The organism is Burkholderia sp. Ac-20344 (assembly GCF_017104975.1).
Taxonomy (GTDB): Bacteria; Pseudomonadota; Gammaproteobacteria; order Burkholderiales; family Burkholderiaceae; genus Burkholderia.
In genome coordinates, this window is the sequence record NZ_JAAGPP010000015.1 from 54335 (window position 1) to 96651 (window position 42317).

38 protein-coding genes (1 of these 38 cut by a window edge) are annotated in these 42317 nt (G+C 65.9%); 12 read left to right on the forward strand and 26 right to left on the reverse strand.

What is annotated here, in order from left to right; translation table 11 throughout:
* The 6 genes in view from ureA to ureG are tightly spaced (at most 27 nt apart) and all read left to right on the forward strand, a layout consistent with a single transcriptional unit that may run on beyond the window.
* Positions 1-153, forward strand: partial view of an urease subunit gamma gene (ureA, locus tag G3N64_RS07595; protein WP_006406310.1) — the 3' portion only. 150 nt of this gene lie to the left of the window's left edge; only the last 153 of its 303 coding nucleotides appear in the window; its start codon lies beyond the left edge, outside the window; its stop codon occupies positions 151-153.
* 8 nt (positions 154-161) lie between these two features.
* On the forward strand, positions 162-467 hold the full coding sequence (locus G3N64_RS07600; RefSeq protein ID WP_205783226.1) for an urease subunit beta: 306 nt from the start codon (positions 162-164) through the stop codon (positions 465-467).
* A gap of 27 nt (positions 468-494) precedes the next feature.
* Positions 495-2201, forward strand: coding sequence for an urease subunit alpha (ureC, locus tag G3N64_RS07605; RefSeq protein WP_205783228.1), 1707 nt, complete (start codon positions 495-497; stop codon positions 2199-2201).
* A 22-nt stretch (positions 2202-2223) separates the two neighbouring features.
* Positions 2224-2829, forward strand: a complete 606-nt coding sequence (gene ureE / locus G3N64_RS07610) for an urease accessory protein UreE (protein WP_205783230.1) — start codon at positions 2224-2226, stop codon at positions 2827-2829.
* Positions 2816-3496 (forward strand): urease accessory UreF family protein, encoded by a 681-nt coding sequence (locus tag G3N64_RS07615; RefSeq protein ID WP_205783232.1) that lies wholly within the window; start codon positions 2816-2818, stop codon positions 3494-3496. The genes ureE and G3N64_RS07615 overlap by 14 nt, the downstream gene beginning before the upstream one ends.
* 17 nt (positions 3497-3513) lie before the next feature.
* Positions 3514-4161 carry an urease accessory protein UreG gene (ureG, locus tag G3N64_RS07620; protein WP_085039640.1) on the forward strand — a complete coding sequence of 216 codons (648 nt, stop codon included), beginning with the start codon at positions 3514-3516 and terminating at the stop codon, positions 4159-4161.
* Positions 4162-4224: 63 nt separating this feature from the next.
* Here ureG and waaA read toward each other — a convergent pair whose 3' ends face one another.
* The 4 genes from waaA to G3N64_RS07640 all read right to left on the reverse strand — a co-directional run bounded on the left by waaA (position 4225) and on the right by G3N64_RS07640 (position 9100).
* Positions 4225-5580 (reverse strand): lipid IV(A) 3-deoxy-D-manno-octulosonic acid transferase, encoded by a 1356-nt coding sequence (waaA, locus tag G3N64_RS07625; RefSeq protein ID WP_205783234.1) that lies wholly within the window; start codon positions 5578-5580, stop codon positions 4225-4227.
* A gap of 37 nt (positions 5581-5617) precedes the next feature.
* Complete coding sequence (locus G3N64_RS07630) at positions 5618-6502, reverse strand: Kdo hydroxylase family protein (RefSeq protein ID WP_085039638.1); 885 nt, start codon at positions 6500-6502, stop codon at positions 5618-5620.
* 32 nt (positions 6503-6534) lie between these two features.
* Positions 6535-7578 carry a lipopolysaccharide heptosyltransferase I gene (gene waaC / locus G3N64_RS07635; protein WP_346778806.1) on the reverse strand — a complete coding sequence of 348 codons (1044 nt, stop codon included), beginning with the start codon at positions 7576-7578 and terminating at the stop codon, positions 6535-6537.
* Positions 7579-7705: 127 nt separating this feature from the next.
* On the reverse strand, positions 7706-9100 hold the full coding sequence (locus tag G3N64_RS07640) for a phosphomannomutase/phosphoglucomutase (protein ID WP_205783238.1): 1395 nt from the start codon (positions 9098-9100) through the stop codon (positions 7706-7708).
* Positions 9101-9363: 263 nt separating this feature from the next.
* Here G3N64_RS07640 and G3N64_RS07645 point away from each other — a divergent pair, with 263 nt between their 5' ends.
* From G3N64_RS07645 to G3N64_RS07665, 5 genes are read left to right on the forward strand one after another with little or no spacing between them, the layout of a single operon-like run.
* Complete coding sequence (locus G3N64_RS07645) at positions 9364-10620, forward strand: oligosaccharide flippase family protein (RefSeq protein WP_205783240.1); 1257 nt, start codon at positions 9364-9366, stop codon at positions 10618-10620.
* Positions 10617-11441 (forward strand): glycosyltransferase, encoded by an 825-nt coding sequence (locus tag G3N64_RS07650; RefSeq protein WP_205783242.1) that lies wholly within the window; start codon positions 10617-10619, stop codon positions 11439-11441. Before G3N64_RS07645 ends, G3N64_RS07650 begins: the two co-directional genes overlap by 4 nt.
* A 51-nt stretch (positions 11442-11492) precedes the next feature.
* The gene (locus tag G3N64_RS07655; RefSeq protein WP_205783243.1) at positions 11493-12629 is read left to right on the forward strand and encodes a glycosyltransferase family 4 protein; all 1137 of its coding nucleotides are present in this window, start codon (positions 11493-11495) and stop codon (positions 12627-12629) included.
* Between the two features lie 15 nt (positions 12630-12644).
* Positions 12645-13667, forward strand: coding sequence for a UDP-glucose 4-epimerase GalE (galE, locus tag G3N64_RS07660; RefSeq protein ID WP_205783245.1), 1023 nt, complete (start codon positions 12645-12647; stop codon positions 13665-13667).
* Between the two features lie 27 nt (positions 13668-13694).
* Entirely contained in the window at positions 13695-14801 is a 1107-nt protein-coding gene (locus tag G3N64_RS07665) for a glycosyltransferase (RefSeq protein ID WP_205783247.1), read from the forward strand.
* 88 nt (positions 14802-14889) lie between these two features.
* Here the strand turns inward: G3N64_RS07665 and G3N64_RS07670 are convergent, their stop codons facing one another.
* From G3N64_RS07670 to rfbB, 16 genes are all read right to left on the reverse strand, one after another.
* On the reverse strand, positions 14890-16773 hold the full coding sequence (locus G3N64_RS07670; protein WP_205783249.1) for a nucleoside-diphosphate sugar epimerase/dehydratase: 1884 nt from the start codon (positions 16771-16773) through the stop codon (positions 14890-14892).
* A 12-nt stretch (positions 16774-16785) separates the two neighbouring features.
* Positions 16786-17802: a glycosyltransferase family 4 protein gene (locus G3N64_RS07675; RefSeq protein WP_205783251.1), complete on the reverse strand. Its 1017-nt coding sequence runs from the start codon at positions 17800-17802 to the stop codon at positions 16786-16788.
* A gap of 5 nt (positions 17803-17807) precedes the next feature.
* Entirely contained in the window at positions 17808-18773 is a 966-nt protein-coding gene (locus G3N64_RS07680; protein ID WP_205783253.1) for an SDR family oxidoreductase, read from the reverse strand.
* Between the two features lie 492 nt (positions 18774-19265).
* Positions 19266-20456: a glycosyltransferase gene (locus G3N64_RS07685; RefSeq protein ID WP_205783255.1), complete on the reverse strand. Its 1191-nt coding sequence runs from the start codon at positions 20454-20456 to the stop codon at positions 19266-19268.
* Positions 20453-21529, reverse strand: a complete 1077-nt coding sequence (locus tag G3N64_RS07690; RefSeq protein ID WP_205783257.1) for a glycosyltransferase family 1 protein — start codon at positions 21527-21529, stop codon at positions 20453-20455. Before G3N64_RS07690 ends, G3N64_RS07685 begins: the two co-directional genes overlap by 4 nt.
* 130 nt (positions 21530-21659) lie before the next feature.
* Entirely contained in the window at positions 21660-22577 is a 918-nt protein-coding gene (locus G3N64_RS07695) for an NAD-dependent epimerase/dehydratase family protein (protein ID WP_205783259.1), read from the reverse strand.
* Positions 22555-23595 (reverse strand): GDP-mannose 4,6-dehydratase, encoded by a 1041-nt coding sequence (gene gmd / locus G3N64_RS07700; protein ID WP_165750989.1) that lies wholly within the window; start codon positions 23593-23595, stop codon positions 22555-22557. The genes G3N64_RS07695 and gmd overlap by 23 nt, the downstream gene beginning before the upstream one ends.
* Before the next feature lie 12 nt (positions 23596-23607).
* Entirely contained in the window at positions 23608-27333 is a 3726-nt protein-coding gene (locus G3N64_RS07705) for a glycosyltransferase (protein WP_205783261.1), read from the reverse strand.
* Positions 27333-28733, reverse strand: coding sequence for a class I SAM-dependent methyltransferase (locus G3N64_RS07710; protein WP_241020832.1), 1401 nt, complete (start codon positions 28731-28733; stop codon positions 27333-27335). Before G3N64_RS07710 ends, G3N64_RS07705 begins: the two co-directional genes overlap by 1 nt.
* Positions 28700-29920 carry an ABC transporter ATP-binding protein gene (locus G3N64_RS07715; RefSeq protein ID WP_205783263.1) on the reverse strand — a complete coding sequence of 407 codons (1221 nt, stop codon included), beginning with the start codon at positions 29918-29920 and terminating at the stop codon, positions 28700-28702. The genes G3N64_RS07710 and G3N64_RS07715 overlap by 34 nt, the downstream gene beginning before the upstream one ends.
* Complete coding sequence (locus G3N64_RS07720; protein ID WP_205783265.1) at positions 29920-30714, reverse strand: ABC transporter permease; 795 nt, start codon at positions 30712-30714, stop codon at positions 29920-29922. Before G3N64_RS07720 ends, G3N64_RS07715 begins: the two co-directional genes overlap by 1 nt.
* Positions 30714-32162, reverse strand: a complete 1449-nt coding sequence (locus G3N64_RS07725; RefSeq protein WP_205783293.1) for a mannose-1-phosphate guanylyltransferase/mannose-6-phosphate isomerase — start codon at positions 32160-32162, stop codon at positions 30714-30716. Before G3N64_RS07725 ends, G3N64_RS07720 begins: the two co-directional genes overlap by 1 nt.
* A 410-nt stretch (positions 32163-32572) precedes the next feature.
* Positions 32573-33472 carry a dTDP-4-dehydrorhamnose reductase gene (gene rfbD, locus G3N64_RS07730; protein WP_205783267.1) on the reverse strand — a complete coding sequence of 300 codons (900 nt, stop codon included), beginning with the start codon at positions 33470-33472 and terminating at the stop codon, positions 32573-32575.
* Complete coding sequence (rfbC, locus tag G3N64_RS07735; protein WP_205783268.1) at positions 33465-34016, reverse strand: dTDP-4-dehydrorhamnose 3,5-epimerase; 552 nt, start codon at positions 34014-34016, stop codon at positions 33465-33467. Before rfbC ends, rfbD begins: the two co-directional genes overlap by 8 nt.
* Entirely contained in the window at positions 34001-34894 is an 894-nt protein-coding gene (rfbA, locus tag G3N64_RS07740) for a glucose-1-phosphate thymidylyltransferase RfbA (protein ID WP_205783270.1), read from the reverse strand. Before rfbA ends, rfbC begins: the two co-directional genes overlap by 16 nt.
* An 11-nt stretch (positions 34895-34905) precedes the next feature.
* Positions 34906-35967 carry a dTDP-glucose 4,6-dehydratase gene (gene rfbB / locus G3N64_RS07745; protein ID WP_205783272.1) on the reverse strand — a complete coding sequence of 354 codons (1062 nt, stop codon included), beginning with the start codon at positions 35965-35967 and terminating at the stop codon, positions 34906-34908.
* Positions 35968-36310: 343 nt separating this feature from the next.
* Between rfbB and G3N64_RS07750 the strand changes: the two genes are divergently transcribed.
* Positions 36311-37150 (forward strand): symmetrical bis(5'-nucleosyl)-tetraphosphatase, encoded by an 840-nt coding sequence (locus tag G3N64_RS07750; protein WP_205783274.1) that lies wholly within the window; start codon positions 36311-36313, stop codon positions 37148-37150.
* A 32-nt stretch (positions 37151-37182) separates the two neighbouring features.
* Here G3N64_RS07750 and G3N64_RS07755 read toward each other — a convergent pair whose 3' ends face one another.
* The 6 genes from G3N64_RS07755 to G3N64_RS07780 form a co-directional block, all read right to left on the reverse strand.
* Entirely contained in the window at positions 37183-38040 is an 858-nt protein-coding gene (locus G3N64_RS07755; RefSeq protein ID WP_205783276.1) for a lysophospholipid acyltransferase family protein, read from the reverse strand.
* 19 nt (positions 38041-38059) lie between these two features.
* On the reverse strand, positions 38060-39337 hold the full coding sequence (locus G3N64_RS07760) for a dihydroorotase (protein WP_205783278.1): 1278 nt from the start codon (positions 39335-39337) through the stop codon (positions 38060-38062).
* Positions 39338-39398: 61 nt separating this feature from the next.
* The gene (locus G3N64_RS07765) at positions 39399-40430 is read right to left on the reverse strand and encodes an aspartate carbamoyltransferase catalytic subunit (protein ID WP_006476735.1); all 1032 of its coding nucleotides are present in this window, start codon (positions 40428-40430) and stop codon (positions 39399-39401) included.
* A gap of 73 nt (positions 40431-40503) precedes the next feature.
* Positions 40504-41016, reverse strand: a complete 513-nt coding sequence (gene pyrR, locus G3N64_RS07770; protein ID WP_205783280.1) for a bifunctional pyr operon transcriptional regulator/uracil phosphoribosyltransferase PyrR — start codon at positions 41014-41016, stop codon at positions 40504-40506.
* Positions 41003-41452: a Holliday junction resolvase RuvX gene (gene ruvX / locus G3N64_RS07775; RefSeq protein WP_205783282.1), complete on the reverse strand. Its 450-nt coding sequence runs from the start codon at positions 41450-41452 to the stop codon at positions 41003-41005. The genes pyrR and ruvX overlap by 14 nt, the downstream gene beginning before the upstream one ends.
* Positions 41449-42027 (reverse strand): YqgE/AlgH family protein, encoded by a 579-nt coding sequence (locus G3N64_RS07780; protein WP_011351143.1) that lies wholly within the window; start codon positions 42025-42027, stop codon positions 41449-41451. Before G3N64_RS07780 ends, ruvX begins: the two co-directional genes overlap by 4 nt.
* Positions 42028-42317 lie beyond the last annotated feature (290 nt).

Below are 42317 nucleotides of genomic sequence, written 5' to 3' on the forward strand. Positions count from 1 at the left end.
AAGACGGTCGCCGAGGTGATGCACTACGGCACGACGCTGCTCACGCGCGACGACGTGATGGACGGCGTGCCGGAGATGATTCCCGACATCCAGGTCGAGGCGACCTTCCCCGACGGCACGAAGCTCGTGACCGTCCATCACCCGATTCCGTGAGGCCCCGCATGATCCCCGGCGAAATCCTCACCGACGACGGCGAACACGAACTGAACGCGGGCCGCGCGACGCTGACGCTCGTCGTCGCGAACACCGGCGACCGCCCGGTGCAGGTCGGCTCGCACTACCACTTCTTCGAAGTCAACGACGCGCTGTCGTTCGATCGCGTGGCCGCGCGCGGCTTTCGCCTGAACATTGCGGCCGGCACCGCCGTGCGCTTCGAGCCGGGCCAGACGCGCACCGTCGAGCTGGTCGCACTCGCGGGCGATCGCACCGTCTACGGTTTTCAGGGCAAGGTGATGGGGCCGCTGTAAGCCGCCCCGCTCTTCAGGAACAGCAACATGACACTACGCTTGAGCCGCCGCGCGTACGCGGAAATGTTCGGGCCGACGACGGGCGACCGCGTCCGGCTCGCCGATACCGAACTGCTGATCGAGATCGAACGCGACTTCACGACCTACGGCGAGGAAGTGAAATTCGGCGGCGGGAAGGTGATCCGCGACGGGATGGGCCAGTCGCAGCGCGTGGCCGCCGACGTGCCCGACACGATCATCACGAACGCGGTGATCCTCGATCACTGGGGCATCGTGAAGGCCGACATCGCGATCAAGCACGGCCGCATCGCCGCGATCGGCAAGGCCGGCAACCCGGACATCCAGCCGGGCGTGACGATCGCGATCGGCGCCGCGACCGAAGTGATCGCCGGCGAAGGGCTGATCGTGACGGCCGGCGGCATCGACACGCACATCCACTTCATCAGCCCGCAGCAGATCGACGAAGCGCTCGCATCGGGCGTCACGACGATGCTCGGCGGCGGCACGGGGCCGGCCACCGGCACCAACGCGACGACCTGCACGCCGGGCCCGTGGCACATGGAGCGGATGCTGCAGGCCGCCGACGGCTGGCCGATCAACCTCGGCTTTCTCGGCAAGGGCAATGCAAGCCTGCCGCAGCCGCTCGTCGAGCAGATCGCGGCCGGCGCGATCGGCCTGAAGCTGCATGAAGACTGGGGCACGACGCCCGCCGCGATCGACAACTGCCTGTCGGTCGCCGACGATACCGACACGCAGGTCGCGATCCACACCGACACGCTGAACGAAGGCGGCTTCGTCGAATCGACGGTGGCCGCGTTCAAGGGCCGCACGATCCACACGTACCACACCGAAGGCGCGGGCGGCGGCCATGCGCCCGACATCCTGAAGGTGTGCGGCGAGGCGAACGTGCTGCCGTCGTCGACCAACCCGACGCGCCCGTACACGATCAACACGCTCGACGAGCATCTCGACATGCTGATGGTGTGCCATCACCTCGATCCGTCGATCGCCGAGGATCTCGCGTTCGCCGAATCGCGGATCCGCCGCGAGACGATCGCGGCCGAGGACATCCTGCACGATCTCGGCGCGCTGTCGATGCTGTCGTCCGATTCGCAGGCGATGGGCCGCGTCGGCGAGGTGATCATCCGCACCTGGCAGACCGCGCACAAGATGAAGGTGCAGCGCGGCGCGCTGCCCGAGGACGGCGCACGCAACGACAACTTCCGCGCGAAGCGCTACGTCGCGAAGTACACGATCAACCCGGCGCTCACGCACGGCATCGCACACGAAGTCGGCTCGATCGAGCCCGGCAAGTGGGCCGACCTCGTGCTGTGGGAGCCGGCGTTCTTCGGGATCAAGCCGTCGATGATCCTGAAGGGCGGGATGATCGCGATGGCGCAGATGGGCGACCCGAACGCGTCGATCCCCACGCCGCAGCCCGTTCACTATCGCGAGATGTTCGCGACGCGCGGCGGTGCGCTCGCGCGCACGTCGCTGACCTTCGTGTCGCAAATGGCCGCCGATGCGGGCATCGCGGAACGCTACGGCCTCGCGAAGCGGATCGTGCCCGTGCGCAACTGCCGCAACGTGACGAAGGCCGACATGATCCACAACGCGTGGCGCCCGTCGATCAGCGTCGATCCCGAAACCTACGACGTGATCGCCGACGGCCAGTTGCTCACCTGCGAGCCGGCCACGGTGCTGCCGATGGCGCAGCGCTATTTCCTGTTCTGACCTGCTTGCCGGTTTTCGATTCATGCGCACCCTCGACAAACGCATTGCCCCGAACGTGAAACTCGCCGCGTCGCTCGTCGCGCGCGCGCCGACGCTCACGCTCGCCTACGACGCCCGCTGCAAGAGCCGCCTTGCGGCGACGCTCGACACCGGCGAGGACGTCGCGGTCCTGCTGCCGCGCGGCACGATCCTGCGCGACGGCGATGTGCTCGTCGCCGACGACGGCGCACTCGTGCGCGTTGCCGCGGCGCCGGAGACCGTGCTGCGCGTGCGCGCAGCCGATCCGCTCACGCTGATGCGCGCCGCGTACCACCTCGGCAACCGTCACACGCCGGTCGAGATCGGCGACGGCTACCTGAAGCTCGAAGCCGACCCGGTGCTCGCGGACATGCTGCGCCGGCTCGGCACGCAGGTCGAGGAGACCCTTGCACCGTTCCAGCCGGAAGCCGGTGCGTACGGCGGCGGCCACAAGCACGGACACGACGCGACGTTCGCCGAGGATTACGCACTCGCGCAGCAGGTGTTCGGCGAGCATCACGGCCACTCGCATTCGCACGACCACGACCACGACCACGACCATCAGCATGGTCCCGGTTGCGCGCACGGCCACGGCCATGACCACCACTGAACTCGTCGCACTGCTGCACCTTGCGTCGCCGGCGCTGCCGATCGGCGCGTTCAGCTATTCGCAGGGGCTCGAAGCGGCGCTCGACGCAAACGTGATCCACGACGCGGATACCGCGCGCGACTGGATCGCGAGCGGCCTGACCGACGTGCTCGCGCACGGCGAGCTGCCGTTCCTCGCCCACCAGCTCGCGCGCTGGCACGCACATGACGCACCGGCGCTCGTCGCCGAAAACGCGTGGTTCGTCGCGAGCCGCGAATCGGCGGAACTGCGCCGCGAGACCGAACAGATGGGCTGGTCGCTTGCGCAGCTCTGCGCGTCGCTTGAATGGGGCGATGCCGCGCGCCGCGCGACGCTCGCGGAGATTGCGCCGGTCGCGCTGCCCACCGCATTCGCGTACGCGGCCGCCGCGCACGACGCGAGCGCCGACGCGGTGCTCGCTGCGTACGCATTCGGCTGGGTCGAGAACCAGACGTCCGCCGCGCTGAAGGCCGTGCCGCTCGGCCAGCTCGCCGGGCAACGCATCATCGTCGCGCTGCGCGGCGCGATCGACGCGGCCGTGCGCCGCGCGCTCGCGACGCCGCCCGACGCCGTCAACACGTTCGCGCCGCAGCTCGGCATCCTGTCCGCGCGGCACGAAACCCAGTATTCGCGGTTGTTCCGCTCCTGAACACGACGCTACCCGCCATGAACGCACCTGCTTCCTCCCCCGCCCGCCGCACGAAGAAACTGCCGCCGCTGCGCGTCGGCATCGGCGGCCCCGTCGGCTCCGGCAAGACCACCCTGCTCGAAATGCTGTGCAAGGCGATGCGCGACCAGTACGACCTCGTCGCGATCACCAACGACATCTATACGAAGGAAGACCAGCGGCTGCTGACGGTCGCGGGCGCGCTGCCCGAGGAACGCATCATGGGCGTCGAGACGGGCGGCTGCCCGCACACGGCGATCCGCGAGGATGCGTCGATCAACCTCGAAGCGGTCGACCGGATGCTGTCGCGCTTTCCCGACGCCGACATCGTGTTCATCGAATCGGGCGGCGACAATCTCGCGGCGACCTTCAGCCCCGAGCTGTCGGACCTGACGATCTACGTGATCGACGTCGCGGGCGGCGAGAAGATTCCGCGCAAGGGCGGCCCCGGCATCACGAAATCCGACCTGCTCGTGATCAACAAGACCGATCTCGCGCCGCTGGTCGGCGCGAACCTCGACGTGATGGCGTCCGACACGAAGAAGATGCGCGGCGAGCGGCCTTACGTGATGACGAACCTGAAGGCGCTCGAAGGCGTCGCGGACGTGATCGCGTTCATCGAGAAGAAGGGTTTGCTGACGGTCTGAGCGGCGCGGCGGCGCCATACGGTGCCGCCGCGCGTGCTCCCGGCGGCATTGCGCCGCCTTCGCCTAGTCGTCGGAAGTGTCCTGCGCGTCCTGCAGTGCGCGCACGCCGCGTTCGGCGGGCGGCAGCAGTGCCGCGAGCACGTCGACCGTGCGCGCGGTCGCGCCGCGGTGACGTGCCGCGAAGGCCGCGCCGGCCGCGCCCATCGCGATGCGCCGCGCGTTGTCGGCGAACAGTGCGTCGAGCACGTGCGCGAGATCGAGCGGATCCTCGACCTGCAGCGCCGCGCCGGCCGCGACCGCGTCGGCGGTCGCCTGCGTGAAGTTGAACACGTGCTTCCCGATCAGCACCGGCACGCCGACCGCGCACGCTTCGATCAGGTTCTGGCCGCCGAGCGGCAACAGGCTGCCGCCGATGAACGCGATGTCGGCGGCCGCGTAGTACGCGCCGAGCTCGCCCATCGAATCGCCGAGCAGCACCGTCACGTCGTCCGGCAGCGGCTCGGCAGCCGGACGGCCGGCCGCGAGCGCCGCCGTGTCGGCCGCCCAGACGGAGCGTCGCACGCACTTGAGCCCGCTGCGCGCGACGAGCGCCTCGACCTCGGCGAAACGCTGCGGATGACGCGGCACGAGCACCAGCAGTGCGCCGGGCGTGCGCATCGCCGCGAAGGCCTGCAGCACCAGCGCCTCCTCGTTCTCGCGCGTGCTGGCGGCAACCCACACGGGCCGCGTGCCGATCGCGTCGCGCCACGCATGGCCGCGCGCCGCGAGTTCCGGCGGCGTCGTCATGTCGAATTTCAGGTTGCCGAGCACGGTCACGTTGCGCGCGCCGAGCGACGTCAGCCGCTCCGCATCGGCCGGGCTCTGCGCGAGCACGCGCGAGAAGCCGCCGAACACGTCCCGCGTCGCCGCGCCGAACTTCCCCGCACGCCGGAACGAACGCGCGGACATGCGCGCATTGGTCAGCACCAGCGGCACGTCCGCACGGCGGCATTCGTCGATCAGCGTGGGCCACACCTCGGTTTCCATCACGAGGCCGAGCGTCGGCCGCCACGCGCGCAGGAAGCGCCGCACCGCGCCGGGCATGTCGTACGGCAGGTAGCAGCGCAGCACGCGATCGCCGAAGATCTGTTCGCCGGTCGCGCGGCCGCTCGGCGTCATGTGCGTGAGCAGGATGCGGGCATCGGGGCGGGCGTGCATCAGCGCGTCGATCAGCGGCTGCGCCGCGCGCGTCTCGCCCACCGACACCGCATGCACCCAGATCAGCGGCGCGCGGTCGTCGCGCGAGCGGCCCGCCACGTGGCCGAAGCGTTCGCCGACGTGCTCGCGATAGCCGCGCTCCTTGCGCGAGCGCACGTAAAGCCGGATCACGGCGATCGGTGCGACGAGCCACCACAGCGCGCGATAGATCGCCCTCAGCATGCAGCGGCCCTCGTCTTGCTTCGGAGAAGAGGCGCGCTCAAACCAGCGCCCTGCCCTTCAGGCGCTCGAGAATGCCGAGCGGCGCGCATTCGCGGCGGACCATCGCGTCGACCGGCAGGAAGAAGGTCTGTTCGAGCATGAACTGGCCGGACATCACAGCGTGCGAAGTCTGATCCGAGAAACATATCCACACGCAGCCCGGCGGAAACGGCATCGTCTCCTGCGGGCTCGTCTTCTGGTAGTCGAGATCGGCCTTCATGCTGTCGTGCAGGTTCAGCATCAGGTGGTCGTACGCGCTGCGCGGCGACTTCGTCACGTGCAGCAGGTTCAGCAGCCATGCCGCGCCCGGCAACTGCGGCTTGATGTGCGGCAGGAAGCGCTTCGCGACGTCCTCGAACGGCTCGCCGACGCGCCACACGCGCGGCACGCCGGCCGGGTTCACGTTCGTGAACACGCGCAGGATGCGCTCGCCGTAGTTGGGCCGCGACGGGAACGCGTCGACGTGCAGCCGGCTGTCGTCCTTGCGCCACGACGTCTGGCGCGTCTCGACCTGCATCAGCCGCAGGCTCGTCGGCGCGACGCGCAGCTTGCCGCGATACTCGGGAAAGAGGCCGTCGACGAGCGTGCCGGCCTGCTGCTGGAAACGCGCGACGAGTGCGCGCACCGCCGACTGCGTGACGCTGTCGCCTAGCACGCCGGCGAGCGCGCCGCCATTCGGCGCGAGGCTGATGTTCTTGCGTTTCGGATCGGCGAGCGCCGGATCGAGCAACGCTTCCTCGCCGCCTTCGATCGCGAAGCGCAGGTGCGGAAAGTACAGCACCTTGCCCTCCTCGACAGCGGCCAGCAGCTGCTCGCGCGGCGCCGACAGGTTGTGTCCGCTCCAGTCGGCGGACGGGACTTCGATGATCTGGGATTCGCTCATGATCGGTTCGCGTGGGTGCGCGTGTGACAGCGTTACAGGAGACCGAAGCCCGCGAGCGCCGACTTCACCTGCGCGATCGACGGGGGTTGCCCCGCCGTGCCGAGATTGACGACGTTCGGCGACCAGTAGCCGCCGGTCCGCCAGGCCGTCGCGAAATTGTACAGTTCGACCGTCGGACGCTTCAGCGCCGCCGCGATGTGAACCAGACCTGTATCAACCCCGACGATCGCATCCGCGCCGTCGATCAGGCCGACCACGGCCGGCAGCGACAGCTTCGGCGGCACGATCGCCGCCGCGCCGAACGCCTGAGCCAGCCGCTCGCTGGTCGCACGCTCCGCGTCGTTGCCCCACGGCAGCACGAGCGACGCGCCGCGCCGCACGAGTGCCTGGCCGAGCTCGATCCACGCGGCGTCCGGCCACTGCTTGTCGGCGCGCGACGTCGCATGGACGAACACCACGTACGGCACCGGCAGGTTCAGGCCGAGCGCGGCCACCGCGAGCGCCGCCGCGCGTGTATCGAGGCCGAACTCGACCGGGTCGGCCGGCGTCGGCGCCGGGTCGTCCAGCGCGGCCGCGACGAGTTGCCGCGAGCGCTCGACGACGTGCGTGCGCGGCGCGATCGGCACGCGTTTGCGGTAGAAGAAGCGCACGGGCCACTCGTAGCCGGCGCCGTCGGTGCGGTTGCCGAGCCCGACGAGCGGGCCGCGCGCCCAGCTCGCGACCCAGGCCGTCTTGATGAGGCCCTGACAGTCGATCACGAGGTCGTACTGCTCGGCCGCGAGGCGCCGGCGGAACGCGCGGATCTCGCGCCACGTGGCGCCCGAAAACGGCTTCTTGCGCCAGCGGCGCAGCGAGAACGGCAGCACGTTGCGCACACCGTCGACGAGCTTGACCAGGTCGACGAAGCTTTCCTCGACGAGCCAGTCGATCTGCGCATCGGGGTGGCGGCGCCGGATATCGGCGATCACCGGCATGTTGTGCACGACGTCGCCCAGCGACGACACGCGCACGATCAGGATCTTTTGCACGCTGAAAAAACGCCGGCTGGCAGCCGGCGACAAGCAGAAAGGAGCGATTTTATCGCGCCCGGGGCGTCACACAGACAAAAAGCGGCCGCACGCCTGTGGCGTGCGCCGCTTTTCGGGGGTGGCGCGACGATCGGACTCACCATCGCGCCGGTGGCGGCCCGCAGGCCGCCGAGGCTCAGAACGGCAGCTTGACGTCCGGCTTCGCGGCCGTCAGCACGCGGCGGAAGTCCTCCTGGATGCGCTTGAGCCCTTCCTGCGTCTCCGACTCGAAACGCATCACGACGACCGGCGTCGTGTTCGACGAACGCGCGAGGCCGAAGCCGTCCGGGTATTCGACACGCAGGCCGTCGATCGTCACGACTTCCTCGGCGCCGTCGAACTTCGCCTCTTTCTGCAGCTTGTCGATCAGGCGGAAGTTCTCGCCTTCGTCGAGCCACAGCTGCAGTTCGGGCGTGCTCATCGCGTCCGGCAGCCCGTTCAGCAGCGCGCTCGGATCGGCCGTCTTCGCGAGGATCTCGAGCAGGCGCGCGCCCGTGTAGAGACCGTCGTCGAAGCCGTACCAGCGATCCTTGAAGAACACGTGGCCGCTCATTTCACCGGCGAGCGGCGCCCCCGTCTCGCGCAGCTTCGCCTTCACGAGCGAGTGGCCCGTCTTCCACATCAGCGGCTCGCCGCCCTTCGACTTCACCCATTGCGCGAGGTGGCGCGTGCACTTCACGTCATAGATGATCTGCGCGCCCGGGTTGCGCGACAGCACTTCTTCCGCGAACAGCATCAGCTGGCGGTCCGGATAGATGATCTGGCCGTCCTTCGTGACGACGCCGAGGCGGTCGCCGTCGCCATCGAACGCGAAGCCGATCTCGGCGTCGGTGTCCTTCAGCGCCTGAATCACGTCCTGCAGGTTTTCCGGGTGCGCGGGATCGGGGTGGTGGTTCGGGAACGTGCCGTCGATGTCGGTGAAGCGCTCGACGAGCTCGCAGCCGAGGGCCTTGAACAGGCGCGTCGCGAGCGGGCCGGCCACGCCGTTGCCGGCGTCAACCACGAGCTTCATCGGACGGGCCGGCTTGATGTCGCCGACGATGCGCGCGATGTATTGATCGGCCACGTCGAACTGCTCGTACGAGCCGCTGCCCGTCTCGAAGCGCTCGTCGACGATGCGGCGGTACAGCGCCTGGATCTGCTCGCCGTAGATCGCCGCGCCGCGCAGCACCATCTTGAAACCGTTGTAGTCGGGCGGGTTGTGGCTGCCCGTGACGACGATGCACGAATCGACGCGGCGCTCGCCGCCCTTCAGCGCGAGCGGGACGTTCGCCGCGAAATAGCCGACCGGCGTGGGCACCATGCCGACGTCGACGACGTCGACGCCCGCCGCACGCAGGCCGTCGGCCAGCGCGCCGACGAGTTCCGGCCCGGACAGGCGGCCGTCGCGCGCGACGACGACCGCATCGCCGCCCTGCGCACGCACTTCACTGCCGAAGGCCCGGCCGATCCCGCGCGCGGTGTCGGTGTCGAGCGTCTTGCCGACCACGCCACGAATGTCATATGCCTTGAAGATGGATTGGGAGATCATCGATTCTCTTCTCTCAGTTGCGTGCATGGAAAAATGTCTGGCTTGCCTGGCCGCCGCTCGCCGGTGCCGCGCATGATACATGCTGGCCCGGCACGGAGCGAAACGGCGGGCGCGGAACGGCGGGAGCGACCCCGATCCCACTTATAATCGCGGGTTTTGACGACGCGCATGCCGCCCATTTTAATGCCTAGCCGTCCCGCCGCCGCCAACCTGCAGCCTCCGGGCGCCCTGCCGGCCGCCTTGCGCGCACGCCGCCACCGCGCATGCTGAAGCGCTTCGGCAACCCGGATGTCGCGAAGGCCGTCGCGAATCTCGTCTGGCTGGGGCTCGAACGGCTCACGCAGATCGGCGTCGCGATCGCGATCAGCGGCCTGCTGGCCCGTTATTTCGGGCCAGATGTGTTCGGCAAATGGCAGTATGCGAATACGCTCCTCCTGGTACTGGCGCCGCTCACCTGGGTGTGCGGCGCGGAAATCCTCGTCCCGACCATCGTCCAGCGTCCGCCCGCCCAGCTCGGCGCGGTGCTCGGCAGCGCGTTCGCGCTGCGCATCGTCGTCTCCGCCGCCGCGCTCGTCGCGACCTGGATCGCGATCGCCGCGGGCGCCTTCGATCCGCTGGTCGGCGCAATGCTCGCGGGCCTGGCGGTCACGATGGTGTTCCGCGAGCCGTTCGTCGGCGTCATCAACGCGTGGCTGCAGAGCATGACCTACAGCAAGCCGCAGCTCGTCACCAGCATGGTCACCGCGCTGGCGAAGGCGCTGCTCGTCTGGCTGCTGGTCCGCGCGGCTGCGGGCCCCGCCCGCTTCGCGTGGCTGTGGGCACTCGAGGCCGCCGCGATCGGCTTCGCGCTGATGCTGTACTACCGGCATCGTAACGGCGGCTCGCTCGGCTGGACGTTCGACAAACCGCTGTTCAGGCACTTTGCGACGGCCGGCACCGTGTTCTGGCTCGGCCTCATCTGCATGTACCTGTTCCTGAAGCTCGACCGCCTGATGCTCGAGCGTCACGTGTCGTTCGCCGATCTCGGCCGCTACTCGGCCGCGCAGCAACTCAACGAGAACTGGATCACGCTCGCGCTGATGCTCGCGCAGACGATCGCGCCCGCATTCGTCTACCGCGTGTCGGACGCCGCGCGGCTGCGCCGCAACATCGTCCGGCTGATCGCGATGACGGCCTGCCTGATGACGGCCGGCGCGCTCGTGCTCGACGCCGCCGCCCCGCTGATCGTCGGCAAGGTGTTCGGCCAGGGCTACGAGGCCTCGGTCGACATCTTCCGCTGGGCGGTCTGGCTGTCGGTGCCGGCCGGCATCGAGGCGATAGGCAATCTTATCGTTCTCAAATATCAAGCAAAATTCGTGTTGCTGTCGAAATGGCTGCTCGCGCTCGCGATCGCCGCGGTCGTCAACCTGTTCGCGATCCCGCGGCTCGGCCTGTACGGCGCGCTCGCCGGGCTGGCGGCCGGCTACCTGGCCGCCGCCGCCGTCAATTTTTATTACATCCGTTTCAAGCTGCGACCATGACGTCCCCTGATTGCCCGACCCCGCTCGACGATGTGGCCGTCCTGATGCCGGCCTACAACGGGCACGACGACGTCGTCCGTTCCCTCGCATCGTTTCGCGAGGACTCGCCCGTGCACGTGCTGATCGTCGATGACGGCAGCACGCCGCCGATCGTCGCGCCCGACCTGCCCGGCCTCACGATCGACGTGCTGCGCATGCCGCAGAACGGCGGCATCGAGCGCGCGCTCGCGGCCGGCATCGACGCGCTCGCCGCGCGCGGCTTCCGCTATGCGGCGCGCATCGACGCCGGCGATCTCGCCGCGCCGCAGCGCCTCGCGAAGGAGCGCGCGTATCTCGGCGCCCACCCGCGCGTGGCCTGTGTCGGCATGTGGACGCAGGTCGTGTCGCGCGCCGGCGAGCCGCGCTTCATGCTGACGCCGCCCGCCGATCCGCATACGCTGCGCCGCACGCGCTTCCTGCGCTCGCCGCTCGTGCATCCTTCGGTCATGTTGCGCATCGACGCCGTGCGTGAAGTGGGGAACTATCGTGCGAAGTACCGTGCAGCCGAGGATCTCGATCTTTTTTTACGGTTAATGCAACGCTACGATTGCGCGAACCTGCCGGAACTCGGCCTCTATTACGAACTGAACGAGGGCGGGATCAGTGCGACCAAGCGCCGGCGCCAGCTGGTGTCGACGCTCACGCTGCTGCTGAGCCACTTCAACGCGCTGAACCCGTACGACTGGGCCGGCCTCGCCAAGAACCTGCTGCATTTCGTGACGCCGTACCGCACGTTGCAGCGGATCAAGCAGACGCTGTTCGCCGCGCGGCCGTCCGCGTGACGCCCATTCGGCGTATCCGGCATTTACGACGCTTTATTTTTTCTTTTTTTCATGTCCGCCACCTCCCCGCTGCGCATTGCGCTCGTCTGCAACACGGCCTGGGCGATCTACACGTATCGCCACGGGCTGATCCGTGCGCTCGTCGCGCGCGGCGCCGAGGTCATCGTGATCGCGCCGCACGACCGCACGGTGCCGTTGCTCGAGCAGATGGGCTGCCGCTACGTGGCGCTCGCGGTCGCGTCGAAAGGCACGAGCCCGCGCGAGGATCTCGGCACGCTCGCCGCGCTGGTGCGTCACTACCGCGCGCTGAAGCCCGATCTCGTGTTCCATTACACGATCAAGCCGAACATCTACGGTTCGGTCGCCGCGTGGCTCGCGCGCGTGCCGTCGATCGCGGTGACGACCGGGCTCGGCTACGTCTTCATCCAGAAGAGCCGCGCGGCGAGCGTCGCGAAGCGCCTGTACCGGTTCGCGTTCCGCTTCCCGCGTGAAGTGTGGTTCCTGAACCGCGACGATCTCGCGACCTTCACCGACGAGCAGTTGCTCGCGCATCCCGATCGCGCGCGGCTGCTGCACGGCGAAGGCGTCGATCTCGAACAGTTCGCGCCGGTGCCGCTGCCCGCCGCCGACGCCCCCGTCTTCATCCTGATCGGCCGGCTGCTGTGGGACAAGGGCGTGCGCGAATACGTGGAGGCCGCGCGCATCGTGCGCGCACGCTTCCCGAACGCGCGCTTCCAGCTGCTCGGGCCGCTCGGCGTCGACAATCCGAGCGCGATTGGCCGTGCGGATGTCGATGCATGGACCGGCGAAGGCATCGTCGAGTATCTCGGCGAAGCGCACGACGTGCGCCCCCATATCGCGGCGGCCGACTGCGTCGTGCTGCCGTCGTACCGCGAAGGCGTGCCGCGCACGCTGATGGAAGCGTCGGCAATGGGCCGCCCGATCGTCGCGACCGACGTGCCGGGCTGCCGCGACGTCGTCGCCGACGGTGAAACGGGCTTCCTGTGCCGCGTGCGCGACAGCGCGAGCCTCGCGGAGCAGTTGCTCCGCATGATCGAACTCGGAACGGCCGGACGCGACGCGATGGGTGCGCGCGGCCGGCAGAAAGTCACGGTGGAATTCGACGAGCAGCAAGTCGTCGAGCGCTACCGGCAGACCATTCATTCGTTGACAGGCATCACCCTTTGAAGGAGCGCATCTGCAATGACCGCTAAAGGCACCATCCTCGTTACCGGCGGCGCGGGCTACATCGGCTCGCACACGGCCGTCGAGCTGCTCGACAACGGCTACGATGTCGTGATCGTCGACAACCTCGTCAACAGCAAGGCCGAATCCGTGCGCCGCATCGAGCGGATCACGGGCAAGACGCCCGCGTTCCATCAGGTCGACGTGTGCGACGAGGCCGCGCTCGCCAAGGTATTCGACGCGCACCCGATCACCGGCACGATCCATTTCGCGGCGCTCAAGGCCGTCGGCGAATCGGTCGCGAAGCCGCTCGAGTACTACCAGAACAACATTGGCGGCCTGCTCGCCGTGCTCAAGGTGATGCGCGAGCGCAACGTCAGGCAGTTCGTGTTCAGCTCGTCCGCGACCGTATACGGCGTGCCCGAGCGCTCGCCGATCGACGAATCGTTCCCGCTGTCCGCGACGAACCCGTACGGCCAGTCGAAACTGATCGCCGAGCAGATCCTGCGCGATGTCGAGGTATCGGACCCGACGTGGCGGATCGCGACGCTGCGCTACTTCAACCCGGTCGGCGCGCATGCGAGCGGACTGATCGGCGAGGATCCGGCCGGCATCCCGAACAACCTGATGCCGTATGTCGCCCAGGTCGCGGTCGGCAAGCTGGAAAGGCTGCGCGTGTTCGGTTCGGATTATCCGACGCCGGACGGCACCGGCGTGCGCGACTACATCCACGTCGTCGATCTCGCGAAGGGCCACATCGCCGCGCTCGACGCGCTCGCGACGCGCGACGCGAGCTTCGTCGTGAACCTCGGCACGGGCCAGGGCTACAGCGTGCTGGAAGTCGTGCGCGCGTTCGAGAAGGCGTCGGGCCGCCCGGTGCCGTACGAGCTCGTCGCGCGCCGCCCGGGCGACATCGCCGAGTGCTACGCGAATCCGCAGGCCGCAGCCGACATCATCGGCTGGCGCGCAACGCTCGGCATCGAAGAAATGTGTGCCGATCACTGGCGATGGCAGGAGGGGAACCCACGCGGTTTTGTATAATCCGCTGTCCATTTTTCGAGCGATCCCATGCTCAGCTTCGCGTCCGGCTTCATCGTTTCCCTGCTCGTTACGCTGTTCATCGTGCGCTACGCGCACCTTCACGAGAAATTCTCGATCGACAGCGATCTGGCCGGCGTGCAGAAATTCCACGTGCGGCCCGTGCCGCGGGTCGGGGGTATCGGGATCCTTGCCGGAGTCGTCATTGGGGCCCTGATCCTGTCGCGGCACTATCCGACGATCGCCGGCAGCATTCTCGGGATCGTTGCCTGCGGAATGCCGGCGTTCCTGTCCGGCCTCGTCGAGGACCTGACCAAGCGCGTGTCGCCGCGCGCGCGGCTGCTCTGCACGATGGGGGCGGCCGCGCTCGCGTTCTGGCTGCTGGGCATCGCGGTCAAGCGCATCAGCGTGCCGCCGCTCGATTTCCTGCTCGGCTACGTGGCCATTTCGGCGTTCGTCACCGTGCTCGCGGTCGCGGCGCTCGCGAACGCGATCAACATCATCGACGGCTTCAACGGGCTCGCGTCGATGGTCAGCTTCATGATGTTCGCGTCGCTCGCGTACGTGGCATTCCAGGTCCACGACCCGATCGTGATGTCCGCGTCGATCATCATGATGGGCGCCGTGCTCGGCTTCTTCCTGTGGAACTTCCCGGCCGGGCTGATCTTTCTCGGCGACGGCGGCGCGTATTTCATCGGCTTCATGCTCGCCGAGCTCGCGATCATGCTGGTGATGCGCAATCGGGAAGTGTCCGCGTGGTACCCGGTGCTGCTGTTCATGTACCCGATCTTCGAGACTTGCTTCTCGATCTACCGGAAGAAATTCATCCGCGGGATGTCGCCCGGGATTCCGGACGGCGTGCACCTGCACATGCTCGTGTACAAGCGGCTGATGCGCTGGGCCGTCGGCACGCAGCACGCGCACGACCTGACGCGGCGGAATTCGCTGACGTCACCGTACCTGTGGCTGCTGTGCCTCGTCGCGGTGATTCCCGCGACGCTGTTCTGGCGGCATACGGTGCACCTGTTCGTGTTCGTCGTGCTGTTTGCGCTGACCTACGTGTGGCTGTACCTCAGCATCGTGCGGTTCAGGGCGCCTAGGTGGATGGTGGTGAGGAAGCATCGGCGCAGCCACTGAGCTGCCTAGTCCGGCTTCCGGACAAAAAAAGCGCCCTTGCAGGGCGTTTTTTTTCGTCTTGCCGCCCGGCTTACGGCCCGGGACTGCGTCACCCGTTCAATGCGGCGCGCACCGACGGGACGCTCTGCAACACGGGGGCGACGGCCGTCTGGTATTCCGGCACCCAGCGCCGCAGGTCGCGCCGCACTTCGTCATCGGACAGGACACGATGCTGCATCAGCCACGGCAGCAGCTCGTCGAGGAAATTGCCCGGCACTTCCCGCGCACGCGCGATCCGCAGCTTCGGATGGGGGGTGCGCGTCGTCGCCTCGTCGTCCGCGAGCAGCTCCTCGTAGAGCTTCTCGCCGGGCCGCAGCCCGGTGAACTCGATCCGGATCTGCTCTTCCGAGAAACCGTACAGGCGGATCAGGTCGCATGCGAGATCGACGATCTTCACCGGCTCGCCCATGTCGAGAATGAAGATCTCGCCGCCATGCCCCATGCTCGACGCCTGCAGCACGAGTTGCGACGCTTCCGGGATCGTCATGAAGAAGCGCGTGATCTCCGGGTGCGTGACCGTCACCGGCCCGCCCTTCGCGATCTGCTGCTGGAACTTCGGAATCACGCTGCCCGCGCTACCGAGCACGTTGCCGAACCGCACGGTCTCGAACTGCGTGTGCCCGCTCGTCTGCTGCAGTGCCTGGCAGGCCATTTCGGCGAGGCGCTTGCTCGCGCCCATCACGTTGGTCGGATTGACGGCCTTGTCGGTCGAGATCAGCACGAAGTGACGCACATCGTGGCGGATCGCCGCGCGGGCCACCCGATAGGTGCCTAGCACGTTGTTGCGCAGCGCCTGCCACGCGTTGTGCTCCTCCATCAGCGGCACGTGCTTGTAGGCGGCCGCGTGGAACACGATGTGCGGCGCATGGCGCGACATCACCTGGTCGAGCAGCAGCGAATCCTTCGCATCGCCGATGATCGGCACGACGGGGAGGTCCGGGAAGCGCTCGTGCAGTTCCTCGGTCAGCCGGTACATCGCGTACTCTGACAGGTCGAACGCAACGAGCTGCGCCGGCGCGAAGCGCAGGATCTGCCGGCACAGCTCGGAGCCGATCGAACCGCCCGCGCCCGTCACCATCACGACACGGCCGCGCAGCAGCGCCTCGACGTGCGGGGTGTCGATCGTCACGGCGTCGCGGCCGAGCAGATCCTCGAGATCGATGTTTCGGACCTGCGACAGAAAGCCCTGCCCGGGCATCAGTGCGGTCAGCGACGGCAGCACCATCGCCTTCACGCCGGCCCGCACGCACAGCGTCGCGACGCGGCGCTGCGTCTCGACCGACGCCGACGGAATCGCGATGATCGCGTACTCGACCTTCATCGCATCGGTCCAGTGCTTGAGGTCGTTGAACGAGCCCAGCACCTTGTAGCCGTAGATTTCGCGGCCCTGCTTCGTGACGTCGTCGTCGAGCAGGCCGACCAGACGCCACTCGCCGGAGCGGGACAGTTCGCGCGCAAGGCTCGCGCCGGCCGTGCCGGCACCGAGCACCAGCACCGGCTTGCCCTTCCCGACGAGCCCGCCGTACAGGTAATACTCCTTCGTCGCACGATACAGCGCACGCGCGCCGCCCATCGCCAGGAACAGCATCAGCGGCGACACGAGCAGCACCGAGCGCGGAATGATCGGTATCGGCTGGAACATCACGGCGCCGATCATCACGATCACGCCGCCGCCAACCACCGCCTTCGCGATGCGCATCAGGTCGGGCAGGCTCGCGAACACCCACAGCCCGCGATACAGGCCGAACCCGTGGAACATCAGCGCGTAGACGGGCAACACCCACGTCAGCGCCATCAGCGCGCCGCTCAGGAAATCATGCGGAACGCTGCCATTGAAACGAACGAGATAAGCGAACAACCATGCGGCGACGACCGCCGTCAGATCGAACAGGAAAGCACTCAGCGACAGCCACGATGCTTTGGATCGCAACATTGGCGGGAAACCTCAAGAGTTGTTTTCGGCGGCTACCTGAAACCGGCGCCAACGCATGTCGATCAACCATCCGAACCATGCCAGGACGCCGTACCAGGCGAAGAACGACAGCCACTGCTGCAGTTCGGGGCGGCCCGTTGCCCACGTGGCGAGAATTATGCCCGCGAGCATGATGAGGTACCAATATAGAGCGGTCCGACCGTGACTGATGCCCGATCGAACCATCCTTTGATAATAATGCTCGCGGTGCGCTTGCCAGAACTTTTCTCCGCGTAACAGACGTCTCAAAAGTGTTACAGATGCGTCGGCAATAAAGGGGGCGAACACCATCGCGGGAAACCAGATCGGCCAGACGCCGGTGCGCCAGCCCCAGTAGCCCAGCGCGCCGGCCAGGAACCCGAGCGGAATCGAGCCGGCATCGCCGAGGAACAGCCTGGCCGGATGGAAATTGAGCAGCAGGAAGCCCAGCGCCGCACCGGCGGCCGCCGCACCCGCTACGACGAGGTCGGACGACACGTGCGCGCCATCGAGCGCCGCGACCGCGTATCCGCCGAAGCCGAACAGCGCCATGCCGCCCGCGAGCCCATCGGCGCCGTCCATGAAGTTGTACAGGTTCGTCAGCCAGACCATCGCAAAACCCACGCCGGCGAGCAGCCACCAGGGCGCGTCGGCCGGGAACACGACGATCAGCGTGGCGACTGCCGCCAGGTGTGCGGAGAACCGCACGCGGGCCGGCAGCCCGCGCCGGTCGTCGATCTGCGACATCGCGGCCAGCCCCGCGGCGGCGATCGCGATCAGCCACAGGTGCGGCGCCAGCACCAGCAGTGCAACGATGCACACCGGGACGATGCCCCATCCGCCCACGCGCGGCGTCGGCAGCGTATGGAGCGAACGGTCGTTCGGAATGTCGGTGGCGAGACGCCATGCGAGGCCGGTGGCGAGCAGCATGCGCAAGATGGCCGTCGATGCGATGGCGGCGACCAGCGCCACCACGACCGCAGCGGGCCATGTGGAGATCGGGAGAAGCATGTCGGCTATTGTTGTGTATCGCGCGAACGATACCATGCGGCGGTCGCTTCGAGGCCTTGGCGGGTCGTATAGGGCGGACGCCAGTCGAGCACGCGCCTGATCCGCCCCGTATCGAGTTGCAGGCTACCGGTCAGGCGGTCGATGGCCGCACGGCGGCCGGTCAGCTTGCCGGCCACGCGCAGCATGGCCGGCGGCACCGCAAGCAGGCGCGCCGGCTTGCCGAGCGCATCGCCGACGAGACGCAGCAGGCCCGCGACCGACGGCGCATCGTCGTCGGCGACGTGGAAGCACTCGCCGGCCGCGCGTGGATCGATGGCGCAGTGCAGCAACGCGTCGGCGAGATTCTCGACGTAGACGATGCTGCGGCGCGCTGAAACGGCGCCGAGCGGCAACGGCATTCCGCGCGCGACCGCGTCCATCATCCGCAGAAAGTTCGCGCGGACGGCCGGGCCATAAACGAGCGGCGGCCGAACGACGACGACGTCGAGCCCCGCCGACGCGCCGAACTGCGCGAGTTGCCGCTCCGCACGCAGTTTCGAACGGCCGTATGCATCCTGCGGATCGGGCTCGGTCGCTTCCGATAGCGGCACACCGCCGTCGCCCTCGCCGACCGCCTTGATGCTGCTCGCGAACACGAGGCGGCGCACGCCGTGATTGCGCGCCGCCTCGGCAAGCCGCAAGGTGCCGGCGACGTTGGTGGCATCGAACGCGGTATCGGGGTCCGGCGACTCGTCGCGCATCACGTGCACGCGGGCGGCGAGATGGATCACGCAATCGGCGGCCAGATCAGCCGGCCAGCCTTCGTCCAGGCCGTCGAAATCGGTGGCGCCGTGCACCCATTCGCGCACGCCGTCGATGCAGCCGCCCGGACGCCGGACCAGCGCGGTAACGGTGTGCCCGGCTGCCAGCGCGCGGCGGCAGACTGCCCGGCCGACGAAGCCGTTCGCGCCGGTGATGACGAGATGGGTCATCGCCACCTCCGACCTTGCCGGCCGACGGCGCGACGAAGCGACGCAAAACCGCGAGGGACGCCGGCAGGCAGCGTCTGCCAATGCGCACGACTACCCGCGCACGACCGGTGCGGGAAAACTGAAAGGGGGACGGAAACGAACACGTCAGGATCTCGAAGAGAGGGACAAGGCCGATCGCCGGCACCGTCATTGATCGACACCGCCCGACTGGCATCCGGCGGCACATCGATGCATGCGCGGCCGACTGAAATCCTATGGAAATAAGAAGTGATGTTCGGGTTCCGAATCAGATGAAAACGAGCGTAGTGTGGCTCGCCCTGCTCGCCGGACGGCAATTTCGCCAACGCGCCACCTCGGCGGCAGGCCATTGGCCGCGAGTGCCGACGGTGCCACACGCATGCGTGGCCATTGTAACCTTGCCGTCCGGCAGCAACCAGACCGGGGCCGCCCGTCCGTCTCGCGCTTCAGCGCGCGAAACGGACGGATCACTGTTCAGGCCAGCAACGCACCCACGCGGTCGACGAGCGGCGCGATCATCCGCTCCCAACCATGCTCGCGCTCGACGAAGGCGCGCGCGCGCGCAGCCATCTCGACCGCCGCGCCCTCGTCGGCGACGAGCTGCTCGATACGACTGACGAATTCTTCTGGCGTATCGGCAATTAGCAGATCCCGACCACTTTCCGCACCTAGACCCTCGTGCCCCAGCGACGTGGTAACGACAGGCAGCCCGAGCGCCATGTACTCGAGAATCTTGTTCTGCACGCCGGCCCCGATGCGCATCGGGCACACGCCGATCGCGCCGTTGGACGCGGCCTGCGCGACCGACTCGACCCGGCCGGTCACGTCGACGCCGTCATACGCGCGAAACCGCTCGGCCAGCGCAGGCGCGATGGCCCCCACGATCCGGAAGCGATAGTCGGCACGCTTGCGCAACAATGGCAGCACGGCCTCGGCGAAAAAGTGGCACATGTCCTGGTTCTGGACGGTGCGCATGTCGCCGATGAAAACCAGGATGCGGCTCGTCATACTGCGCGCCGCGTACGGCAGGTTCGACAGATCCACTCCGTTCGAGCACACCATCACCTTCCTGGCTGACGCGCCGGGAAACAGGTAATCGCGGTCGGTCCGGGAAACCAGCACCGACAGGTCGAAATCGTCGACGATCGTACGCTCGTAGTCGAGCAGGCGCTTCGCCTCGATGCCGAACACGCGCGACTTCAACCCGCGCGCTTTCTTCAACTGCTTCACGCGGCTGTAGTTGAGCGAGATCGCATCGGTCATTTCCAGGATGCGCGGCTTGTCCGACCGGCGGACATACTCGGCGCAGCGCACGAGATGTACGAACGCGCCGTCGTGCGACGGCAGCAATCGCGACACGGCCGCCGCAAACGCACGACTCCGGTAGTACGCCACCTGCAGCGGCGTGCGCGTGGGCAGCGCGAGCAGCGTATTGATGTACGACCGCCGACGGGACAGGAAGACCCGTTCGACCCGGTCGAACACGCCATCGTCGGGCAACGCGGCGTGCATCTCTTCCTCGCTCTCGCACAGGCTCAGCAGCGTCAGCGAGAAATGGCGCGACAGTACGCGACAGAGATGATAGATCCGCAGCTTGTCGCCGCCGATCACCGGATACGGAAACCGGGGCGTCAGCACCAGCAGCTTCTTCTTGTCCTGGCTCATGACAGACGCGCCCAGAAATCCTGAATCGAAGGACGAACGGCCGACGCCGAGAAGGTGCGTGCGCGGTCCATTCCGGCACCGGCCGCCACGTCGAATCGCGTGCTGTCGTCCCACACCCTGCGGATCTGTACCGCCATGTCTTCCACCGAATAGGGATCGAACTGCAGACCGCACTCGCCGACGATCTCGGGCATCGACGTCGTATTGCTGCACGCGACGGGCGTACCGGAGGCCATCGCCTCCAGCAACGGAATCCCGAACCCTTCGAATAACGAAGCAAAGATGAACGCGCGAGCGCGGCGGTAATGCTCGCGCAGTTCGTCCCGCGACACATAGCCAAGCAGTTCGACGACGCCGGTCAGCCCGAGTGCGTCCGCCTGCCCGAGGAAATGGGCGTGATGGTCGGACTTGATCCCGGCGATCCTCAGCCGTGCATCGTCACCGAGCCCGGGGCGCGCCGCGGCAAAGGCCTGCAGCAACCGATCGACGTTCTTGCTCGGCACCTCCCCCGCCACCGTGAACAGGTACGGCTCGCGCGCGGCCTGACTCACTGGCGGCGCGAACCAGTCATCCGCAATCATGCACGGAATGACGGGGACGTCCGCCTCGCGCAACCCGAACCGCGCCATCAGCTCCCGCTGCGTAAACCGCGAGATGGTCAGCACGGCGTCGGCCCGACGCACGAGCCGCGGCACCACCTGGCGACGATAGATGCGCCCGGCGGTCTGATACAGCGATCGCGCGGGTGGCAGCACATGCCAGGGTTTCAGGTAGATCAGGTCATGGACAACCGCGACGACCCGCGTGTTGCCGGTGGATCGCAGCGGCCCCGTGTTGTACGGACACAGCAAATAGTCGAGCTTCTGCTCGCGGCACCGGCGCGGCAACTCGACCTGCTCCCACCATGGAAAGAAACCACGTCCTGCACTGATGCACGGCCAGTCGTCTGTCCGTACACCGCTTGGACCGAGACCCAGCACCGACGCGTCGACCGGCTCCACCAGTTGTCGCGCGTATCGCCCCATGCCGCGGTAATTGCCCACCATCCAGGTGATATCCACCCCCAACTTCACGCAGCGCTCCTCGAAGCGAATCCGCTCTTGAGCGACGACGCGCGCCCCGCGCGTTCGACGCATCGCGACCGCGCGCCCGCCGAGCCATACGCACTACGCCGGGCCCGCGCAGCCATGCCGAACTCAGCCGTCACCCGCGCACTCCGTCGAACATCCAGCGCAGCGTGCTCTCCAGCGGAATATCCTCGAGCGGTCCGACAGCGGCCTGCAACCGCGCGCCGTCGCCCTGCAATCGGCGCACTTCGTTCGCGCGTACGAAAGCCGGATTGACACGCACCTCGATCGAATAGCCGGCGATCTGTTCCATCAGCGCGATCACCGACTTAAGCGACACCGCCCGACCGGAGCATACGTTGAACACACCGCCGGTGGGTGCGAGCTGCAGCAGGCGCCGATACGCATCCACCACGCGGCGCACGTCGGAAAAATCGCGCTCAACATCGATGTTGCCAAGTTCGATCACGCGCTCACCGCGCTGGAAATGGCCAACGATCTTCGGCAGCAGGAACTGCGGCGACTGGCCGACGCCCGTGTAGTTGAACGGGCGTGCGACGACGATCGGCAGCTTGTCGTGCCAGAGGCGCGCCATGTACTCCATCGCCAGCTTGCTGACCGCGTAATCGTTCGTCGGATTCGGCTCGACGGACTCGTCGATGATCTCGACCGCCGCGTTGCCATAGATGTTGGCGCTGCTGGCCAGCAGAACCGCCTTTGGACGGGTTTCCTGGTTCGCAAGCGCCTCCAGCAGGTTGCGCGTGCCGACCACGTTCGTGCGATAGATCGCGTCGGCATCGCCGTGCGCGACGAACGCGATCGCGGCGAGATGCGCGACCACGTCCGGCTGCACGTCGGCGACGACTTTCGCCAGTTCCGCGCGGTCGCACAGATCCACCCGATACATGTCGGACCCAATCGCTTCGGCACCGTGCGCGGTGCCGAACACACGATAGCCGGCCGCCCTCAGCGACTGCGCCAGATAGTCTCCGGTAAAGCCGCCGAGCCCGGTTACCAGCGCGCGCGGCGCGTCAGAACGAGAAGCCGCGTTCATTGCGTCGCAGATCTGCTTCAACCATCATCGCGCACAGCTGCTCAAGCGTCGTCTTCGGCTCCCAGCCCAGCTTCTGCTTCGCCTTCTCCGGATTACCGATCAGCAGGTCGACCTCGGCCGGGCGATGGAACTTCGGATTGACACGAACCACCGTCTTGCCAGTTGCGACATCGACGGCGATCTCGTTCGCATCGCTGCCCTTGAATTCGAGGTCGACACCGGTCGCCTTGAACGCCATGCGCACGAAGTCGCGCACGGTTTCGGTACGGTTCGTGGCCAGCACGAACGTATCCGGTTCGTCGGCCTGCAGCATGCGCCACATGCCTTCGACATATTCCTTCGCGAAGCCCCAGTCGCGCTTCGCGTCCATGTTGCCCAGTTCGAGCACGTCGAGCTGGCCGAGCTTGATCTTGGCGACGGAGTCGGTGATCTTGCGCGTGACGAATTCGCGGCCGCGCAGCGGCGATTCGTGATTGAACAAAATCCCGCTGCAGCCGAAGATGTCGTAGCTCTCGCGGTAGTTCACCGTAATCCAGTGCGCATACAGCTTCGCCACACCATAGGGGCTGCGCGGATAGAACGGCGTTGATTCGATCTGCGGAATCGCCTGCACCTTGCCGAACATTTCCGACGTGCTTGCCTGGTAGAAGCGGATCTTCGGATTGACGATGCGGATCGCCTCAAGCAGGTTCAGCGGACCGATGCCTGTGATCTCCGCGGTCGTGACCGGCTGGTCGAACGACACGCCGACGAAGCTCTGCGCCGCGAGGTTGTACACCTCGGTCGCGCCGGTCGTCTGCAGCAGGCGAATACTCGCCGACAGGTCGGTCAGGTCGTATTCGACCAAGTGCAGGTTCGGATGCTTGGCAATGCCCAGCTCTTCGATACGCCAGAAATTCACCGAGCTGGTGCGACGATAGGTACCGTAGACGGTGTAGCCCTTGTCGAGCAGGAGTTCGGCGAGATAGGCGCCGTCCTGGCCGGTGATACCGGTGATGATGGAAATTTTCTTAGACATAATAGCCCTGCTTTAAGAACACGCTTCGTTGTGCGTGAGAATTTTTGCCAAATGGCGAGCGCTCTGCGCCCAGGTCAGGAAAGGCATGTCGCGAGATGAAGGCGCTTGCTGAACTGCTAGAAGCTCGAGCCATGCCTTGATCTCGCTCGCCAGAGCGTTCCCGTCCTTCGCTGAAAAATAAAATGCGTGCTCGCCGGCCACTTCACGAAACACGGGCAGATCGCGGGCGATGATCGCCAGTCCGTGCTGCGCTGCTTCAATTAACGGCAAACCGAAGCCTTCACCATAGGATGCCGCAATCAGGCACGAACTCGCTGCATAGATTTTCTCCAGATAATCGTCCGAGACGCTATCCAGCCAGAACAGGTGGCGCCCCTGCTCGGCATGCCCGCGCAACATCGAGACCAGATCTTCGACCATCCACCCCTGCCGGCCCACGATCACCAGGTTGATGTCCTGATTCTCCCGCCACAGCCGCTCGAACGCATCCAGAACCTGCACATGGCCCTTGCGCGGCTCGAGGGTGCCGACCATCAGAAACGTCGGGGCGCTACGCAGGTGTTGTAGCACCTTCTCGCCGTCGCGCGGGATTTCCGACGAAGTCGCGAAATTCTCGATATCCGCGCCCAGATGGAACCAATCGATTTTAAACGATGGCGACCGCTGCGGCGCGTGCGCGTCCAGCCACGTCGACAGATCCGTCGCCACCGCGTTCGAGATGCACAATGCGCCGTCACTGTCCGCCACGACATCGAGCCAATCCGTAAAGCCGTCAGCGGCACCGGGAACGAAGTATTGCGGAAGCAGCACGCACAACAGATCGTAGACGACAAACTTGACCTGAACACCCTGCAATCGCAGGCTCTGGTAAAACTCCCGTTGTGCGGGCACGACCTGGGGCTGCAGATCGAGGCCGACGAACACGTCACCCGGCGCATAGTCGATCGCCTCGTCCTGCAGCCAGCCGTCCTCGAACCCCATCATCCGCGTCGTGAAATCACGCGCATAGCGATAGGGATCCTTGGTCGTCGCATAAACCGGCTCGACACGGAAGCCGTCGGGCGGCGAATCCAGCCATTCCTTCAGCAGATTCCGGACCACGCGCTGGATCCCGCTTCTGGCATCCACCCGGACGAGTTCGGAAATGTCGACCAACAATTGCCGCTTGTTGTTGCGCGGCACAAAATTCCTCGCCACGGTCAGCGCCCACGCGCGCAACTGGTCGTCGCTCGCCTGACCGGCCCGGCGCGCGATAGCGCGAGACAGCACGACGGGATTTGCGGCCGCCTGGAGATAGAACCGCTCGATAGCATTGCGATACTGTCCAGCGCAGACGCCGGGCGCGTGATCAGTCACGATGACCTCCCGTGCGTGCGCGCCCATCCGTTGCCGGCGCGCCGCGTCGGAACGCAATGTCTCCAGCGCGTCGACCAGTTGCTCGTCGGAGAACTCGTCCGGCAGCATCCACACCGCATCGCGATCCAGATCGGCCATGCTTCCGTTCGCGTTGACGATCGTCGCTGCGCCGTAATTCATGCAGTCCAGGACCGCTGCCGAAGTCTCACCCCTGGAAAGCGTCCGCAACTGCACTCCGACATCGACTGCGGCCAGATAGCTGCGAAAGGTTGACGCATCGACCCAGCCCGTAATGCGGACTCTGGCATCCGCTCCCATTTGCCGAATGCTACGACCGCACTCTTCACCATATTGAGTCGGCTGATTTTCTCCGACAAAGATCAAATGGCATGCCGGATCACGTGCTAGGGAAGAACGGCCCCACGCATGCAGTAAACGATGATTCAGTTTGGAAGGCCCTAGTGCTCCGAACGCACAGACTACGTAGTCGTTCTTGCCGAATCCTAACGCTTCACGTGCCTCGTCTCGACTCGACGCGATGTTGGCTTTGCGCATAAGGGGGATCACGGCCCAATCCCTAGTATCTCCACCATACCAATGCCGAGCCAGTTGCAACGAATTCGCAGAATGAACGATCAAGCCCAGGCTCTTCTGGATCACACCCAGGCTGCACGGATATTCCCAGACGACATCCGCGATGTCCTCTTTCTGATGACGGGCCCTGAGGCCGACATACCCGTGCGCGTCATACAGCGCTTTGGACCAGCTGTCGGGACGGTTCCCGTGAATGGCCATGTGCGCGAGGATGCCCGACAGAAAGAAGTCGTGCAGCACGACCACACCCGGTACGGCGTCCAGCAGCGAAAACATGTACTGGTGGAACGACGAGTTCCCGAAATGGTAGAGCACCCGGTCGTAGGAATCCGCATGCTTGCGCAGCCACGCCGGCGTTTTCACCGAAACGTGCGCGAGCGGGCCGGACTGGATGGCTTCCGCTTCATCCGGGTCGACGATGACGTCGATATCGTAAAAACGGGCCAGTTCCGGCAGCAGTTCCGCGCTGTAGTCGGCGATCCCCGTTCGGGCTGGCGGCAACGGCGACACGTAGGCCAGCCGCGGACGTCGCGGCTGAACCTCGAGCTCACGCCGTTCGGCCTGCCACGCCTGAAGCCGTCGCTCCATGGCGTCGAGCGCGCAACGCCCGCTTTGATCCCACGAAAACTTCCCGGCCTGACGCTTCCCATGCTCGACCAGTGCCTGACGATAATGTTCGTCCGTCAGCCCGCGCTGCATGCAGCGCGCAATTGATTCATCGGATTTCGGATCGAACAGCGCGTCGTCCCAGCCGATCACTTCGGGAACGCTCGACGTATTCGCACCGATCACGGGCGCGCCGCAGCGCATCGCCTCCAGCACCGGCAAGCCGAAGCCCTCGTGCCATGAAGGAAAGACGAACAAGCGGCACAGGTTGTAAAGCGCCAGCAGGTCCTCGTCGGGCACGAAGCCCGTGCACACGACGTCTTCCGCATCCAGCCCGACCTGCCGCGCCAGGCGCGTCAGCTCTTCGCGGCTGGCCGGCTGGATCGAGCAGACGATCGCCAATTGGTGCGACTTCCGCAACTCGGACGGCAACAACGCGAACGCGCGAATCATGCCCTCGACGTTCTTGCGATGGTCGATACCGCCCGTATACAGCACGAACGGTTTCGTCAGCCCGTACTTGCCCCGCAATGCCGCTTCGCGCTCGGGCGCGATCTGCTCCGGCCGAAACCACGCGTCGACATCGGCGGACATGTTGACCGACCACTCAGGCGAGAGATCGAGATGCTCGATCCCCTCCATGCGCGACGATTCGGAGATCGCCAGCCACAGATCGGCGCGTCGAAGATGCTCGATTTTCCCCAGGTACCAATCCTTGAAAAGCGGGTTCTCCAGATAAGGCTTGGCATAGAGGTACGGAATCAGGTCGTACAGCGTGACTGCGACCGGAACGTTGGTCTGAAGTGCGTGAATGCTGGTGATCGAATCGTCGCCGAAGCCTTCGAAGTAGCTGGCGATATAGATGAAATCCGGCTTCAGGCTCGTCAGAAATGACTCATAAGTCAGTTCACCTGACTGGCGACGCCACAGGTTGGCTTTATCGACAAAAGCGGCCGGCCCCGCTGCGTGCCAGACGTGGATATCGCTCGACGACAGGATCGCTTCGAACTGCTCGCGCAGAATCCACGCAGACTCCTCGAACGACCCGTTCAGCGCAAGGACGATTTCGTGCTCGCCGCGATTCCGGATCATCGCCTTGACGATGGATTCGGTGTAACGCCCCACGCCGCGATTGCGCGAGTTGAGGCTCTGCGCCCCTTGCATGTCAACAACGATACGCATTATTCAGCATTCCCATTTTCGTGCGCGAGGGCAGACTTCAATGCCGTGAACGCTTCGCGCGCGCGGGGCGTCAAACCGTCATCATCGACTGGCTTCCGCACCGGTTGAGCAGGCGCGCCGACGATGATCCGAACGAGTCGTTGCTTAACACCGGGCATCCTGTTCAACACTCGGACGGCCAGTCGTCGTAGCTCCGGATTGCGATTGGCGTACGCAACGCCGCGGAACAACGCGCGCCGCATGCCGGATTTGCAGGCGCCCTTCGCTTCACGGGCATGCGTTACAACGCTACGCATCGGGGCAGTGATACGCCACGACGTGCTGTCGTAGACCGCCTGCAATCTCTCGGCCGTATGCTGCGCTTCGTCGTGGACACGCCCCTGCTCGCCATGGACCGCCCCGATCGCGTCCTGGACTTGCCTCAGTTCGCCCCGAACTCGCCCAAGCTCGTCGAGGACTTGCCCCAGTTCGCTGCGGGCATGCCGCAATTCGCCGATGACCAGGCCCAATTCGCTACGGACCTGCCCCATTTCGCTGCGGACGTGTCCAATTTCGCTGCGGACGTGTCCAATTTCATCGTGAGTCTTCCGAATCTCATCTGCCGATCGCTCGTGCTCCCGCGCGCGCCCTTGCTCGAATCTGGCTGCCAAATCGGCTAGCGCCAGACCGTAGTCGGCATTGAACGCTTCGTCGAATGATGCGGCCTCTTCTTCGCTGCAGGATTTCTGCGCAACGATGGCGTAGTCAGGGCTGACGCCACCCAGCACGTCGAGCAGATGAATTCGTGCGCCCTCGTCCTGTAACGCAGGGGCTTCCTGCAGCCGAAGCCGCTTGACCCGTGCGAAGCCGGCATATTCGCCGACGAAGCTCAGCAGTTCGGGAGGAATCGGTTGCTTGTGACTCGGGTCCAGATAGAAATTGCAGCCCGCAACGACGATGTTTTCCGGGTTCGGCGTCTCGAGGATCAGCAGCCCACCGGGTTTCAGTACGCGCAGCGCTTCGCTGACGATCCTGCGCACCTGTTCGAAGGACACGTGCTCGACGACGTGAAAAGCCGAAACGAGCGCGTGGCTGTCCGAATCGAGCGCGGCAAGATACTCGATCGCGTCACCCTGGAAAACCGGCAGGCCGCGCTCGCGGCATGCTTCCAGCATATCGGCATCCAGGTCCACCCCGACCGGGGAAAAACCCGCCTCGGCCATGAGTTCGAGCCATTCGCCGCGACCGCAACCGAGGTCGAAGGTCTTGCCGCCCGGGTAGAGCGTCGCGAGCGGCGTGATGAACGGCAGGTACTTCGCCAGTCGGCCTTTGATCAGCTCCCTCGAACCGCGATGCTGATCTTCAAACGCGCGATAAAAACTGTCCACTACGGCAAGCTCCTCACGGTCGTCGGTAGCCATGCCACACCGACGAAAGTTTCCATCTTTTTGTTGACGACGTTGAATACCAAAGCGCGATCGCGCCACTGGTAGTTGTTCACGACATGGGCGTCGCCCGTGTGCAGCGCCACCGCGACCGAATAACTGCCGACCCCGATGTTGGCAGTGAATTCGAAGTACAGCTCGACCGTCTGACCCGCATCGAGATCGACCAGCACCTGCTTCAGGTGATAGGTGTTCGTTCCGAACACCGTCTGTCCGAGTCGATCCTTGATCATGTACCCGACCACCAGCTCGGGGATCGCTTTGACACAGCGGATCTTGACGCGCAGCGCAACCGGCTGCCCGACGCCGGCGACCTCGATGGGTTGCCCCGACTCGTCAAGCAGATCGACGGCATCGATCACGGCTTCGCCCGTGCCGGACACGGTCTGCACCGCGCCGCTCTCGAGCTTTTCCTGCCGGACCCCGTGATCCTTGCGATCGGCCAGCATCGCGTTGTAGTAGTCCATGACCGCCTCGGGCGGCCCTTCCATTTCCAGACGCCCGGCGTTCAGCAGGATCGCGTGATCGCAGATCGCCTGGATCGCAGCCTTGTCGTGCGCGACGATCAGAAGCGTCGTGCCTTGCGTGCGGAACTCGCGAATCCGGTCGAAACTCTTGTGCTGGAAATACGCATCGCCGACCGACAACGCCTCGTCGACGATTAGCACGTCGGGCCGGCGCGCCGTCGCGACGCTGAACGCAAGACGCACCTGCATGCCGCTCGAATACACGCGCACCGGCTGGTCGATGTATTCGCCGATTTCGGCGAACGCCTCGATTTCCGGCATCAGCGCCAGCAGTTCGTCGACGGTATAGCCGAGCAGTTGCCCGGCCATCATTACGTTCTGGCGGCCGGTGAAATCCGGATGGAAACCCATCCCGAGCTCGAGCAGCGCGGCGACGCGACCGGTCATCGTCACGCTGCCGACGGTCGGTTGCGTGGTCCCGACGATCATCTTCAGCAGCGTGCTCTTGCCCGCGCCGTTGATGCCGATGATGCCCAGCGCCTCGCCGGCGCGCACCGTGAAGTTCACGTCCTGCAGAACCCAGTGCAGCGTGTGATGCTGCTTGCGGCGGGGGTCCATCCATTCGACCAGACGCGACCAGCGTGTCGGGTACTGCTTGTAGGCCTTGCCCAGATTGCTAACGGTAATGGTGCCCATCAGAGTTCATCCACCATTTCGCCCGCGTGCCTGCGGAACAGACTGAAACCGATAAGGCACCAGCCGACGCCCAGTGCCGTCACGAACCAGAGTTGCGACCAGTCCGGCCACCGGCCCTGCATCATCACGACTTGAAATGCCTGGATCAGCGATGCCATCGGGTTGAACTGCATGCCCGCCTGAATCGGCTTCGGCAGGATTTCAAGCGAATAGACGATCGGCGTCAGCCAGAACCAGAAGTTAAGCACGATGCCGAAGAACTGCCCGACGTCGCGGAAGAACACATTGAGCACGCCGAGCGTGATCCCGAGGCCGATCGCGAACAGCGTCAGCAGCATCAGCAACGGAATGATCGCCAGGAACGCGATGCCGGGGAAGTTGCCGGTCAGCACCAGGAACACGACGAACAGGCCGAACACGATCGCGAAATTGACCAGCGAATTGGCAACCACGATCACCGGCAGGCAGAGTCGCGGAAAGCTCAGCTTCTTGATCAGGTTCGCGTTCTCGATGAACGCGTTCTGCGCACGACTGACGACTTCCACGAACATGCCCCACGGCAACATGCCTGCGCACAGGTGAATGCTGTACGCGAAGCTGTTGTCGACGCCGGGCAGCCTCGTATGCATGACGCGCGAGAAGATCACCGTATAGACGACGATCATCGCGAGCGGATTGAGGACGGTCCATGCCGCGCCCAGCAGGGAATTACGGTACTTGGACTGAAATTCCCGCTTGACGCTTCCCAGAATGAATCCGCGATAAGCCCACAGGGCTCTCAGCATGCCCAGCATCAAGCCCGCCCGTACACATCTTGGAAACGAACGATGTCGTCTTCTCCCAGGTACTCGCCGCTCTGCACCTCGATCATCACGAGGTCCAGCACGCCCGGATTCTCGAGGCGGTGCTTGTGGCCCGCAGGAATATAGGTGGACTCGTTGGTCCGAACGAAGATTTCCTGATCGCCGTTGACGACCTTGGCCATCCCGCTCACGACGATCCAGTGCTCGCTGCGATGGTGGTGCATCTGCAGGCTCAGGCTCCCGCCCGGCTTGACTTCGATGCGCTTGATCTTGAACCGCGGGCCTTCTTCCAGCACCGTGTAGGTTCCCCACGGACGGCTCACGGTGCGGTGCAGCTTGTACGCGTCGTGATTGCGCTTCTTCAGGCGGGCGACCACCTGCTTCACATCCTGCGCGCGGTCGGGGTGGGCGACCAGCAGCGCGTCCGGCGTATCGATGATCATCAGGTCGGCCACGCCGACCGACGCCACGACGCGATCCTGCGTCTGCACGTACATGTTGCGGCTATCGACGAAGATCGCATCGCCGACGGCCCGGTTGCTGTCCTGGTCAGGCTCGACGAGGTCGCGCACCGCGCCCCACGAGCCGATATCGCTCCAGCCGAAGCTCGCGGGCACCACCGCCACGTTCGACGAGCGCTCCATCACTGCATAGTCGATCGAGATGTCGGGCATCTTCTCGAACGATTCGGCGGGAATCTCGAGCATCTGCGTCGACGACTTGTTGGCTTCCTGTAGCGCTGCCCAGCACGCTTCGGCAGCCGCGGCGACGTCCGGGGCATGGCGGGCCATCTCGTCAAGAATGACGCCGGCCTTGAAGCAGAACATGCCCGAGTTCCACAGGTAGTTGCCCGCTGCCAGGTATTCCGCCGCCTTCGCCGCATCAGGCTTCTCGACGAAGCGCAGCGCCGTCCGGCCAGTCCCGACCGACTCGCCTGCCTCGATATAGCCGAAGCCGGTATCCGGGCTCGTCGGCACGATGCCGAACGTCACCAGCCGGCCCTGCTTCGCCAGTTCGGCCGCGCTCGCGACAGCGTCCACGAAGCCCTTCTGGTCCTGCACTAGGTGATCGGCCGCCAGCACCAGCATCAGTGCGTCGCGCCCGTATTTTTCAGCGACATGATGCGCTGCCATCGCCACGGCGGGCGCCGTGTTGCGACCGGCCGGTTCGAGCATGAATACGCCAGGCCGCTGTTCGCCGAGCGCCGCGCCCACGAACTCGTCCTTGCTCATGAAGTAGTAGTCACGGTTGGTGACCGTCAGCAATTCTCCACGCGGCGCGTTCTCATCGCCGCCGACCACCGCCGCAGCGCGACGGTAGGTTTTCAGCAGCAGACTCTCGCCATCGGCGAGCTTCATGAACGGTTTGGGATGCCCTTCGCGAGAGACGGGCCAAAGTCGCGTACCGGCACCACCGGACAGGATGACGGGGATTAACATCACATTCACTCCACATTTAGTATTCGCTGGCGAAGCCAACGCCTTCGCCACTTACATCCATACACCCGCCGGCGTGGTTGCCAGCCGGTCATGCAAGACCCGGCCGGAACAGGATTATAGCCGGCACCACTCCACCCGAAAACGGCGGTCGACCCGGGACGGCCGCCAGGCAAGGCCCGAACGCGCCTGCAGCGCGATCGTCGTACCCTGCCTCGATACTGATCGGCGACCACACCACCGGGTCGGGCGCCCGAACGTTACCGCTCGGTCACATTCAACTCGCTGAACTTGCCGGAACGGTTGCCAGCGTCAAGCCAGGCGACGCCCGCCCGGGCCGGGAACCTGACACCGCGATCGTTATCCGGACCTTCGCTTGCTCGACGGTCGGCTCGCCCCGGAGCGGGTCGTGATCATTCGGCCAGACACAGCGCCAGCGCATCGCGCCAGTCAGGCATCCGCAGTCCGAACGTCGCGCCCAGCTTGTCCAGCGCCAGTCTCGAATTCGCAGGCCGCTTCGCCGGTGTCGGATAGTCGCTCGACGCGATCGGCACGACTTTCGGCGCATGGGACGCCATGGCGGCCGCGAAGATGGCTTCGGCAAAACCGCACCACGACGTCGCGCCGGCCGAGGTCAGGTGATAGACGCCGGAGCGGCGAGCCCACCAGTCGGTGTCGGTCGATGCCGCGCCCTGCGCGACGATGTGCGCCGTGGCTGCGGCAATGGTCTTCGACCACGTCGGTGCGCCGACCTGATCCGCGACGATCCGCAGTTCCGGTCGCTCGGCGCCCAGCTTCAGCATCGTCAGCAGGAAGTTCCTGCCGCGCCGGCCGTACACCCAGCTCGTTCGCAGGATCAGATGCGCGCACCCGGTCGCCGCAATCGCCAGTTCGCCGTCACGCTTGGTCGCGCCATAAACGTTGGCGGGATTGGTCGCATCGGTTTCCGCGTACGCCTCCGTGTTCGTGCCGTCGAACACATAGTCGGTCGAATAGTGAATGAGCGCGCCGCCACTGCGCGCCATCTCTTCCGCGAACACGCGCGGCAGGTCGATATTCAGGCGGCGCGCGGCGTCGACATCGGTCTCTGCCTGGTCCACCGCCGTATACGCCGCCGGGTTCACGATCAGCGACGGCTTCACGTCACGCACGAACGCGCGCACACGATCGGGATCGGACAGATCGAGCGTCGCCCGGTCGCACGGCACCACGCGGCCGAGCCCCTGCAGCGTCCGCAACAACTCGAAGCCGATCTGACCGTTTACGCCTGTCACGAGGATCGTCGGCGCGGTGTTCCTGTCGCCTTTATGCATAGACGTCGGACTCGCTTAGGCGCTTGCCAGCCGCGTCCTTCGGCGCCAGGACAGGTTCGCCGTTGATCGGCCATGCGATACCAATCTCCGGATCGTTCCAGACGATGCTGCGCTCGTGCTCGGGAAACCAGTAGTCGGTGGTCTTGTAAAGGAATTGCGCGGCCTCCGACAACACGACGAAACCATGCGCGAAACCGGGCGGCACCCACATCTGGCGATGATTGTCTGCCGACAGGACCACACCAACCCACTTGCCGAAATGCGGCGAACTACGGCGGATGTCGACTGCAACGTCGAACACCTCGCCTTCGATCACGCGCACGAGCTTGCCCTGCGCGTGCTCGATCTGGTAGTGCAGCCCGCGCAGCACGCCCTTCGCCGACCGCGAGTGGTTGTCCTGAACGAATGCGACATCGACTCCGACAAGTTGCGTGAACTCGCGCTCGTTGAAGCTCTCGTAAAAATAGCCGCGCGCGTCGCCGAAAACCTTCGGCTCAATGAGCTTGACGTCCGGGAGTGCCGTCGCCGTTACGTGGATTGCCATGCGACCTGATTGGTGAGTAGGTTCCGGAGATACTGCCCGTAGGCATTCTTCGCGAGCGGCTGTGCCAGTTTCAGCACCTGCTCTGCGTCGATCCAGTTACGGCGGTACGCGATCTCCTCGGGACAAGCGACCACGAGCCCCTGGCGCTTCTGCAGCGTCGCGATGAACGTCGCCGCCTCGATCAGCGAATCGTGCGTACCTGTATCGAGCCACGCGTAGCCGCGCCCCATGATCTCGACATTCAATGCACCGTCCGCGAGATACCGCGAATTGACATCGGTGATTTCCAGTTCACCGCGCGCCGACGGCTTGATGTCTGCCGCGATGTCGCACACGCGGTTGTCATAGAAGTACAGCCCCGTGACCGCATACTGCGAACGTGGCTTCGCGGGCTTCTCCTCGATCGACAACGCGCGGAAGTTCCGGTCGAACTCCACCACGCCGTAACGCTCGGGATCTTGGACGTGATAAGCGAACACGGTCGCGCCTGCATCGCGCTCGTTCGCGCGCTCGAGTTGCTTCGCGAGATCGTGCCCGTAGAAAATGTTGTCTCCGAGGATGAGCGCCGACGGATCGTTGCCAACGAAGTCCCGGCCGATAACGAAAGCCTGCGCGAGCCCGTCCGGCGATGGCTGCGTCGCGTACTCGATATTCATACCCCACTGGCTGCCGTCGCGAAGCATCGACTCGAAGCGCGGTGTGTCGTGCGGTGTCGAGATGATCAGCACGTCCCGAATGCCAGCGACCATCAGCGTCGACAGCGGATAGTAGATCATCGGCTTGTCGTACACCGGCAGCAACTGCTTCGATACCGCGTGCGTGATCGGATAGAGCCGTGTGCCTGAACCACCGGCAAGAATGATGCCCTTGCGTGTCATCGCCGCTCCTGTCAAACGCGCTCTGCGTAGTTGGTCTCGACCCACTTGCGATATTCGCCCGAAGCCACCTCGTCGGACCACGCCTGGTTGTCGAGATACCAGGCGACGGTTTTCGCGAGGCCGGTCGCGAACGTCTCGGCCGGCTTCCAGCCGAGCTCGCGCTCGAGCTTGCGCGCGTCGATCGCGTAACGGCGATCGTGCCCCGGACGATCCTTCACGTACGTAATCTGGTCCCGATACGAGCCTTGCGCCTTGGGTCGCGCGTTGTCGAGCAAATCGCACAGCGTATGCACGACGTCGAGGTTCGTCATTTCGTTCCAGCCCCCGACGTTGTAGGTCTCGCCCGGTGTGCCGCGCGCGAGCACTTCGCGGATCGCGCTGCAGTGATCGCCGACGTACAGCCAGTCGCGCACGTTCTGGCCATCGCCGTAGACGGGTAGCGGCTTGCCGGCAAGTGCATTCGCAATCATCAGCGGAATGAGCTTTTCGGGGAACTGATACGGACCGTAGTTGTTCGAACAGTTCGTCGTCAGCGACGGCAGGCCATACGTATGATGGTAAGCGCGTACCAGATGATCTGAGCCGGCTTTCGTCGCCGAGTACGGGCTATTGGGCGCATACGGCGTTGCTTCGGAGAACTGTGGATCCGTTGGGGACAGCGAACCGAACACTTCGTCGGTCGACACGTGCAGGAAGCGGAAGGCCGTCCGCTCCGCATCGGGCAACGCACTCCAGTATTGACGTGCGGCCTCAAGCAACGTAAAGGTACCGACCACATTGGTCTGAACGAACTCGGCCGGACCGTGAATCGAGCGATCGACATGGCTTTCCGCCGCGAAATGCAGAATTGCGCGCGGCCGATGTGTGGCCAACAACGCGTCGAGCGCCGCACGGTCGCAGACGTCGACGCGGGCGAATACGTGCTTCGAGCTCCCGATCAGCGATTGAAGCGTGCGAAGGTTGCCTGCGTAGGTTAGCTTATCGACGTTGAGCACGGCCTCGTCGGATTGACGCAGCCAGTCGATTACGAAATTGGCACCGATAAAACCCGCACCGCCCGTCACGAGAATCATGAGGCTCCCTCTAGTCGTACATGGCATGCCTCAGACGCGAGCCGCCACGAATTCCGAACGCGACGACGTCGCCGTACGCGCCCCCCAAGGCGGGCATTCTAACTGCTGACCGTAACCGTCAAAGTCATGAAATGCTAATTTTGTTGCGGCGCGGTCGATTATAAGAAGCGACTCTGCTCGAAAGCCACGTCGCTAACAACTTGATACAGTGCTCCGGACCTGCGACGCCAAAAAAATTCCATTAAAATCAATGTGTTAAAATACAACACAAGCGCCTGCAGCCACACTGCGGCGATCACTTCCATTTCCATCTCGCGTCAAGATTTGTAACAACTTGCCTCTCATGATCGCTACCCCCATCGCCATCGGCGACATCCAAGGCTGCCACTCCGCTTTCCAGTCTCTGCTCGAAAAACTGTCCGCCCCCGCCGACACCCCGCTATGGATCGCCGGCGACGTCGTCAACCGCGGCCCGGACTCCCTCGCCGCGCTGCGCGCGCTGGTCGACCTCGGCCCGCGCGCGACCGTCGTGCTCGGTAATCACGACCTCCACCTGCTTGCGGTCTCCGCCGGCCTGCGCACCGAACGCCCCGGCGACACCATCGGCGAGATCCTCGACGCACCCGACGCCGACGCGCTGCTCGACTGGGTTCGCCACCGCCCGTTCGTGCATGCGGAGGACGGGATGCTGCTTGTCCACGCGGGCGTGCTGCCGCAGTGGGATGCCACGCTGGTACTGGAGCTCGCCGACGAACTCCAGCGCGCGCTGCGCGCGCCCGACTGGCGCGACACGCTGCAGAAACTGTACGGCAACGAGCCGAATCAATGGAGCCCGGATCTGAAGAAACGCGACCGGATGCGCGTCGCGTTCAACGCGTTCACGCGCATCCGCTTCTGCACGCCCGACGGTGCGATGGAATTCAGGGCAAACGGCGGCCCCGACAGCGCGCCACCCGGCTACCTGCCGTGGTTCGACGTACCGGGGCGCCGCACGGAGGACGTGACGGTCGTGTTCGGGCACTGGGCCGCGCTCGGCCTGATGCTGCGCGAGAACGTCGTCGCGCTCGATTCGGGATGTGTGTGGGGCAACCAGCTGTCAGCCGTGCGGCTAACGGCCGATCCGGCGCAGCGCACGGTCACGCAGGTGCAGTGCGAAGCGTGCCTCGCGCCGGGCGGAGAGTGATAACGGCCTGATTCGCGGGGCCGGGAAGCGCATCAACCCTCGCGCCCCGGCACCGGCGCGTCGGCCGCCTCGCCGCCTGCCGCACCGGCGCCGAGCTCGGTCGCCGGATACGCATGCTTCTGCAATTCCGCGAGCGACTCGGCCGTCGGCTTGCCGACCTTCTCCTGCAGCGTCGCGAGCGCAGCCCCGATCGCGTCGCGCGCCGCCGCGGACGTCGCCCGCCGGTCACCGCCCGGCGCGATCGGTTCACACACGTAAAGATGCGCGACGATCGGGCCGCCGCGCAACACCATGTCGAGCGACTTGCCGAGCGCCAGCTCGCCCGTGTAGGCCGGCGCGACCGACTGCCGCCCCTGCGCGTCCTCGTACATCAGGCAGATCGGCTGCACCGCGCAGCCGGCCGACACCGCGGACTGGAACAGGTTCGCATGGAACGGCAGCAGTTCCTGCCCGTCGGTCGTCGTCCCTTCCGGAAACACGCACATCAGCCCGCCGTTGCGCAGGCGCTCGGCCATCTCGTGCATGACCCGCATCGCCTCGGTGCGCTTCTCGCGCTGCAGGAACACGGTGTCGAGCTTCTCGGCGAGCCAGCCGACGACCGGCCACTGCCGCACCTCGGCCTTCGACACGAACGGCGTCGGCCGCCACGCGTTGATCGTGTAGATATCGAGCCACGACACGTGATTGCCGACCACGAGCGCGCTCGCGTCGAGCCGCGCGCCGTCGTGATGGACGACGAGGCGCATCCCGCAGATCCGCAGCAGCTTGAGCGACCAGCGGCGTATCATCTCGGCGCGCCGCGCGGGCGTGACGTGCGAAAAACGCAGCGCGACGATCGCCATGCCGCGCAACAGGTGAAAGACGAGACGCAGCTTGCGAAGGGCAATCATGGCGAAGGTCCGGCGTGGTTCAGGGGCGCTCGAACGCGATCTGCCCGGCGACGAACGTCGTGCGCACGCAGGCGGGCAGTTCGTAGCCGAGGAACGGCGAGTTGTGGCCCTGGCTCTTCAGCGCACGGGGCTCGACGCGCCAGTGCGCACGCGGGTCGAACACGCACAGGTCGGCCGCACCGCCTTCGGCCAGGCGGCCGGCCGGCAGCTTCAGCACGTCGGCCGGTGCGGACGTGATGCGGCGCAGCGCCTGCGCAAGCGGCGTGCGCGTCTCGTCCGCCCACTTCAACGTCAGCGACAGCAGCAGTTCGAGCCCCGTCGCGCCCGGCGTCGCTTCGCCGAACGGCAGCAGTTTCTCGTCGTCGTCGACCGGCGTGTGGTCGGAGCAGATCGCGTCGATCGTGCCATCGGCGAGCGCCACGCGAATCGCTTCGCGATCGCGCTCGCTGCGCAGCGGCGGATCGAGCCGGAACTGCGAATCGAAGTAGCCGATGTCGACGTCGATCAGGTGCAGGTGATTCACGCCGACGTCGCAGGTCACGGGCAGCCCCTCGGCCTTCGCCGCGCGCACGAGCGCGAGGCCGGCCGCCGACGACAGCCGCGCGAGGTGCACGCTTGCGCCCGTCACGCGCATCAGTTCGAAGATCGTGTGCAGCGCGATCGTCTCGGCCGCGACCGGCACGCCGGACAGCCCGAGCCGCGACGCCAGCGCGCCGCTCGCGGCGACGCCGCCGCGGCCGATGAATGCGTCTTGCGGGCGCAGCCACGTGGTGTAGCCGTAGGTGCTCGCGTACTGCAGCGCACGCAGCAGCACCTGCGTGTCGCGCACCGGCACGTTGGCATGCGTGAAGCCGACGCAGCCGGACTCGGTCAGCGCGACCATCTCGGTGATCACTTCCCCCTTGAGGCCGATCGTCAGCGCGCCGAGCGGATGCACGTTGGCCTGGTGCAGGTTGCGCGCGCGGAACTTGAGCATCTCGACGAGGCCCGGCTCGTCGAGCACGGGGTCGGTATCCGGCGGGCACACGAGGGTCGTGACGCCGCCCGCAACGGCTGCGGCCATCTCGGACGCGAGCGTCGCCTTGTGCTCGTAGCCGGGCTCGCGCAGCCGCGCGCACAGGTCGACGAGGCCGGGCGCGACGATCAGGCCCGATGCGTCGATCGTCCTGTCCGCGTTGAAACCGGCCGGCGCCGCGCCGAGCGCGGCGATCTTGCCGTCCGCGACGAAAACGTCGGCCTGCTGCTCGGTGCCGGCGACCGGGTCGATCAGCGTGCCGCCTTGGATATGAATCTTCATGCGCTGTCTGTGAATACGTTGAATGCGTTGAATGCCTGAATGAGGATGCGCGAAAGCGGGCTCAGTCGCTGTTGCCGGCGACGATGCCCATCACCGCCATCCGCACGGCGATGCCGAACGTGACCTGGTTGAGGATCACCGATTGCGGGCCATCGGCGACCTGCGAATCGATCTCGACGCCGCGGTTCATCGGGCCCGGGTGCATCACGATCGCGTCGGGCGCGGCCAGCGCGAGGCGCTCGGGCGTCAGGCCCCAGGTCTTGAAGTATTCCTGCGCGGACGGCAGCAGCGCGCCGCTCATCCGCTCGTTCTGCAGGCGCAGCATGATGATCACGTCGACGCCCTTCAGCCCTTCGTCGAGGTTGTGGAACACCTTCACGCCCATCTGCTCGAGGCCGCCCGGCAGCAGCGTGCGCGGGCCGATCGCGCGCACTTCCGGCACGCCGAGCGTGGTGAGCGCGTGAATGTCGGAGCGCGCGACGCGCGAATGCAGGATATCGCCGACGATCGCCACGCGCAGCTTCGTGAAGTCGCGCTTGTAGTGACGGATCGTGTACATGTCGAGCAGGCCCTGCGTCGGGTGCGCATGGCGGCCGTCGCCGGCGTTGATCACGTGCACGTGCGGTGCGCAGTGCTCGGCGATCAGGTACGGCGCGCCGCTCGACGCGTGACGCACGACGAACAGGTCGGCATGCATCGCCGACAGGTTGTTGATCGTGTCGAGCAGCGATTCGCCCTTGCTCGTCGACGACGCATTGATGTTCAGGTTCAGCACATCGGCCGACAGGCGCGTCGCGGCGATCTCGAAGGTCGTGCGCGTGCGCGTCGAGTTCTCGAAGAACAGGTTGAACACGGACTTGCCGCGCAGCAGCGGCACCTTCTTCACTTCACGGTCCGTCACGCTGACGAACTGCTCGGCCGTATCGAGGATGTGGTTGACGATCGAGCGCGGCAGGCCCTCGATCGACAGCAGGTGCTTCAGCTCGCCGTTTTTCGTGAGCTGCGGGTTGCCCTTCAGGAAACCGTAGCGGAACCGGTCGGGGCTCGCGGCCGCAGCGGGATTGCCGGTGCGGCCAGTGGTGTCGGTGGTCATGGTGTGCGTGATTCCAACTATGCAAACGGGCCGCGGTGCAAACCAGCGGCCCGGGATACGGTTCGCGTGTCGTTCAGGCGCCGTGCGCCTCGACGCGCAGCGTGAACTGCGCATCGTCGCGCGCGAGCACGAGCGTCGCGTCGGCCGGCACGTCGAGCGTGCCGCCCGCGAAGCGCGCGGCGACCGGCAGTTCGCGGCCGCCGCGATCGGCGAGCACCGCGAGCTCGACCGCGGCCGGACGGCCGTAGTCGAACAGCTCGTTGAGCGCCGCACGCACGGTGCGCCCGGTGTACAGCACATCGTCGACGAGCACGATGCGCGCGCCGTCGACCTCGAACGGCAGCGACGTCGGGCTGGCCTGGCTGTGCAGCCCCTTCTTCGCGTAATCGTCGCGGTGCAGCGCGACGTTCACGACGCCGAACGCCGGCGCGCCGAGATCGCGCGCGAGGCGCTCGACGATCCATGCGCCGCCGCTGTGAATGCCGGCGAGCCGCGGGCCGCCCGGTTCGGCGAAAGCCGTGCCGTACGCGGCGCGGATCTGGTCGAGCAGGACGCGGTAAAGCGCCTCGGCGTCAATGGTGCTCATGGTCGGACAATTGATCGAGATACTGTTGAAGGATGACGCGCGCGGCCTCGGCATCGAGCACCTCGGCCCGGGCGCGGCCGCGCACGTTGCGCTCGCGCAGCCCGGCCTCGGCCTCGACCGACGAATAGCGCTCGTCGACCCACGTGACGGGCAGCCCGAAGCGGCCGTTCAGCTGATTGCCGAAGCGCTTCGCCTGCTGCGTCATGTCGTGCGGCGTGCCGTCCGGATGCATCGGCAGGCCGACGACGAGCGCGTCCGGCCGCCATTCGGCCAGCAGGTCGCCAACCGCCTTGAAGCGGTGTTCGCGGTTCAGGTTCTGGATCACGACGAGCGCACGGGCCGAGCGCGTCAGCGCATTGCCGATCGCGACGCCGATACGCTTTTCGCCGTAGTCGAACGCGAGGAGCGTCGCATCGCGCGCGCTCGCGCCACTCATGCGTGCCCTGCTTCGCCGGACAGCATCGACGAGCTGACGCCGAGCAGGCCGAGTGCGGCTTCGAAGCGCTCTTCCGCCGGCGTGTCGAACACGATGCGCGGATCGGCGGCCACGGTCAGCCAGCCGTTGCGGGAAATTTCTTCCTCGAGCTGCCCGGCCCCCCAGCCCGCATGGCCGAGCGTCAGCAGGAAGCGCTTCGGGCCGGTGCCCGTCGCGACCGCCTCGAGCACGTCCTTCGACGTGGTCATCTCCAGTCCGCCCTCGACGGACATCGACGAGTTGTAGCTCGCGCCCTCGACCGGCTCGTGCAGCACGAAACCGCGCTCGGTCTGGACCGGGCCGCCGAAGTACACGGGGATGTGCAGCAGCGGCTCGATGTCGAGCTTCAGGTCGATGCGGTTGAACAGCGATTCGAGGTCGATGTCGGTAGGACGATTGATGACGAGGCCGAGCGCACCGCGCTCGCTGTGATCGCAAAGATAGACCACCGTTCCCGAGAACGTCGGATCGGCCATGTTCGGCATGGCGATCAGGAACTGGTTGGTGAGATTGATGCGATCGGAAGGCTTTGACATGGTTTGAATTTTAGCAAAGACGCCGCGGCCTGACCGGGCCGCGATCAACAAGCAACGCCGCACCGCGCTGGCAACGGCGCGCACGGATCACATGGCACTCTAACACGCGCGCGGGCGCTGTCGGCAGCGTGTTGCGGGCCCGCGCGACAAGGGCTGCCGCCACGTGTTCGTCCCCTTGTTCGTCAGGCCCGGCCGAGCGCCGCGCCGAGCGCGCCGGACGCCGCGGTGAGGTCCGGCGGCGCCACGCCGGCCGCGATCTTCAGCAGCGCCGCGCGCAGCATGTCGGATGC

Coding starts and splice junctions, on each gene's coding strand:
- G3N64_RS07640 (WP_205783238.1), bottom strand. CDS start 9,100: ATGATCTCCCAATCCATCTTCAAGGCATATGACATTCGTGGCGTGGTC.
- G3N64_RS07750 (WP_205783274.1), top strand. CDS start 36,311: ATGATCGCTACCCCCATCGCCATCGGCGACATCCAAGGCTGCCACTCC.
- G3N64_RS07600 (WP_205783226.1), top strand. CDS start 162: ATGATCCCCGGCGAAATCCTCACCGACGACGGCGAACACGAACTGAAC.
- G3N64_RS07675 (WP_205783251.1), bottom strand. CDS start 17,802: ATGCTTCTCCCGATCTCCACATGGCCCGCTGCGGTCGTGGTGGCGCTG.
- galE (WP_205783245.1), top strand. CDS start 12,645: ATGACCGCTAAAGGCACCATCCTCGTTACCGGCGGCGCGGGCTACATC.
- G3N64_RS07665 (WP_205783247.1), top strand. CDS start 13,695: ATGCTCAGCTTCGCGTCCGGCTTCATCGTTTCCCTGCTCGTTACGCTG.
- G3N64_RS07680 (WP_205783253.1), bottom strand. CDS start 18,773: ATGACCCATCTCGTCATCACCGGCGCGAACGGCTTCGTCGGCCGGGCA.
- G3N64_RS07755 (WP_205783276.1), bottom strand. CDS start 38,040: ATGATTGCCCTTCGCAAGCTGCGTCTCGTCTTTCACCTGTTGCGCGGC.
- G3N64_RS07720 (WP_205783265.1), bottom strand. CDS start 30,714: ATGCTGGGCATGCTGAGAGCCCTGTGGGCTTATCGCGGATTCATTCTG.
- rfbD (WP_205783267.1), bottom strand. CDS start 33,472: ATGCATAAAGGCGACAGGAACACCGCGCCGACGATCCTCGTGACAGGC.
- rfbC (WP_205783268.1), bottom strand. CDS start 34,016: ATGGCAATCCACGTAACGGCGACGGCACTCCCGGACGTCAAGCTCATT.
- rfbB (WP_205783272.1), bottom strand. CDS start 35,967: ATGATTCTCGTGACGGGCGGTGCGGGTTTTATCGGTGCCAATTTCGTA.
- G3N64_RS07715 (WP_205783263.1), bottom strand. CDS start 29,920: ATGGGCACCATTACCGTTAGCAATCTGGGCAAGGCCTACAAGCAGTAC.
- G3N64_RS07765 (WP_006476735.1), bottom strand. CDS start 40,430: ATGACCACCGACACCACTGGCCGCACCGGCAATCCCGCTGCGGCCGCG.
- ureE (WP_205783230.1), top strand. CDS start 2,224: ATGCGCACCCTCGACAAACGCATTGCCCCGAACGTGAAACTCGCCGCG.
- G3N64_RS07645 (WP_205783240.1), top strand. CDS start 9,364: ATGCTGAAGCGCTTCGGCAACCCGGATGTCGCGAAGGCCGTCGCGAAT.
- G3N64_RS07630 (WP_085039638.1), bottom strand. CDS start 6,502: ATGAGCGAATCCCAGATCATCGAAGTCCCGTCCGCCGACTGGAGCGGA.
- G3N64_RS07725 (WP_205783293.1), bottom strand. CDS start 32,162: ATGTTAATCCCCGTCATCCTGTCCGGTGGTGCCGGTACGCGACTTTGG.
- gmd (WP_165750989.1), bottom strand. CDS start 23,595: ATGTCTAAGAAAATTTCCATCATCACCGGTATCACCGGCCAGGACGGC.
- G3N64_RS07705 (WP_205783261.1), bottom strand. CDS start 27,333: ATGCGTATCGTTGTTGACATGCAAGGGGCGCAGAGCCTCAACTCGCGC.
- waaA (WP_205783234.1), bottom strand. CDS start 5,580: ATGCTGAGGGCGATCTATCGCGCGCTGTGGTGGCTCGTCGCACCGATC.
- G3N64_RS07670 (WP_205783249.1), bottom strand. CDS start 16,773: ATGTTGCGATCCAAAGCATCGTGGCTGTCGCTGAGTGCTTTCCTGTTC.
- G3N64_RS07710 (WP_241020832.1), bottom strand. CDS start 28,733: ATGGCTACCGACGACCGTGAGGAGCTTGCCGTAGTGGACAGTTTTTAT.
- G3N64_RS07685 (WP_205783255.1), bottom strand. CDS start 20,456: ATGAGCCAGGACAAGAAGAAGCTGCTGGTGCTGACGCCCCGGTTTCCG.
- rfbA (WP_205783270.1), bottom strand. CDS start 34,894: ATGACACGCAAGGGCATCATTCTTGCCGGTGGTTCAGGCACACGGCTC.
- G3N64_RS07650 (WP_205783242.1), top strand. CDS start 10,617: ATGACGTCCCCTGATTGCCCGACCCCGCTCGACGATGTGGCCGTCCTG.
- ureG (WP_085039640.1), top strand. CDS start 3,514: ATGAACGCACCTGCTTCCTCCCCCGCCCGCCGCACGAAGAAACTGCCG.
- pyrR (WP_205783280.1), bottom strand. CDS start 41,016: ATGAGCACCATTGACGCCGAGGCGCTTTACCGCGTCCTGCTCGACCAG.
- G3N64_RS07780 (WP_011351143.1), bottom strand. CDS start 42,027: ATGTCAAAGCCTTCCGATCGCATCAATCTCACCAACCAGTTCCTGATC.
- G3N64_RS07655 (WP_205783243.1), top strand. CDS start 11,493: ATGTCCGCCACCTCCCCGCTGCGCATTGCGCTCGTCTGCAACACGGCC.
- ureC (WP_205783228.1), top strand. CDS start 495: ATGACACTACGCTTGAGCCGCCGCGCGTACGCGGAAATGTTCGGGCCG.
- G3N64_RS07615 (WP_205783232.1), top strand. CDS start 2,816: ATGACCACCACTGAACTCGTCGCACTGCTGCACCTTGCGTCGCCGGCG.
- G3N64_RS07760 (WP_205783278.1), bottom strand. CDS start 39,337: ATGAAGATTCATATCCAAGGCGGCACGCTGATCGACCCGGTCGCCGGC.
- ruvX (WP_205783282.1), bottom strand. CDS start 41,452: ATGAGTGGCGCGAGCGCGCGCGATGCGACGCTCCTCGCGTTCGACTAC.
- G3N64_RS07695 (WP_205783259.1), bottom strand. CDS start 22,577: ATGAACGCGGCTTCTCGTTCTGACGCGCCGCGCGCGCTGGTAACCGGG.